54 protein-coding genes, 2 tRNA genes and 1 riboswitch are annotated in these 55,249 nt (G+C 72.7%); of the genes, 38 read left to right on the forward strand and 18 right to left on the reverse strand.

Going from position 1 to position 55,249, the window contains the following annotated elements; translation table 11 throughout:
• Positions 1–287 precede the first annotated feature (287 nt).
• The 8 genes from ACIA79_RS27770 (at position 288) to ACIA79_RS27805 (ending at position 10,439) form a co-directional block, all read left to right on the forward strand.
• Positions 288–1,589, forward strand: coding sequence for an extracellular solute-binding protein (locus tag ACIA79_RS27770; RefSeq protein WP_399431090.1), 1,302 nt, complete (start codon positions 288–290; stop codon positions 1,587–1,589).
• A gap of 5 nt (positions 1,590–1,594) precedes the next feature.
• On the forward strand, positions 1,595–2,578 hold the full coding sequence (locus ACIA79_RS27775; protein WP_399431091.1) for a carbohydrate ABC transporter permease: 984 nt from the start codon (positions 1,595–1,597) through the stop codon (positions 2,576–2,578).
• The gene (locus ACIA79_RS27780; RefSeq protein ID WP_399431092.1) at positions 2,575–3,414 is read left to right on the forward strand and encodes a carbohydrate ABC transporter permease; all 840 of its coding nucleotides are present in this window, start codon (positions 2,575–2,577) and stop codon (positions 3,412–3,414) included. The genes ACIA79_RS27775 and ACIA79_RS27780 overlap by 4 nt, the downstream gene beginning before the upstream one ends.
• Positions 3,415–3,422: 8 nt before the next feature.
• Entirely contained in the window at positions 3,423–5,078 is a 1,656-nt protein-coding gene (locus ACIA79_RS27785) for a beta-N-acetylhexosaminidase (protein ID WP_399431093.1), read from the forward strand.
• A 320-nt stretch (positions 5,079–5,398) separates the two neighbouring features.
• Positions 5,399–6,274 carry an FAD binding domain-containing protein gene (locus ACIA79_RS27790; protein ID WP_399431094.1) on the forward strand — a complete coding sequence of 292 codons (876 nt, stop codon included), beginning with the start codon at positions 5,399–5,401 and terminating at the stop codon, positions 6,272–6,274.
• Positions 6,271–7,590, forward strand: a complete 1,320-nt coding sequence (locus ACIA79_RS27795) for a (2Fe-2S)-binding protein (protein WP_399431095.1) — start codon at positions 6,271–6,273, stop codon at positions 7,588–7,590. Before ACIA79_RS27790 ends, ACIA79_RS27795 begins: the two co-directional genes overlap by 4 nt.
• On the forward strand, positions 7,587–9,896 hold the full coding sequence (locus ACIA79_RS27800; protein WP_399431096.1) for a xanthine dehydrogenase family protein molybdopterin-binding subunit: 2,310 nt from the start codon (positions 7,587–7,589) through the stop codon (positions 9,894–9,896). The genes ACIA79_RS27795 and ACIA79_RS27800 overlap by 4 nt, the downstream gene beginning before the upstream one ends.
• Before the next feature lie 45 nt (positions 9,897–9,941).
• A complete protein-coding gene (locus tag ACIA79_RS27805) occupies positions 9,942–10,439 on the forward strand; it encodes a phosphotransferase (protein WP_399431190.1) in 498 nt (165 codons plus the stop codon).
• 24 nt (positions 10,440–10,463) lie between these two features.
• Here the strand turns inward: ACIA79_RS27805 and ACIA79_RS27810 are convergent.
• Positions 10,464–10,535 (reverse strand) — tRNA-Cys (locus tag ACIA79_RS27810).
• A gap of 179 nt (positions 10,536–10,714) precedes the next feature.
• On the opposite strand from ACIA79_RS27810, the gene ACIA79_RS27815 reads away from it, so the two are divergent.
• The 4 genes from ACIA79_RS27815 to ACIA79_RS27830 all read left to right on the forward strand — a co-directional run bounded on the left by ACIA79_RS27815 (position 10,715) and on the right by ACIA79_RS27830 (position 15,935).
• On the forward strand, positions 10,715–12,172 hold the full coding sequence (locus ACIA79_RS27815) for an MFS transporter (RefSeq protein WP_399431097.1): 1,458 nt from the start codon (positions 10,715–10,717) through the stop codon (positions 12,170–12,172).
• A 143-nt stretch (positions 12,173–12,315) separates the two neighbouring features.
• Positions 12,316–14,103, forward strand: a complete 1,788-nt coding sequence (locus ACIA79_RS27820; RefSeq protein WP_399431098.1) for a DEAD/DEAH box helicase — start codon at positions 12,316–12,318, stop codon at positions 14,101–14,103.
• A 327-nt stretch (positions 14,104–14,430) separates the two neighbouring features.
• A complete protein-coding gene (locus tag ACIA79_RS27825; protein WP_399431099.1) occupies positions 14,431–15,072 on the forward strand; it encodes an IclR family transcriptional regulator in 642 nt (213 codons plus the stop codon).
• 68 nt (positions 15,073–15,140) lie between these two features.
• Positions 15,141–15,935, forward strand: coding sequence for a S16 family serine protease (locus ACIA79_RS27830; protein WP_399431191.1), 795 nt, complete (start codon positions 15,141–15,143; stop codon positions 15,933–15,935).
• On the opposite strand, the gene ACIA79_RS27835 is transcribed toward ACIA79_RS27830, so the two are convergent.
• The 4 genes from ACIA79_RS27835 to ACIA79_RS27850 all read right to left on the reverse strand — a co-directional run bounded on the left by ACIA79_RS27835 (position 15,874) and on the right by ACIA79_RS27850 (position 18,626).
• Entirely contained in the window at positions 15,874–17,175 is a 1,302-nt protein-coding gene (locus ACIA79_RS27835) for an MFS transporter (protein WP_399431100.1), read from the reverse strand. The genes ACIA79_RS27830 and ACIA79_RS27835 overlap by 62 nt on opposite strands.
• A complete protein-coding gene (locus ACIA79_RS27840) occupies positions 17,172–17,363 on the reverse strand; it encodes a hypothetical protein (protein ID WP_399431192.1) in 192 nt (63 codons plus the stop codon). The genes ACIA79_RS27835 and ACIA79_RS27840 overlap by 4 nt, the downstream gene beginning before the upstream one ends.
• Before the next feature lie 58 nt (positions 17,364–17,421).
• Positions 17,422–18,018 carry an ArsR/SmtB family transcription factor gene (locus ACIA79_RS27845; RefSeq protein ID WP_399431101.1) on the reverse strand — a complete coding sequence of 199 codons (597 nt, stop codon included), beginning with the start codon at positions 18,016–18,018 and terminating at the stop codon, positions 17,422–17,424.
• A 140-nt stretch (positions 18,019–18,158) separates the two neighbouring features.
• Positions 18,159–18,626, reverse strand: coding sequence for an Lrp/AsnC family transcriptional regulator (locus ACIA79_RS27850; RefSeq protein WP_399431102.1), 468 nt, complete (start codon positions 18,624–18,626; stop codon positions 18,159–18,161).
• Between the two features lie 122 nt (positions 18,627–18,748).
• Here ACIA79_RS27850 and hppD point away from each other — a divergent pair, with 122 nt between their 5' ends.
• The gene (hppD, locus tag ACIA79_RS27855; RefSeq protein ID WP_399431103.1) at positions 18,749–19,894 is read left to right on the forward strand and encodes a 4-hydroxyphenylpyruvate dioxygenase; all 1,146 of its coding nucleotides are present in this window, start codon (positions 18,749–18,751) and stop codon (positions 19,892–19,894) included.
• A gap of 140 nt (positions 19,895–20,034) precedes the next feature.
• On the opposite strand, the gene ACIA79_RS27860 is transcribed toward hppD, so the two are convergent.
• On the reverse strand, positions 20,035–21,570 hold the full coding sequence (locus ACIA79_RS27860) for a tetratricopeptide repeat protein (protein WP_399431104.1): 1,536 nt from the start codon (positions 21,568–21,570) through the stop codon (positions 20,035–20,037).
• Between the two features lie 97 nt (positions 21,571–21,667).
• Here ACIA79_RS27860 and ACIA79_RS27865 point away from each other — a divergent pair, with 97 nt between their 5' ends.
• Together ACIA79_RS27865 and ACIA79_RS27870 are read left to right on the forward strand one after the other, a co-directional pair.
• Complete coding sequence (locus ACIA79_RS27865) at positions 21,668–23,035, forward strand: FAD-binding oxidoreductase (RefSeq protein WP_399431105.1); 1,368 nt, start codon at positions 21,668–21,670, stop codon at positions 23,033–23,035.
• 119 nt (positions 23,036–23,154) lie between these two features.
• Positions 23,155–23,538, forward strand: coding sequence for a VOC family protein (locus tag ACIA79_RS27870; RefSeq protein WP_399431106.1), 384 nt, complete (start codon positions 23,155–23,157; stop codon positions 23,536–23,538).
• 10 nt (positions 23,539–23,548) lie between these two features.
• Here ACIA79_RS27870 and ACIA79_RS27875 read toward each other — a convergent pair whose 3' ends face one another.
• Entirely contained in the window at positions 23,549–23,959 is a 411-nt protein-coding gene (locus ACIA79_RS27875; protein ID WP_399431107.1) for an SsgA family sporulation/cell division regulator, read from the reverse strand.
• Positions 23,960–24,211: 252 nt separating this feature from the next.
• On the opposite strand from ACIA79_RS27875, the gene ACIA79_RS27880 reads away from it, so the two are divergent.
• Both ACIA79_RS27880 and ACIA79_RS27885 read left to right on the forward strand, forming a co-directional pair.
• Positions 24,212–25,576 (forward strand): RDD family protein, encoded by a 1,365-nt coding sequence (locus ACIA79_RS27880; protein WP_399431108.1) that lies wholly within the window; start codon positions 24,212–24,214, stop codon positions 25,574–25,576.
• Between the two features lie 89 nt (positions 25,577–25,665).
• Positions 25,666–26,394: an RDD family protein gene (locus ACIA79_RS27885; protein WP_399431109.1), complete on the forward strand. Its 729-nt coding sequence runs from the start codon at positions 25,666–25,668 to the stop codon at positions 26,392–26,394.
• Here ACIA79_RS27885 and ACIA79_RS27890 read toward each other — a convergent pair.
• On the reverse strand, positions 26,380–26,658 hold the full coding sequence (locus tag ACIA79_RS27890; RefSeq protein WP_399431110.1) for a hypothetical protein: 279 nt from the start codon (positions 26,656–26,658) through the stop codon (positions 26,380–26,382). The genes ACIA79_RS27885 and ACIA79_RS27890 overlap by 15 nt on opposite strands.
• A 233-nt stretch (positions 26,659–26,891) precedes the next feature.
• Between ACIA79_RS27890 and ACIA79_RS27895 the strand changes: the two genes are divergently transcribed.
• The 3 genes from ACIA79_RS27895 to ACIA79_RS27905 all read left to right on the forward strand — a co-directional run bounded on the left by ACIA79_RS27895 (position 26,892) and on the right by ACIA79_RS27905 (position 32,449).
• On the forward strand, positions 26,892–29,303 hold the full coding sequence (locus ACIA79_RS27895; protein ID WP_399431111.1) for an immune inhibitor A domain-containing protein: 2,412 nt from the start codon (positions 26,892–26,894) through the stop codon (positions 29,301–29,303).
• 239 nt (positions 29,304–29,542) lie between these two features.
• On the forward strand, positions 29,543–31,993 hold the full coding sequence (locus tag ACIA79_RS27900; RefSeq protein WP_399431112.1) for an immune inhibitor A domain-containing protein: 2,451 nt from the start codon (positions 29,543–29,545) through the stop codon (positions 31,991–31,993).
• A gap of 123 nt (positions 31,994–32,116) precedes the next feature.
• The gene (locus ACIA79_RS27905; protein WP_399431113.1) at positions 32,117–32,449 is read left to right on the forward strand and encodes a hypothetical protein; all 333 of its coding nucleotides are present in this window, start codon (positions 32,117–32,119) and stop codon (positions 32,447–32,449) included.
• 28 nt (positions 32,450–32,477) lie between these two features.
• On the opposite strand, the gene ACIA79_RS27910 is transcribed toward ACIA79_RS27905, so the two are convergent.
• Together ACIA79_RS27910 and ACIA79_RS27915 are read right to left on the reverse strand one after the other, a co-directional pair.
• Positions 32,478–33,065, reverse strand: coding sequence for an isochorismatase family protein (locus tag ACIA79_RS27910; protein ID WP_399431114.1), 588 nt, complete (start codon positions 33,063–33,065; stop codon positions 32,478–32,480).
• 129 nt (positions 33,066–33,194) lie between these two features.
• Entirely contained in the window at positions 33,195–34,523 is a 1,329-nt protein-coding gene (locus tag ACIA79_RS27915; protein ID WP_399431115.1) for a nicotinate phosphoribosyltransferase, read from the reverse strand.
• Positions 34,524–34,618: 95 nt separating this feature from the next.
• Here ACIA79_RS27915 and clpS point away from each other — a divergent pair, with 95 nt between their 5' ends.
• From clpS to ACIA79_RS27950, 7 genes are all read left to right on the forward strand, one after another.
• A complete protein-coding gene (clpS, locus tag ACIA79_RS27920; protein WP_399431193.1) occupies positions 34,619–34,933 on the forward strand; it encodes an ATP-dependent Clp protease adapter ClpS in 315 nt (104 codons plus the stop codon).
• Complete coding sequence (locus ACIA79_RS27925) at positions 34,933–35,511, forward strand: DUF2017 domain-containing protein (protein ID WP_399431116.1); 579 nt, start codon at positions 34,933–34,935, stop codon at positions 35,509–35,511. The genes clpS and ACIA79_RS27925 overlap by 1 nt, the downstream gene beginning before the upstream one ends.
• 268 nt (positions 35,512–35,779) lie before the next feature.
• Entirely contained in the window at positions 35,780–37,204 is a 1,425-nt protein-coding gene (locus ACIA79_RS27930; RefSeq protein WP_399431117.1) for an amino acid permease, read from the forward strand.
• Positions 37,205–37,297: 93 nt separating this feature from the next.
• Positions 37,298–37,720: a Mov34/MPN/PAD-1 family protein gene (locus tag ACIA79_RS27935; protein ID WP_073750661.1), complete on the forward strand. Its 423-nt coding sequence runs from the start codon at positions 37,298–37,300 to the stop codon at positions 37,718–37,720.
• Between the two features lie 87 nt (positions 37,721–37,807).
• Positions 37,808–37,924, forward strand: coding sequence for a putative leader peptide (locus ACIA79_RS27940; RefSeq protein ID WP_338015559.1), 117 nt, complete (start codon positions 37,808–37,810; stop codon positions 37,922–37,924).
• Positions 37,925–38,041: 117 nt separating this feature from the next.
• Positions 38,042–38,320 carry a MoaD/ThiS family protein gene (locus ACIA79_RS27945; RefSeq protein WP_399431119.1) on the forward strand — a complete coding sequence of 93 codons (279 nt, stop codon included), beginning with the start codon at positions 38,042–38,044 and terminating at the stop codon, positions 38,318–38,320.
• A gap of 15 nt (positions 38,321–38,335) precedes the next feature.
• Positions 38,336–39,286: a PLP-dependent cysteine synthase family protein gene (locus tag ACIA79_RS27950; RefSeq protein ID WP_399431121.1), complete on the forward strand. Its 951-nt coding sequence runs from the start codon at positions 38,336–38,338 to the stop codon at positions 39,284–39,286.
• Positions 39,287–39,395: 109 nt separating this feature from the next.
• On the opposite strand, the gene ACIA79_RS27955 is transcribed toward ACIA79_RS27950, so the two are convergent.
• Positions 39,396–39,860 carry a type II toxin-antitoxin system PemK/MazF family toxin gene (locus ACIA79_RS27955; protein WP_399431122.1) on the reverse strand — a complete coding sequence of 155 codons (465 nt, stop codon included), beginning with the start codon at positions 39,858–39,860 and terminating at the stop codon, positions 39,396–39,398.
• A 175-nt stretch (positions 39,861–40,035) separates the two neighbouring features.
• Here ACIA79_RS27955 and ACIA79_RS27960 point away from each other — a divergent pair, with 175 nt between their 5' ends.
• On the forward strand, positions 40,036–40,788 hold the full coding sequence (locus ACIA79_RS27960; RefSeq protein ID WP_399431123.1) for an MBL fold metallo-hydrolase: 753 nt from the start codon (positions 40,036–40,038) through the stop codon (positions 40,786–40,788).
• A gap of 56 nt (positions 40,789–40,844) precedes the next feature.
• Here the strand turns inward: ACIA79_RS27960 and ACIA79_RS27965 are convergent, their stop codons facing one another.
• Together ACIA79_RS27965 and ACIA79_RS27970 are read right to left on the reverse strand one after the other, a co-directional pair.
• A complete protein-coding gene (locus ACIA79_RS27965) occupies positions 40,845–42,104 on the reverse strand; it encodes a PTS transporter subunit EIIC (protein ID WP_399431124.1) in 1,260 nt (419 codons plus the stop codon).
• 224 nt (positions 42,105–42,328) lie between these two features.
• The gene (locus ACIA79_RS27970; protein WP_399431125.1) at positions 42,329–43,615 is read right to left on the reverse strand and encodes a PTS transporter subunit EIIC; all 1,287 of its coding nucleotides are present in this window, start codon (positions 43,613–43,615) and stop codon (positions 42,329–42,331) included.
• Between the two features lie 190 nt (positions 43,616–43,805).
• On the opposite strand from ACIA79_RS27970, the gene ACIA79_RS27975 reads away from it, so the two are divergent.
• The 4 genes from ACIA79_RS27975 to rdgB all read left to right on the forward strand — a co-directional run bounded on the left by ACIA79_RS27975 (position 43,806) and on the right by rdgB (position 45,952).
• Positions 43,806–44,039 (forward strand): glucose PTS transporter subunit EIIB, encoded by a 234-nt coding sequence (locus tag ACIA79_RS27975; RefSeq protein ID WP_031076305.1) that lies wholly within the window; start codon positions 43,806–43,808, stop codon positions 44,037–44,039.
• A 76-nt stretch (positions 44,040–44,115) separates the two neighbouring features.
• Positions 44,116–44,847 carry a ribonuclease PH gene (rph, locus tag ACIA79_RS27980; RefSeq protein ID WP_031076303.1) on the forward strand — a complete coding sequence of 244 codons (732 nt, stop codon included), beginning with the start codon at positions 44,116–44,118 and terminating at the stop codon, positions 44,845–44,847.
• 99 nt (positions 44,848–44,946) lie between these two features.
• Positions 44,947–45,330, forward strand: coding sequence for a hypothetical protein (locus ACIA79_RS27985; RefSeq protein ID WP_399431126.1), 384 nt, complete (start codon positions 44,947–44,949; stop codon positions 45,328–45,330).
• Positions 45,331–45,349: 19 nt separating this feature from the next.
• Positions 45,350–45,952 (forward strand): RdgB/HAM1 family non-canonical purine NTP pyrophosphatase, encoded by a 603-nt coding sequence (gene rdgB, locus ACIA79_RS27990; protein ID WP_399431127.1) that lies wholly within the window; start codon positions 45,350–45,352, stop codon positions 45,950–45,952.
• Positions 45,953–46,067: 115 nt separating this feature from the next.
• On the opposite strand, the gene ACIA79_RS27995 is transcribed toward rdgB, so the two are convergent.
• The 4 genes from ACIA79_RS27995 to bcp form a co-directional block, all read right to left on the reverse strand.
• A tRNA-Leu gene (locus ACIA79_RS27995) sits at positions 46,068–46,143 on the reverse strand.
• 12 nt (positions 46,144–46,155) lie between these two features.
• Entirely contained in the window at positions 46,156–46,662 is a 507-nt protein-coding gene (locus ACIA79_RS28000; protein ID WP_399431128.1) for an HNH endonuclease, read from the reverse strand.
• Positions 46,659–47,285 carry an HNH endonuclease gene (locus ACIA79_RS28005; RefSeq protein WP_399431129.1) on the reverse strand — a complete coding sequence of 209 codons (627 nt, stop codon included), beginning with the start codon at positions 47,283–47,285 and terminating at the stop codon, positions 46,659–46,661. The genes ACIA79_RS28000 and ACIA79_RS28005 overlap by 4 nt, the downstream gene beginning before the upstream one ends.
• Positions 47,286–47,478: 193 nt before the next feature.
• A complete protein-coding gene (bcp, locus tag ACIA79_RS28010) occupies positions 47,479–47,946 on the reverse strand; it encodes a thioredoxin-dependent thiol peroxidase (RefSeq protein ID WP_399431130.1) in 468 nt (155 codons plus the stop codon).
• Positions 47,947–48,086: 140 nt separating this feature from the next.
• On the opposite strand from bcp, the gene ACIA79_RS28015 reads away from it, so the two are divergent.
• The 3 genes from ACIA79_RS28015 to ACIA79_RS28025 all read left to right on the forward strand — a co-directional run bounded on the left by ACIA79_RS28015 (position 48,087) and on the right by ACIA79_RS28025 (position 49,262).
• Positions 48,087–48,407, forward strand: coding sequence for a DUF3618 domain-containing protein (locus tag ACIA79_RS28015; protein ID WP_399431131.1), 321 nt, complete (start codon positions 48,087–48,089; stop codon positions 48,405–48,407).
• Between the two features lie 63 nt (positions 48,408–48,470).
• Positions 48,471–48,809, forward strand: coding sequence for a co-chaperone GroES (locus ACIA79_RS28020; RefSeq protein ID WP_031076289.1), 339 nt, complete (start codon positions 48,471–48,473; stop codon positions 48,807–48,809).
• A 31-nt stretch (positions 48,810–48,840) separates the two neighbouring features.
• A riboswitch (guanidine-III (ykkC-III) riboswitch) is annotated at positions 48,841–48,901 on the forward strand.
• A gap of 40 nt (positions 48,902–48,941) precedes the next feature.
• Positions 48,942–49,262 (forward strand): DMT family transporter, encoded by a 321-nt coding sequence (locus ACIA79_RS28025; RefSeq protein ID WP_399431132.1) that lies wholly within the window; start codon positions 48,942–48,944, stop codon positions 49,260–49,262.
• Positions 49,263–49,287: 25 nt separating this feature from the next.
• Here the strand turns inward: ACIA79_RS28025 and ACIA79_RS28030 are convergent, their stop codons facing one another.
• Positions 49,288–52,482: a transglycosylase domain-containing protein gene (locus ACIA79_RS28030; protein WP_399431134.1), complete on the reverse strand. Its 3,195-nt coding sequence runs from the start codon at positions 52,480–52,482 to the stop codon at positions 49,288–49,290.
• 153 nt (positions 52,483–52,635) lie between these two features.
• Here ACIA79_RS28030 and ACIA79_RS28035 point away from each other — a divergent pair, with 153 nt between their 5' ends.
• The 3 genes from ACIA79_RS28035 to ACIA79_RS28045 are packed head-to-tail and all read left to right on the forward strand — an operon-like array spanning position 52,636 to position 55,222.
• Complete coding sequence (locus tag ACIA79_RS28035; RefSeq protein ID WP_399431135.1) at positions 52,636–53,436, forward strand: ABC transporter permease; 801 nt, start codon at positions 52,636–52,638, stop codon at positions 53,434–53,436.
• A 40-nt stretch (positions 53,437–53,476) separates the two neighbouring features.
• The gene (locus tag ACIA79_RS28040; RefSeq protein WP_399431194.1) at positions 53,477–54,244 is read left to right on the forward strand and encodes an ABC transporter permease; all 768 of its coding nucleotides are present in this window, start codon (positions 53,477–53,479) and stop codon (positions 54,242–54,244) included.
• 6 nt (positions 54,245–54,250) lie between these two features.
• Positions 54,251–55,222 (forward strand): ATP-binding cassette domain-containing protein, encoded by a 972-nt coding sequence (locus tag ACIA79_RS28045; RefSeq protein ID WP_399431136.1) that lies wholly within the window; start codon positions 54,251–54,253, stop codon positions 55,220–55,222.
• The last annotated feature ends 27 nt before the right edge of the window (positions 55,223–55,249 follow it).

The raw sequence follows: 55,249 nt of genomic DNA on the forward strand, positions 1-55,249 counted from the left end.
CCGCCCCCCGGCGCGCCCCCCCCCCCCCCCCCCCCCCCCCCCCCCCCGCCCCCCCCCCCCCCCCCCCCCCCCCCCCCCCCCCCCCCCCCCCCCCGGGGGGCCTTCGTCGTTCCCGCCCGCGTCTCCGCCTGCTTCCCCGTGGCTTCCCGGGCCGGCTGATCGCCGAATGGTCGAGACCTCTTGTGGGGGCCGTCGGGGCACCCTTACCCTCCTGCGTGTTGTGCAGCACGAAACGCGCGTTGCATATGTTGCAACGTGCGGGCTGTTCGTCTCGGAGGGACCCGCCCATGAAGCTTCCTGCCCGAACGCCGTCCCGACTGGCCGCCGCGGCCGTGGCCCTGCTGCTGACCGCCTGCGCCCCGCAGACCTCCGACACCTCCGCCGACCGGGACGACACCAGCGGCACCCTGCGCGTCTGGCTCTTCCGGGAAGTCGGCAACGCGCCGAAGGAGCGGGTCGTCGACGCCGCCGTGACCGCCTTCGAACGGCGGCACCCGGGGACGGACGTCCAGGTCGAGTACATCCCCGTGGAGAGCCGCGCCCAGCGGATCAAGGCCGCCTTCAACGATCCGGCGAGCGCCCCGGACCTCATCGAGTACGGCAACACGGACACCGCCGGATACGTCAAGGACGGCGGACTCGCCGACGTCACCGCCGAGTTCACGGCCTGGGCCGACGCCCGGGACACCGACCCCACCGCGCGCGCCTCCGTCACGGTGGACGGCAAGGTGTACGGGGCGCCGCTCTTCGTCGGCGTACGGGCCCTGTACTACCGCACCGACGTGTTCCGGGAGCTCGGGCTCGCGGTCCCCCGGAGCCAGGACGAGCTGATCTCCACCGCGAAGAGGATCCGGAAGGCGAAACCGGAGCTGTACGGGATCGCCGTCGGCGGCGCGTACACGTACGGGGCGCTGCCCTTCGTGTGGGCGCACGGCGGTGAACTGGCCGTGCGGAAGGGCGGTTCGTACACCGCGGCCATCGACTCCGCGGCGGCGCGCAAGGGCATCGCGGCCTACACCTCGCTGTTCGGCGACGACAACTGCCCGCCCGCGAAATGCGCCTCGATGGGCGGCAACGCGACGGTCGCCGCGTTCGCCTCCGGCAAGGCGGCCATGGCGATCGGCGGCGACTTCGGCCACGCGGCGGTCGAGGCGGGCACGGTGAAGGGCGCGTACGCGGTGGTGCCGCTGCCGGGCGTACAACCCGGTTCGGTGGCACCGGCCTTCGCGGGCGGGAACAACCTGGGTGTCCTCAGGAGCAGTTCGCACCGCACCCTGGCGGTGGACCTGATGAAGTCCCTGGCGGGCAAGGAGACACAGGACAGGCTCTTCGACGCCATGGGCTTCCTGCCCACGTACACCGACGTACGGGCGCGGGCCGCCCGGAAGCAGCCGTTCGCCAAGCCCTTCATCGACACCCTCGCGGCCGGCACGAAGTTCGTCCCGGCCTCGCCCGCGTGGGGCGGCATCGACGCCTCGCTCGTCCTGCCGACGATGTTCCAGGAGATCGTCAGCGGCCGGAAGGACGTGGCGGCCGCCTCGGGGGACGCGGCCAGGAAGATGAACGCCGCCTTCGCGTCGGCGGGTTGATCCCCATGGCCGACCGCACGGCCACGGCCGTGGAAGCGGACCCCACGGCGCCCCCGCCGGCGCCGTACCGGCCCGCCGTGCCCCGGCCCCGGACACGGCGGGCGGCCGGGCGGGGGAGCGGGGGCTGGACCCCCTGGCTCTACCTCGCACCCGCGCTCGCCGTGCTCGGCGGGCTCCTTGTGTACCCCATCCACCAGCTCGGGCTCATCTCGCTCCTGGAGTACACCCAGGCCCAGGTCAGCGGCGGCGAACCGACCTCCTTCCAGGGGTTCGGCAACTACGCGGCCCTCCTGCGCGACGAGCAGTTCCGGCAGGTCCTCCTCGCCACCGTGGCGTTCGCCGCCGCCTGCGTCGCCGCCACCCTCGCCCTCGGCTGCGCCCTCGCCGTCCTGCTCACCCGGGTCCGCGCCCTCCCGCGCCTCGCGCTCATGCTCGCCGCCCTCGGCGCGTGGGCCACGCCCGCCGTCACCGGGTCCACCGTCTGGGTCTTCCTCTTCGACCCGGACTTCGGCCCCGTCAACAAGGTCCTCGGCCTCGGTGACCTCTCGTGGACGTACGGCCGCTACAGCGCCTTCGCGCTCGTCCTGTTCGAAGTCGTGTGGTGTTCGTTCCCCTTCGTGATGGTGACCGTCTACGCGGGCATCAAGGCCGTCCCCTCCGAGGTCCTGGAGGCCGCCGCCCTCGACGGCGCCTCGTCGTGGCGGACCTGGCGCTCCGTCACGGCACCGCTGCTGCGGCCGATCCTGGCGGTGGTCACCATCCAGTCGGTGATCTGGGACTTCAAGGTCTTCACCCAGATCTACGTGATGACGGGCGGCGGCGGCATCGCCGGCCAGAACCTCGTCCTCAACGTCTACGCCTACCAGAAGGCCTTCGCGTCCTCCCAGTACAGCCTGGGCGCGGCGATCGGCGTCGTCATGCTGCTGATCCTGCTCGCGGTCACCCTGGTCCACCTCCGCCTCCTGCGACGCCAGGGAGAACACCTGTGAGCCTGCCGCGCCTGCGCAAGCCCGGCCGCCTCGCCGCCGAGGCCGCCGCCCTCCTGATCGCGGCCGTCGTCGCCTTCCCCCTGTACTGGATGGTCCTGTCCGCCCTGAAACCGGCGGGTGAGATCCAGTCCACCGCCCCCCGCCCCTGGACGCTGTCCCCGTCCCTCGACTCCTTCCGCCGGGTCTTCGAACAGCAGGACTTCGGCCGCTACTTCCTCAACAGCCTGACCGTCGCGGGCGCCGTCGTCGTCGCGTCCGCCCTCATCGCGTTCCTCGCCGCCACGGCCGTCACCCGCTTCCGGTTCCGCTTCCGCACGACCCTGCTGGTGATGTTCCTCATCGCGCAGATGGTCCCCGTCGAGGCGCTGACCATCCCGCTGTTCTTCCTGATGCGGGACCTCGGCCAGCTCAACACCCTCGGCGCGCTGATCCTGCCGCACATCGCGTTCTCCCTGCCGTTCGCCATCTGGATGCTGCGCGGCTTCGTCAAGGCCGTGCCCGAGGCGCTGGAGGAGGCCGCGTACCTCGACGGCGCGAGCAGGACCCGCTTCCTGTGGCAGATCCTCTTCCCGCTGGTGCTGCCCGGCCTCGTCGCGACGAGCGTCTTCTCGTTCATCTCCACCTGGAACGACTTCCTGTTCGCGAAGTCGTTCCTCATCAGCGACACCTCGCAGTCGACCCTGCCCATGGCGCTGCTCGTCTTCTTCAAGCCGGACGAGAACGACTGGGGCGGCATCATGGCCGCGTCGACCGTCATGACCATCCCGGTCCTGGTCTTCTTCGTACTCGTACAGCGCCGCCTGGTGTCCGGGCTCGGCGGCGCGGTGAAGGACTGACGGCCGGCATGGACGACAACGACCTCATCCCGGCGCCCCGCCGCACCGCGTGCCGGGCGGACTCCCCCGGGTACTTCTCCCTCGACGAGGACACCACCGTGGACGCCCGCCCCGGCACCGAGGGCGTCGCCCGGCTGCTGCGCGCCTCGCTCGGCGCCGCCACCGGTCTCCCGCTGGCGCCCGGCGGCGGCCCGCGCGCGATCGTGCTGCGGATCGGCGCGGACGTCGATCGGGAGTACGGCCCGGAGGGCTACCGGCTGTCCACCGACGGCTCCGTGGAGGACGCCGCCGTGGTCGTCGAGGGCGGCAGCGCCGCCGGCGTCTTCTGGGGCGTCCAGACGCTCCGTCAGCTGCTCGGGCCCGACGCGTACCGCAGGGCACCCGTCGGGCCGCCCGGCCGTGACTGGGACCTGCCGTACGTGACCGTCGAGGACGGCCCCCGCTTCCCCTGGCGCGGTCTCCTGCTCGACGTGGCACGCCACTTCCTCCCCAAGGACGACGTCCTGCGCTACGTCGACCTCCTCGCCGCCCACAAGCTGAACGTCCTGCACCTGCACCTCACCGACGACCAGGGCTGGCGCATCGAGATCGAACGCCACCCCCACCTCACCGCTGTCGGCGCCTGGCGGGCCCGCACCAAGCAGGGGCACCGCGCCTCGCCGCTGTGGAACGACACGCCGCACGGCGGCTACTACACGCACGCCGACATCCGCGAGATCGTCGCGTACGCCGCCGAACGCCACGTCCGCGTCGTACCGGAGATCGACATCCCGGGCCACGCGCAGGCCGCCATCGCCGCGTACCCCCACCTCGGCAACACCGACGTCGTCGACACGGCCGCTCTCCGCGTCTGGGACACCTGGGGCGTCAACCCGAACGTCCTCGCCCCCACCGACACCACCCTGCGCTTCTTCGAGGGCGTCCTGGAGGAGGTCCTCGACCTCTTCCCGTCGCCCTTCGTCCACCTCGGCGGCGACGAGTGCCCCAAGGACCAGTGGAAGGCGTCCCCGGCCGCGCAGGCGCGCATCGCGGAACTGGGCCTGGCGGACGAGGACGGGCTCCAGTCGTGGTTCGTGCGGCACTTCGACCGCTGGCTGGCGGAGCGCGGCCGCCGGCTGATCGGCTGGGACGAGATCCTGGAGGGCGGCCTGGCCCCGGGCGCCGCCGTGTCGTCCTGGCGCGGCTACGCCGGCGGGATCGCCGCCGCCGAGGCCGGGCACGACGTCGTCATGTGCCCCGAGCAGCACGTCTACCTCGACCACCGCCAAGCGCCGGGCGACGACGAGCCGGTGCCCCTCGGGTACGTCCGGACCCTGGAGGACGTCTACCGCTTCGAGCCCCTGCCGCCACAGCTCTCCCCGGAGGCCGCCGCCCACGTCATCGGCACCCAGGCCAACGCCTGGACCGAGGTCATGGACAACCGCTCCCGCGTCGACTACCAGGTCTTCCCGCGCCTCGCCGCCTTCGCCGAGGTCGCCTGGTGCGCCGGGCTGCCCGCCCCCGCCGAGCGGGACTTCGCGGACTTCGAGCGCCGGATGACCGCCCACTACGCGCGCCTCGACGCGCTCGGCGTCGACTACCGCCCGCCCGGCGGCCCCCTGCCGTGGCAGCGGCGCCCCGGTGTCGCCGGACGCCCCGCCGAAGGGCCGCCCCCGAACGTGTGAGACCCGCCCCGGGCCGCCCTGGGCGCACACCCCGCGCCCCGCGCCCCGCGCCTCGCCCCGCACACCGCGGAGGCCCCGCCGGATAAGTCGTACAAGGTCGCCGGGAAGTGGCAATCCGCACCAGCCATGGAGGATGCGGCAAACCGGTGCATCTCGCAGGTCACGGGATGTCCGGGACGGATGCGCCCTTCGTGGACCCTCGCGTCGAGCGGCCCGGAAGATGTGCCAGAGTTGCCACGTCGGGGCTGTGAGCACGTACGGTACGGCAACACAGGCGGGACAGCCGGGACGACCGGGGACACCGGGAAGGGGCAGCTGGGTTGACCACGCACGCACCGCAGGCGGCGCAGTCCGTGACGCTGCCGGCCACGCTCGACGCGGCCGTGGCGGCGCTCACGGCCATGCCCGCCGCCGTGCCCGTCGCGGGCGGCACCGATCTGATGGCCGCCGTCAACCGGGGGCAGCTGCGCCCGGCGGGCCTCGTCGGACTCGGCCGCGTCAACGAGATCCGTGGCTGGCAGTACCAGGACGGCCATGCCCTCCTGGGCGCGGGGCTCACCCACGCGCGCATGGGGCGCCCCGACTTCGCGGCGCTCATCCCGGCGCTCGCCGCGGCCGCCCGCGCCGCCGGACCGCCGCAGATCCGCAACGCCGGCACGCTCGGCGGCAACATCGTCAGCGCCGCGCCCACCGGTGACTCCCTGCCCGTGCTCGCCGCCCTGGAGGCCGAGCTCGTGGTGGCGGGACCGGGCGGCACGCGCGAGATCCCGGTCTCGTACCTGCTGGCCGGACGCGAACTGCTCGCGCCGGGCGAGCTCGTCGGCTTCGTCCGGGTACCGCTGCTGCACGCCCCGCAGGTGTTCCTGAAGGCCACCGGCCGCACCGGCCCGGGCCGCGCCACGGCGTCCGTCGCCCTGGTCCTGGACCCGGCGCGGCGCGGTGTGCGCTGTGCGGTGGGCGCCATCGCCCCGATGCCGCTGCGGCCGCTGGAGGCCGAGCGCTGGATCGCGTCGCTGATCGACTGGGACGGCGACCGCGGACTGGCGCCGGAGGCGCTCACCGCGTTCGGTGAGTACGTCGCGGCGGCCTGCATCCCGGACCAGCAGGGCGGGGAGCAGCTGCCGCCCGCCGTACTGCACCTGCGGCGCACGGTCGCCGCGCTGGCCCGACGAGCACTGGGGAGGGCGCTGTCGTGACCGCGGACGAGAACGCGAACGGGCGCGAGCAGGAGTACGAGCCGTACGAGCAGTACGGCCAGGAGTACGGCCACGGGCAGGGCGGCTGGCGGCCGACACCGCAGGGCGAGTACGACGGCGACGCCACCGCCTTCGTCCAGCTGCCCGCGGACCTGTCGCCGGACGGGGCCCCGCTCGCCGCGCCCGGGCACGGCTACGTGCCCGCCGAGGCGTGGGCGGCGCACGACCCGAACGCGACCGGGCAGTGGACCTACCCGCAGGCGGCGGCCCCGCAGTCGGAGCAGGCGCCGTCCGAGCTGACCGGCCAGTGGACGATCCCGGTGGCCCGGGGTGATCTTCCGGACGAGTCGGGCGAGTTCACGACGTCCGCGCTCGCCTCCGAGTGGACCAGCGGCAACCCTCCGGCGACGCTCCCGGGCGGCGCCCCCGCCCCCTGGGCGACGCCTGCCCCGCAGCCGGAGCCGGAGCCCGCCCCGCAGCCTCAGCCCGAGCCCGCCCCGCAGCCGGAGCCCGGGACGCACGAACCCGCCGCGTCCCCGGAGCGCCCCGAGCACCCCGCGTCCCCGGAGCAGCCGGCCCCCGAGCCGTCCGCCGAGGGCCCGGCTGACTCCGGCGCGGCGGCTGCCCAGGAGGCCCCGGCACAGCAGCCCGCCCCCGCCTCTGCCCCCGACCCGGCGCCGGAGCCCGGGCCGGCCCCGGCGCAGGAAGCCCCCGCGCCGGACGCCGCGGCCCCCACCCGCGTCACCGACAGCGACGAGCACCCGCACATCTCGTACGTCCTGCGCGTCAACGGCGCCGACCGCCCCGTCACCGAGGCGTGGATCGGCGAATCCCTGCTGTACGTGCTGCGGGAGCGCCTCGGCCTCGCCGGCGCCAAGGACGGTTGCTCGCAGGGCGAGTGCGGCGCCTGCAACGTCCAGGTCGACGGCCGCCTCGTCGCCTCCTGCCTCGTGCCCGCGGCCACCGCGGCCGGCAGCGAGGTCCGTACGGTCGAAGGACTCGCCGTGGACGGCGAACCCTCCGACGTCCAGCGGGCCCTGGCCGCGTGCGGAGCCGTCCAGTGCGGCTTCTGCATCCCCGGCATGGCCATGACCGTCCACGACCTCCTCGAGGGCAACCACGCCCCGACCGAGATGGAGACCCGCCAGGCGCTCTGCGGAAACCTCTGCCGCTGCACCGGCTACCGCGGCGTCGTCGACGCCGTGCGCGAAGTGGCCGCCGAGCGCGCCGCGAGCGCCGCCGCGGCGGCCGAGGCGGCCGAAGAGGCCCGCATCCCGCACCAGGTTCACCACCCGCACGACGGAGGCACGGCGTGAGCAACGACGCGGCCACCGCCATCCCGGCGGTCGACGGCCCCCAGCAGGAGCTCCCGGACCACGGGATCGGCGCGTCGCTCCCGTCCGCCGACGCCCGCGCCAAGGCCGAGGGCACCTTCCCCTACGCGTCGGACCTGTGGGCCGAGGGTCTGCTCTGGGCGGCCGTGCTGCGCTCCCCGCACGCGCACGCGCGCGTGGTCTCCGTCGACACGAGCGCCGCGGTGGAGATGCCGGGCGTCCGCGCCGTGGTGACGCACGCGGACGTGCCCGGCAACGCCACGTACGGCCGCAGCGTCGCCGACCGTCCCGTCTTCGCCGCCGACCTCGTCCGCCACCACGGCGAGGCCATCGCCGCGGTCGCCGCCGACCACCCCGACACGGCCCGGCTCGCCGCGGCGGCCATCGCGGTCGAGTACGAGGTCCTCGACCCCGTCACCGACCCGGAGAAGGCCTTCGCGGCCCCGCCCCTCCACCCCGACGGCAACCTGATCCGGCACATCCCCCTGCGCTACGGCGACCCCGAGGCGACGGGCGAGGTGATCGTCGAGGGCCTCTACCGCATCGGCCGCCAGGACCCCGCGCCGATCGGCGCGGAGGCCGGACTCGCGGTGCCGCGCCCGGACGGCGGCGTCGAGATCTACACCGCGTCCACCGACCCGCACACCGACCGCGACCTGGCCGCCGCCTGCTTCGGCCTGAGCCCCGATCAGGTGAAGGTCGTCGTCACCGGCGTCCCCGGAGCCATGGGCGACCGCGAGGACCCCGGCTTCCAGATCCCGCTGGGCCTGCTCGCCCTGCGCACCGGCTGCCCGGTCAAGCTGGCCGCCACCCGCGAGGAGTCCTTCCTCGGCCACGCCCACCGCCACCCCACCCTGCTGCGCTACCGCCACCACGCCGACGCCGAGGGCCGCCTGATCAAGGTCGAGGCGCAGATCCTCCTCGACGCGGGCGCGTACGCCGAGGCGTCGTCGGAGTCGCTCGCCGCCGCGGTCGCCTTCGCCTGCGGCCCGTACGTCGTGCCGCACGCCTTCGTCGAGGGCTGGGCCGTCCGCACCAACAACCCGCCCTCCGGCCATGTGCGCGGCGAGGGCGCGATGCAGGTCTGCGCCGCGTACGAGGCCCAGATGGACAAGCTGGCCTCGCGCCTGGGCCTGGACCCGGCGGAGCTGCGGCTGCGCAACGTCCTGGCGACCGGGGACATCCTCCCCACCGGCCAGACGGTCACCTGCCCGGCACCGGTCGCCGAACTGCTCCGCGCGGTCCGCGACGCCCCCCTCCCGCCGCTGCCCAAGGACTCCCCGGAGGACGACTGGCTGCTGCCCGGCGGCCCGGAGGGCGCGGGCGAGCCCGGCGCGGTCCGGCGGGGCGTCGGCTACGCGGTCGGCATGGTCCACATGCTCGGCGCGGAGGGCACGGACGAGGTCTCCACGGCCACGGTCAAGGTCCAGGACGGCGTCGCCACCGTCATCTGCGCGGCCGTCGAGACCGGCCAGGGGTTCTCCACCCTCGCCCGCCAGATCGTCCAGGAGACCCTGGGCATCGACGAGGTGCACGTCGCCTCGGTCGACACCGACCAGCCGCCCGCCGGGCCCGCCACCCACGGCCGGCATACCTGGGTCTCGGGCGGCGCGGTCGAGCGGGCCGCCAAGATGGTCCGCACCCAGCTGCTGCAACCGCTGGCCCACAAGTTCGGCATGTCCACCGAGCTGCTCCAGATCGCCGACGGCAAGATCACCTCGTACGACGGCGTGCTGTCGACCACCGTCATGGAGGCGCTGGACGGCAAGGAGCTGTGGGCCACCGCCCAGTGCCGCCCGCACCCCACCGAGCCCCTCGACGAGGCCGGCCAGGGCGACGCCTTCGTCGGCCTCGCGTTCTGCGCGATCCGCGCGGTCGTGGACGTCGACATCGAGCTCGGCGCGGTCCGGGTGGTCGACATGGCGGTCGCCCAGGACGTGGGCCGGATCCTGAACCCGGCCCAGCTCGCCACCCGCATCGAGGCGGGCGTCACCCAGGGCATCGGCGCGGCGCTCACCGAGAACCTCCGCACGGCCCGCGGTCTGGTCCGTCACCCCGACCTCACCGGCTACGCCCTCCCGACGTCCCTCGACGCCCCGGACATCCGCATCGTGAAGCTCGTCGAGGAGCGCGATGTCGTGGCGCCCTTCGGCGCCAAGGCCGCGAGCGCCGTCCCGGTGGTCACCTCCCCGGCGGCGGTCGCCTCGGCGGTCCGCGCCGCCACCGGCCGCCCCGTCAACCGCCTCCCGATCCGGCCCCAGGCGGCGGTGGCCGTACCGACGGCCTGAGCGGTGGACGCCTTCGGCCCGGCCGTCGTCCTCGTCACCGGCGTCATGGCGGCCGGCAAGTCCACGGTCGCCCAGGCGCTGGCCGAGCGGCTGCCGCGCGCCGCGCACGTACGCGGGGACGCCTTCCGCCGCATGATCGTGTCCGGGCGCGCGGAGATGCTGCCCGAGCCCGGTGAAGAGGCCCTCGCCCAACTGCGGCTGCGCCACCGGCTGGCGGCGGCGGCCGCCGACACCTATGCCGCCGACGGCTTCACCGCCGTCGTCCAGGACGTGGTGCTGGGCGAGCACCTGCCGGCCTTCACCCGTCTCGTACGGACCCGGCCGCTGTACGTCGTCGTCCTCGCCCCGCACGCGGGCGCGGTGGCGGCCCGGGAGGCGGGGCGCGGCAAGACCGGCTACGGCGGCGGGTGGACGCCCGAGGGCCTGGACCGGGTGCTGCGGGAGGAGACGCCGCGGACCGGGCTCTGGCTCGACACCTCGGAGCTGACCGTCGAGGCGACGGTGGAGGCGATCCTGGCCCGGCGGGACCGGGCCAGGATCTGAGGGGTCCTCAGGACCCTTCGGCGGAGACCGCGGCGGGAATCGAACCCGCGTAACTGGGTTTGCAATCCAGCCCCTCGGCCACTCGGGCACACGGTCCTGTGCGGTGCTGCGTGAACGACGGTAGGCGCCGCGCGGCCGGGGCCGGAAGGCCGCGGGGGAGGTCGCAACACGACTGCCATACCGCGTTCACGCTGCGGGTCGTACGACCAAGGGACCAGGGCTCTCCCACCCCTGGACAGGGGTCAAAGCATCGGTTGGCCCTTACGGTAAGGGGCATGACCGCCTTGGAGAGCAGTGCCCGGACACCCGCCGCCGACCCCGCGAAGGCCGGCGGCGTCCTCGACCGGGACCACCGCGCGCTCAGTACCGGGATCGTCTCCGTCGTCCTGCTGATCGCCTTCGAGGCGACCGCCGTCGGGACGGCGATGCCGGTGGCCGCGCGCGAGCTGAACGGGATCCCGCTGTACGCGTTCGCGTTCTCCGCGTACTTCACCACGAGCCTCTTCGCCATGGTCCTGTCCGGCCAGTGGTCCGACCGCGCCGGGCCGCTCGCCCCGCTCGCCGCCGGCATCTCCGCCTTCGCGGCCGGGCTGCTGCTCTCCGGCACCGCCGGGGCGATGTGGCTGTTCATCGCCGGCCGCGCGGTCCAGGGCCTCGGCGGCGGGCTGGTGATCGTGGCGCTCTACGTCGTCGTCAGCCGCGCCTACGCGGAACACCTGCGGCCGGCGATCATGGCGGCGTTCGCCGCGAGCTGGATCGTGCCGTCCGTGGTGGGGCCGCTGGTGGCCGGCACGGTCACCGAACGGCTCGGCTGGCGCTGGGTCTTCGTCGGCATCCCCGTGCTCGTCGTGCTGCCGCTGGCCCTCGCGCTGCCCGCGATACGGCGCCGGGCGTCCGGCCCGGCGGACCCCGCGGCGCCCCCGGTGCCGTTCGACGGGCGCCGCATCCGGCTGGCACTGGCGATATCGCTCGGGGTCGGGCTGCTGCAGTACGCGGGGCAGGCCGTGTCCGTGCAGGACGCGCGGTGGCTGTCGGTGCTCCCGGCGGCGGCGGGGGCGGCGCTCGTGGTGCCCGCCGTGCGCGGGCTGCTGCCGCGCGGCACCTACCGGGCGGCGCGGGGCCTGCCGTCGGTGGTGCTGCTGCGCGGCGTGGCGGCCGGGTCGTTCGTCGCGGCGGAGTCGTTCGTGCCGCTGATGCTGGTCAGCGAGCGGGGCCTGAGCCCCACCATGGCCGGCCTGTCGCTGGCGGTGGGCGGCGCGGCCTGGGCGCTGGGCTCGTACATCCAGGCGCGGCCGCGCGTGGAGCCGTACCGCGAGCGGCTGGTGGTGCTCGGCATGCTGCTGGTCGCGGCGGCCATAGCGACCGTGCCGAGCGTGCTGATCCCCTCCGTGCCCGTGTGGACCGTGGGCGTGGCGTGGGGCTTCGGCTGCCTCGGCATGGGCCTGGTCATCGCCTCGACCAGCGTGCTGCTGCTGAAGCTGTCGGCGCCGGAGGAGGTGGGCGCCAACTCGGCGGCCCTGCAGATCTCCGACGGCCTGGCCAACGTGCTGCTCCTCGCCGCGGGCGGGGCCGCCTTCGCCGCGCTGGGCGGCGGCTCCGCGGCCGGGCACGCCCCGGCGGCCGGAGCCGCGGGCGGGCACCCGGCGGCCTTCGCCGCGGTGTTCCTGCCGGTGGCGGCGGTGGCCCTGGCGGGGGCCTGGGTGGCGACGCGGCTGGCGGTGCGGGAGCGCTGACCGCGGCGCCGGCCGGGGCCGGTGTGAGCCGCATCGCAGTCCGCGCGGTCACGGCCGCGTACGGCCGGGAGGGGGCCGGGGCCACCGGTAGGGTGGCCCGGTTGTCGTACGTAACGCCGTAACCGAGGCCCGAAGCGGAGACCGTGACTACTACCGCCTCCCATCACCTCTCACCCGCCTTCCCCGGCCGCGCCCCCTGGGGCACCGCCAACAAGCTGCGCGCCTGGCAGCAGGCAGCGATGGAGAAGTACATCCAGGAGCAGCCCCGCGACTTCCTCGCGGTCGCGACGCCCGGCGCGGGCAAGACCACCTTCGCGCTCACGCTCGCGTCCTGGCTGCTGCACCACCACGTCGTGCAGCAGGTCACCGTGGTCGCGCCGACCGAGCACCTGAAGAAGCAGTGGGCCGCCGCGGCGGCGCGCATAGGCATCAAGCTGGACCCCGACTACAGCGCCGGGCCGCTCAGCAAGGAGTACCACGGGGTCGCGGTCACGTACGCCGGCGTCGGCGTGCGGCCGATGCTCCACCGCAACCGCAGCGAGCAGCGCAAGACGCTCGTGATCCTCGACGAGATCCACCACGCCGGCGACTCCAAGTCCTGGGGCGAGGCGTGCCTGGAGGCCTTCGAGCCCGCAACGCGCCGCCTCGCGCTCACCGGTACGCCGTTCCGGTCCGACACCAACCCCATCCCCTTCGTCACGTACGAGGAGGGCAACGACGGCATCCGCAGGTCGTCGGCCGACTACACGTACGGCTACGGCAACGCCCTGGGCGACGGCGTCGTCCGGCCCGTGATCTTCCTCAGCTACAGCGGCAACATGCGCTGGCGCACCAAGGCGGGCGACGAGGTCGCGGCGAAGCTCGGCGAACCCATGACGAAGGACGCGATCTCGCAGGCCTGGCGCACGGCGCTCGACCCGCGCGGCGACTGGATGCCGAACGTGCTGCGCGCCGCCGACCAGCGGCTCACCGAGGTGCGCAAGGGCATCCCCGACGCGGGCGGCCTGGTCATCGCCACCGACCAGGACTCGGCGCGCGCGTACGCCAAGCTCATCCGCGAGATCACCGGGACCAGGGCGACCGTCGTCCTGTCCGACGACGCGGGCGCGTCGAAGCGGATCGACGAGTTCAGCGAGGGCGACGACCGGTGGATGGTCGCCGTCCGGATGGTGTCGGAAGGCGTCGACGTGCCGCGTCTCGCCGTCGGCGTGTACGCGACGACGATCTCGACCCCGCTGTTCTTCGCGCAGGCGGTGGGCCGTTTCGTACGGTCCCGCAGGCGCGGCGAGACCGCGTCGGTGTTCCTGCCGACGATCCCGACGCTGCTGACGTTCGCCAATGAGATGGAGGTCGAGCGCGACCACGCCCTCGACAAGCCGAAGAAGGACGGCGCCGACGAGGACCCCTACGCCGAGTCCGAGAAGGAGATGGACGAGGCCAACAAGCAGCAGGACGAGGACACCGGCGAACAGGACATGCTGCCCTTCGAGGCGCTGGAGTCCGACGCGGTCTTCGACCGGGTGCTGTACGACGGCGCCGAGTTCGGCATGCAGGCCCACCCGGGCAGCGAGGAGGAGCAGGACTACCTCGGCATCCCCGGACTGCTGGAGCCCGACCAGGTGCAGCTGCTGCTGCGCAAGCGGCAGGCGCGGCAGATCGCGCACAGCAGGCAGAAGCCGGCCGAGGAGGCCGACCTGCTGGAGCTCCCGGCCGAGCGGCGTCCGGTCGTCTCGCACAAGGAGCTGCTGGAGCTGCGCAAGCAGCTCAACACGATGGTCAGCGCCTACGTCCACCAGAGCGGCAAGCCCCACGGCGTGATCCACACCGAGCTGCGGCGGGTGTGCGGCGGTCCGCCGAGCGCGGAGGCCACGGCGGGGCAGATCCGCGAAAGGATCAAAAAGGTGCAGGAGTGGGCCACCCGCATGCGCTGACCGGTCAGCGGTGCGGTGTGCCCGCGCCGGCGGACACCGGCGCGCAACCGTGGCTCCCGCGCCCGCGGGCGCCCCGGGGCATACCGGGATCAAACGCCCGGGTGGCAACCGCTTGCGCCCGGATTCTGGACGAGGTCTTCCGCTGAGCGGAGTCGCTCGCTACTGTCCCCGGCAATCGCAATGAAACGCCCCGTGGCAGCGCCGCCGCGGAGCGCAGCCGGTGTGCCATGGCCTGCCGGCGGCCTCTGTCGTGCGTCGCCGATGGGACCGGTGCCGCAACCGACGACGAGAGTGTCCGCCGCCACTCACTCCGAAGGAGAGGGCGTCGTGACCGCGGAGACCTCCCAGACGCTCGACCGGGGACTGCGCGTCCTCAAACTGCTCGCCGACACCGACCACGGGCTGACCGTCACCGAGTTGTCCAACAAACTCGGCGTCAACCGCACCGTCGTCTACCGACTGCTCGCCACCCTCGAACAGCACGCGCTCGTACGCCGGGACCTCGGCGGCCGGGCCCGTGTGGGTCTCGGTGTGCTGCGGCTGGGCCGCCAGGTCCACCCGCTGGTGCGCGAGGCGGCGCTGCCCGCCCTGCGGTCGCTGGCCGAGGACATCGGCGCCACCGCCCACCTGACGCTGGTCGACGGGGCCGAGGCGCTCGCCGTCGCGGTCGTCGAACCGACCTGGACCGACTACCACGTGGCCTACCGGGCGGGGTTCCGCCACCCACTGGACCGGGGCGCCGCCGGCCGCGCGATCCTCGCCGCCCGCCAGGGCGCCCTGGACGACCCCGGGTACACGCTGACGCACGGCGAGCTGGAGGCGGGCGCGAGCGGCGCTGCGGCTCCGCTGGTGGGCGTCACCGGGATCGAGGGCAGCGTGGGGGTGGTGATGCTCGCGGACGCCGTGCCCGAGCGCGTCGGCCCGCGCGTGGTCGACGCGGCCCGCGAGGTCGCGGACGCGCTGCGCTGAGCACCCGGACGCGGGGGTGCCGGGCGACGCGCGGCGGGCGGGGACGCGGCCGATAGATTGGCACCGTGCTGCTCTCCAGTCTCCTGCGTAACCGGACCCACGCGCTGCTGCTCTCCGGGCTGCCCGTGCTCGCGCTGCTCGGGGTGGCCGCGCTCGCGCCGCTGCCGTTCACGCTGGCGCAGCCCGGCTCGACCTCCGACGTGCTGGGCAGGCACCAGGGGCAGGAGGTGATCACCATTTCCGGAGCCCCCGTCCGCAGGACGCAGGGCCAGCTGCGCATGACGACCATCGTCGCCACCGGGCCCCGCACCGACGTCGACCTCGCGGACGTCGTCGACGGCTGGTTCCGCACGGACCGGGCGGTCCTGCCGCACGACTCCGTCTACCCGCCCGGCCGGACCGACCGGGAGATCGAGAAGCGCAACATCGCGCAGATGGAGGAGTCGCAGCAGGACGCCACCCGCGCCGCCCTCGGCTACCTCGGCAGGAGCCCGAAGGAGGTCAAGGTCACCCTGCGCCTCGCCGACATCGGCGGGCCCAGCGCCGGGCTGCTCTTCGCGCTCGGCATCGTGGACAAGCTCGACGGCGACGGCGCGGGCGGCGACCTCACCGGCGGGCGCACCATCGCCGGTACGGGCACGATCAGCCCGGACGGCACGGTCGGCGCCGTCGGCGGGGTGTCCCTCAAGACGCAGGCCGCCGGGCGCGACGGCGCCACCGTCTTCCTCGTACCGAAGGACGAGTGCGCGCAGGCGGTCTCCGAACTGCCCGGCGGCATGCGGCTCATCCCGGTCACCACGCTCAAGGACGCGGTGGCGTCCCTGAGGGCGCTGGAGCAGGGGACGAAGGTCCCGAGCTGCTGAGCGGCGGCGGCCGGTCCATCTGCCGCCAGGACGGGAAGAGCGCCGGGGCGAGCGTCACCAGGAAGTACAGGGCCCCGGTGCCGAGCAGGGCGGCCACCGGTCCGGCGCCCTCCACGAGGTAGCCGGTGCCCACCCCGCACAGCGGCGCCGCCAGCAGCACCCCGGCCGTGGTCACGCCGGAGACCCGGCTGCGCAGTGCGTCGGGGACGCGCTCGTACAGCACCGTGGTGAGGATCGGGTTGAGCGTCCCGACGGCCAGCCCGCTGACTCCCGCCGCCACCACCAGCGGCCACAGGCCGTCCGTCAGCCCCGCGACGACGTACCGCGGCGCCCCGCCGAGCAGGAACGCGACGGTGAACACCGGCAGCCGGCGGAAGCGGTGCCCGGCCGCCGCGTACAGCAGGGCGCCGAGCAGGGCGCAGCCGCCGAAGACAGCGGTGATCAGCCCGATGGCTCCGGCACCGCCGAGGTGCCGCTGCGCGTGCACCGGCAGCAGCACCGCGCTCCAGCCCTGGTTCAGCCCGTTGGTGAGCATCACCAGCACCACCACCGCCAGCAGCAGCCGGGTGCGCAGCACGAAGGCGTACCCCTCGCGCAGCTGGGCGCGGTAGTCGGCGAAGGAGACGGCGGCTGTCTGCTTGCGCGGCTCCGCGGCCGCGACGCCGCGGACGCCCGCGAGGATCAGCAGCGCCGACACCCCGAAGGTCGCGGCGTCCAGCAGCAGGACCGTCTCCGCGCCCATCACCGCGATGAGGACGCCCGCGAGCGCGGCCCCCGTCATGCGGGCACCCCGCGACACCGCGTCGAAGAGGCTCGCGGCCCGGGTCAGCGTGGTGCCGGCCCGTTCGGCGAGGTCCGGCACGAGGACGTGCCGGGCCGTCTCGCCGGGCGCGTGGAACAGTCCGGTGACGGCCATCAGCAGGCACAGGACCCAGAAGTCGAGCCGCCCGGCCCGGTGCAGGAACGGGATCGCGGCCAGGGCCAGGGCGCACACCAGGTCCGACGCGATGCTGACCCGGCGCCGGCCGACCCGGTCGATGACCGGCCCGCCGGCGAGCGCCGAGACGACGACCGGCAGGGTCGCGCAGAACGCCACCAGCCCGGCCTTGCCGGGGCTGCCCGTGGTCTGGAGCGCGAACCACGGGACGCCGATGAGGGTCAGCGCGTTGCCGGTGATCGATATCGCGTTGGCCGCCAGCACGGCGGCCAGCGGCGCGCGCCCGCCGCGCCGCGCGGTCACGCGGTGCGCGCGGCGGGGCCCCGCGTCCGGACCAGGCGCAGGCCCAGCTCCACGAGGACCCAGCCCACACGGACGCGTACGGCGGGGCGGCGCCGCCGGGGCGGTGCGGGGCGGCGGCGCGGGGGTGCGGCGCGGTGTAATTCGGCGGCCCGCCGGGCGTGGAGCTGCCGGTGGACGTCGGGGTGCATCACGGGAGGTCCTCTCCTTCGGTCTTTCGTTCCTTCGCGCCGCCGGCCGGGCGGTCCGTCAGTCGCTCCGCTGCGGGAACGCGTGCAGATGGAGGCGCACCTGCGTGGCGTCCTCGTCCGGCTCGGCGTCGCGGTAGCCGTTGATGACGGCGTGCACCTTCTCGTCGAGTTCGCGCAGCTGCCGGGCGCTCAGGCGCAGCGTGAAGTCGCTCAGGTCGGCGCTGCGGGCCCACTCGCCGGGCCAGTCGCGCATGGTGCCGATCCAGGTGTTGAGCTCCTGCGCGTGCAGGGTCGCGATCTCGTGCAGGAACACGTTGACCGCGCCGCGCGTCCCGGGGTCCTCGTCCTCGAAGAGCGAGGGGTCCCAGGACGTCCCCTGGTGGACCGCCTGCCACCAGCGCTCGCGGCCCTTGCCGCGCTCGGGGGCGTCCTCGACGAAGCCGTGGGAGGCGAGCTGGCGCAGGTGGTAGCTGGTGGCGCCGCTCGACTCACCGAGGCGGTCGGCCAGTTGGGAGGCGGTGGCGGGGCCGTGGTGGCGCAGGGCGGCCAGCAGCCGGATGCGCAGGGGGTGGGCCAGACCGCGCAGGGAGCGGGGGTCGAGCTGGCGGATCGGGCCGGGGGGCCCGCCGGGCTCGTTCTTCTCGGGCTCGGGCATGGCAGCAAGCGTAGGCTTGCAAAGGAAGGCTTGCAAGCACTTCTTTGCATGCCCCTCGGGTGCTCCCCGGCCACCTGCCGCCACCTCCTGGCGACCGCGCCCGGCAACTCCGCGCCGGGGCGCTCCCGCCCCCGGCCGGCTCACTCCCCGGCGGCCTGCTCCACCAGCGGGATGATCCTCAGCGGTACGGGGTTCTCCATGACGATCGCCGTGGACGCCCGCACGATGCCCCCGAAGCCGACGACCCGGTCGATCACCCGCTGCAGATCCGCGTTCGAGCGCGCCACCAGCCGGCACAGCATGTCCCCGTGCCCCGTCGTCGTGTGCAGCTCCAGCACCTCGGGCACCCCCGCCAGGTGCTCCCGCACGTCCGCGCCCTGCCCCTGCTTGATCTCCAGCGTCGCGAAGGCGGTCACCGGGTACCCCAGGGCCGCCGGGTCCACCTCCGGGCCGAAGCCCCGGATGACCCCGTTCGCCTGGAGCCGGTCCAGCCGGGCCTGCACCGTGCCGCGCGCCACGCCCAGCCGGCGGGACGCCTCAAGAACCCCTATACGCGGCTCCCGTGCCAGCAGTGCGATGAGCCGGCCGTCCAGATGATCGATCGCCATGCGGGCCTCCGGGGTGGTCATCCTGTACAGAACGCCCGGCCATAGTGCCCATCCACTGCACAGATTGCCCAGCCTCCGCGCAAACTATTGCGCACCTTGCGGAACGGAGAGAGCCTGCCGCCATGACTGAGACCATCTCCCACATTCCCGGTACCGCCCGGCAGGCCGACCCCTTCCCGGTGAAGGGAATGGACGCGGTCGTCTTCGCCGTCGGCAACGCCAAGCAGGCCGCTCACTACTACTCCACGGCCTTCGGTATGAAGCTCGTCGCCTACTCCGGACCGGAGAACGGCAGCCGGGAGACCGCCAGCTACGTCCTGACGAACGGCGCCGCCCGCTTCGTGCTGACGTCCGTCATCAAGCCGTCCACCGACCGGGGCCGCTTCCTCGCCGAGCACGTCGCCGCGCACGGTGACGGCGTCATCGACCTCGCCATCGAGGTGCCCGACGCGCGCAAGGCGTACGCGTACGCCGTCGAGCACGGCGCGACCGGCATCGAGGAGCCCTACGAGGTCAAGGACGAGCACGGCACGGTCGTCCTCGCCGCGATCGCCACCTACGGCAAGACGCGCCACACCCTCGTGGAGCGCTCCGGCTACGACGGCCCGTACCTGCCCGGCTTCGTCGCCGCGAACCCGATCGTCGAGCCGCCCGCCAAGCGCACCTTCCAGGCCATCGACCACTGCGTCGGCAACGTCGAGCTCGGCCGGATGAACGAGTGGGTGGCCTTCTACAACAAGGTCATGGGCTTCACCAACATGAAGGAGTTCGTGGGCGACGACATCGCCACCGAGTACTCCGCGCTCATGTCCAAGGTCGTCGCGGACGGCACGCTCAAGGTCAAGTTCCCGATCAACGAGCCGGCGATCGCGAAGAAGAAGTCGCAGATCGACGAGTACCTGGAGTTCTACGGCGGCGCGGGCGTCCAGCACATCGCGCTCGCCACGAACGACATCGTCGCCACCGTCCGCACCATGCGCGCGGCCGGCGTCCAGTTCCTCGACACGCCGGACTCGTACTACGACACGCTCGGCGAGTGGGTCGGCGACACACGCGTCCCGATCGAGACCCTGCGCGAACTGAAGATCCTCGCGGACCGCGACGAGGACGGCTACCTGCTGCAGATCTTCACCAAGCCGGTCCAGGACCGCCCGACGGTGTTCTTCGAACTCATCGAGCGCCACGGGTCGATGGGCTTCGGCAAGGGCAACTTCAAGGCGCTCTTCGAGGCGATCGAGCGCGAGCAGGCCAAGCGCGGCAACCTCTGACCCTTCCGGTCCCCCGCCCCGCGACGAGCCCCCCGCCCGGCCGCGGCCCCGCGCCCCGCGGGACCCGCGGAGGAGGTGGACGCCCGGGGCGGGGGGCCGGGCGTCCACCCCGCGCCGACGGGTACCGGCGGCGCACCGCCTCAGCGGGACGGACGCGCCCCCGACGGGGCTGCCGGAGCGCCCGCCGCGGGCCGCGCCGGCTGCGCGGCGGAGCCGTGCACATCCGCCGGCCCGCCCGCCGGCGGCTCGCCCAGCACGGCCAGCGCCCGCCGCGCCTGAGGCGCCAGCAGCGGCGAGAACGCGGGGTTCGTGCGCAGCGCCTGCGTCAGGTGCCGCCGCGCCGGCCCGTACCGCCCGAGCGCCCGCTCGATCTCGCCGCGGTGGTACGCGAACAGCGCACTGCGCAGCCCCTGGTCCGTCGCCAGCTCGGCGAACTCCAGGGCCTCCTCCCTCTTGCCCGCCCGGAACAGCGCCCACCCCAGCGCGTCCGCCACGTCCACGGACCGGTGTCCCCGCTCCCACTCCGCGGTCAGCCACTTCACCGCCGTCGCCGGATCGCCGTGGTCCGTCTCGTACCGGGCCAGCACCAGCGTCGCGTTCACCCCGTGCGCCAGCGCCTCCGCCGCACTCTCGCGCAGCTTCCGGTACTGGGCGTGCGCGTCACCGTCCAGCCCCCGCGACTCGTACAGCTCGCCCGCCTCCAGCGCGTACTGCGGCAGCGGCCGCTCCGCCAGGACCGCCGCGTAGTCCCGCAGCGCGTCGTCCACCCGCCCCAGCGCCGCGAGCGCCCGCGCCCGGCCGGCCAGCGACGGCACATGGCCCGGTACCAGGCGCAGCGCCGGCGCGTAGTGGGCGAGCGCCTCCGCCGGCTCGCCGCGCTCCCACGCCAGGTCGCCGAGGTGCTGGAGGCAGGCCGCCCGCTCGGCCGGGGTCGCGGCGAGCGCCACCGCGTCGGAGGCGAGCGCCGCGGCGTCCTCGCGCCAGCCCTTGTCGCGGTAGGCGCGCGACGCCCGCGACAGCGCCGGCACGCCCTTGTTCAGCGCGCGCAGCCCCTCCACGGCCTTGTCGGCGGCCTCGTACTCGCCGAGCCCCCGGTAGGCGTCGACGAGCAGCGCGTGCGCCTGCCAGCGCCGCGGCTCGCGCTGCCGTACCGCTTCGCCCCACCGCTTCGCCCGGGCGAAGTCGCCCCGCGCCCCGGCCAGGGCGGCCATCCCGAGCTGCGCGTCGATGTTCCCCCGGGCGGCCGCGCGCACGGCGAGGGACCGCCGCAGCGCCTTCTCGGCCCGTACGTACGCGCCCGTGTCGCCGTCCCGCGCGGCCCGCTCCACGTACGCCGTGCCCAGCACCGCCCACGAGGCGTCGTCGTGCGGATGGTCCCGCAGCCAGCGCTCGCGGTCGCCGATGAGCGCGGTCAGCTCGGGCAGCGACGCCTGGGTGCCGGTCCGCACCGCCTCCTGCGCCCGCGCCGCCGGGCCGGGCGCGGGCGGCGCCGCGCTCCCTCCCCGCAGGGCGTCCGGGACGCCGGGGACGCCCGGGACGTACACCAGCACCGCGCCGGCCACCACCGCGACCGCGCCAGCGAGCAGCACCGTGTGCGTGACCCGCTCCGCCTTCGTACGCCTCGTACGGATGGTGCGCTCCGCGCGGTCCGCACGGCTCTTCGTACGCCACTTCATGCGGCCCACTGTGCGCCAGTACGACCGGACCCCCGCGCACGCCAACCGCACCGGCGGACGGGTTCACACCGATGGCCCCGGATGCCAGGCTGGGATCATGGACGACCTCCTGACACGCCTCCGGGCCGGGCTCCCGGCGGAAGCGGTGCTCACCGATCCGGACGTCACCGTCTCCTACGCCCGCGACATGGCGAGCTTCTGCCGGGCGGGCACCCCCGCCGTGGTGGTCCTGCCCCGCACCGTCGAGCAGGTCCAGCACGTCATGCGCACCGCCACCGCGCTGCGCGTGCCCGTCGTCCCGCAGGGCGCCCGCACCGGCCTGTCCGGCGCGGCCAACGCCGACGACGGCTGCATCGTGCTGTCGCTCACCAGGATGGACCGGATCCTGGAGATCAACCCGGTCGACCGGATCGCCGTCGTGGAGCCCGGCGTCGTCAACGCCGCCCTCTCCCGGCGGGTCGAGGCGGCCGGCCTGTACTACCCGCCCGACCCCTCCAGCTGGGAGACGTGCACCATCGGCGGGAACATCGGCACCGCCTCCGGCGGCCTGTGCTGCGTCAAGTACGGCGTGACCGCGGAGTACGTGCTCGGCCTGGACGTCGTCCTCGCCGACGGCCGGCTGCTCAGCACCGGCCGCCGCACCGCCAAAGGCGTCGCCGGCTACGACCTGACCCGTCTCTTCGTCGGCTCCGAGGGCAGCCTCGGCGTCGTCGTGCGCGCCGTGCTGGCGCTCCGCCCGCGTCCGCCGCGGCAGCTCGCGCTCGCCGCCGAGTTCCCGTCCGCAACCGCCGCCTGCGCGGCCGTCTGCGCCGTCATGGAGAGCGGCCGCACGCCGTCGCTGCTGGAGCTGATGGACCGTACGACGATCCGGGCGGTCAACCGGCTGGCCGGGATGGGCCTGCCCGACTCCACCGAGGCGCTGCTGCTCGCGGCGTTCGACACCCCCGACCCGGCCGCCGACCTCGCGGCGGTCGGCGAGCTGTGCACGGCGGCGGGCGCGACGCAGGTGGTCCCCGCCGAGGACGCGGCCGAGTCCGATCTGCTGCTCCAGGCCCGGCGGCTGTCGCTCACCGCCCTGGAGACCGTCTCCACCGCGACGATGATCGACGACGTGTGCGTCCCGCGCAGCCGGCTGGCCGAGATGCTCGACGGCACGGCCGCGATCGCCGCCGCGTACGGCCTGACCATCGGGGTCTGCGCCCACGCCGGCGACGGCAACACCCATCCCGTCGTCTGCTTCGACCAGGCCGACCCCGACGAAGCGCGGCGCGCCCGCGCCTCGTTCGACGACATCATGGCGCTCGGCCTGGAACTCGGCGGCACGATCACGGGCGAACACGGCGTCGGCGTCCTGAAGAAGGAGTGGCTGGCCCGGGAACTGGGGCCCGTGGGCCTGGAGTTGCAGTGCGGCATCAAGCGGACCTTCGACCCGCTCGGCATCCTCAACCCCGGCAAGCTCTTCTGAACTCCCGCCGCCCGCCTGCGACCACGGATCTAGGGCCGATGTCCGATGGTTCCGGGAGGGAAGCGCGGCCTAGCGTGGAGGGACAGGAACACGGACAGACGAGGACAAGGAGAACAGCCGTGCCCGCACGCCTCGACCACACCATCGTCCGCAGCCGCGACCGCTTCACCGGCGCCCGCTTCCTCACCGAACTGCTCGACGCCCCCGAGCCGAAGCCCTTCGGGCCGTTCGCCAGCGTCCCGCTGGACGGCGGCGTCACCCTCGACTACCTCGACGACGACGCGCCCCGGATCGTCCCGCAGCACCTCGCCTTCCTGGTCTCCGAGGAGGAGTTCGACGAGATCTTCGCCCGGATCACCGAGCGCGAGCTGCCGTACTGGGCCGATCCCCACCACCACGAGCCCCAGCGGATCAACCACCTCCACCGGGGCCGTGGCGTGTACATCGAGGACCCCGACGGCCACTCGATCGAATTCATCACGCACACGTACGTGACGGACTGACCCGGCCTCCTCACGCCAGCAGCTCGGCCAGCTCGTCGTCCAGGCCGAGCTGCTCCGACTCCGCACCCGGCGGCACCACGCGCAGCGTCCGCTCCAGCCAGGCGGACACCGCGACGGCCGGGACCTCCAGCAGGGCGTCCCCGTCGGGCGACGACAGCGCCATCAGGACGACGCCGCGCCCGTCGAGCGTCGTGGGCCAGATCCGCACGTCGCCGTGGCCGCAGGGCCGGAAGACCCCCTCCACCAGCAACTCGCGGGCGAAGGTCCAGTTCACGGGGTGCTCGGAACCGACGTGGAAGGTGATGTGCACGGCGTACGGGTCGTCCGTGCGGTACGTCAGCCGGGCCGGCACCGGAATGCTGCGCTCCGGCGACAGCACCAGGGTGAGTTCCAGTTCGCGCTCGACGGCGGTGTGCTCCATGGGCCTGCTCCTTCTCTCCATGTCCGGTTCTCCGGGTGGTCCGGTACGGGGTCCTGGAGCGACCCCGCACAGGTGGAGAGGCGCTTCCCCTCCCGTCATTACGCGACGTGCGGCAAGAAGTTCTCATCACTTTCCGTACCACGTCCGTGACCGGAAGGGGGTGGTTGCGGCCGGACCGGTCCGTGGGCCCGCGGCGGTCTGATAGATGTGGTGCCTTGAATTGAGGCCTCGAGGAGATACGGGACCACGGTGATGAGCGCCCCAACCCCGGCAACCGGCGACGGCAGCCCCACGCCCGGCTACTACCCCGACCCGTCCATCCCCGGGTACATCCGGTACTGGAACGGTGCCGCCTGGGTGCCCGGCACGAGCCGCCCCGCGCCCAAGGACGGCGAGGCGGCGCCGGTACCGCCCGCCTCGGCCGCGCCCGCTCCGGCGCCCGCCCCGTCCGTGGAGGAGACCGGCCCGGTCTTCTTCGACGAGGAGGAGGCCGCGGCGGAAGCGGCGGCCCGGCAGGAGCCCGCGTCCGTCTGGCAGGCCGACGCCTCGCGCCAGACCGGCTTCGGCGGCGACCGCGACCGCCGGGTGTCCTGGGGCGCGGAGAGCGCCCAGGGGGCGGCCCCGCTGCCGCCGGCCGATCCACGGGTGCCCGCCGCGGGCACGGACCCGACGGGCGGCGCGCTCCCGGGCGTACGGCAGGTGCAGCCCCGCACCGACGGCACGGTCACGATCCGCGCGCAGAAGCCGGCGCCGCAGCCCGGCCCCGGGGGCCAGGAGGCCCCGCCGGCCGAGGGCACCATGACGATCCGCGCCCTGGGCGCGGAGGGGCCGCGCGCCCCGCAGGTCCCGGCCCAGCAGCAGACGCACGCGCCGGCGGCCCCCGCGCCCGCCGCGGCTCCGGCGGTCGCGCCCCACCCGGCCCCCGCTCCTTCGCCGGCCCCCGCTCCTTCGCCGGTCCCGGCGCCTGCTGCCGCTCCCGCGACGCCCCTCGCCCAGGGGCCCGGCGGCGGGGCCGCCTCCTGGGCGCAGCAGGTGCACCAGCTCGCCCGGCCGGACCAGCCCGACCAGCCGGTCGTACCGTGGAAGCCCCCGGTGAACGACCCGTTCCTGCAGGCGGCCCAGGCCCAGGCGGCCGCCCGCCCGGCCGCGCTCGGCAAGCGGCTCGCGGCCCGGCTGATCGACACGGTGGTCCTCGGGGCGGCCGTCGGCGCGGTCGCCGTGCCGTTCGTCAGCAAGGCCCTCGACCACATCGACGGCAAGATCCAGCAGGCCAAGCAGTCGGGCGAGACGGTCACCGTCTGGCTGGTGGACGGCACCACGTCGACGTACTTCGGCATCGCCCTCGCCGCCCTGCTGGTGCTCGGTGTGCTGTACGACGCGGTGCCGACCGCCAAGTGGGGGCGCACCCTCGGCAAGAAGCTGTGCGGTCTGGAGGTGCGGGACATCGAGTCGCACGAACCCCCGGCGTTCGGTGCCGCGCTGCGCCGCTGGCTGGTCTACAGCGTGCTGGGCATCCTCGTGGTCGGTGTCGTCAATGTGCTGTGGGCGCTGATCGACCGCCCCTGGCGCCAGTGCTGGCACGACAAGGCCGCGCACACCTTCGTCGCCGGCAGCTGACCGGCCGGCAGCTGACCCGAAGGGGTGGGGCTAGCCCGAACGGCGGGCGATCCGTTGCGGGGCCCCGGCGGGCGGGTTGCACTGCCCACATGAGCAACGAACCGCCGCCCGCCGGCCCGCCCCCCGAGGACGACCCCTTCCGCAAGAGACCGGAGGAGCCACCGGCGCCCCCTCCGCCTCCACCGGGCGGTGGCGGGCCCGGGCCCGGCAACCCGTACGGCGGAGGCGCCTCGGACCCCTACGGCGGGGGCGGCCCGTACGGCGGGGGCGGAGGCGGCCCCTACGGCCCCGGAGGACCCGGTGGCCCCGGTGGCCCCTACGGGTACGGCGGCGCGGACCCGCTCGCCGGGATGCCGCCGCTCGCCGACTCGGGCAAGCGCGTCCTGGCCCGGATCATCGACTGGTTCATCATCTTCGTGCCGCTCGCGCTCATCGGGCTGCCGTTCCGCATCTACGACAGGGTGGCCGAGGACGGCGACGTCGCGGACGTGTGGCGAGGGGACGGCGGTCAGTGGGTCCTGCAGCTCATCTCGATCGTGGCGTACGTCGCCTACGACACCATCATGACGGCGAAGCGCAACGGCCAGACGTTCGGCAAGCAGCTGATGGGCCTGCGGGTCGCGATGCTCAACGACGGCAGCGTGCCGAACACGAACGCCGCGCTGACGCGGGCGATGGTGCTGTGGCTGCCCGCGCTGATCTGCTGCGCCTGTCTGTGGCCGCTGCTGCTGCTGGTCCTCATCCTGCTCGACAAGCCGTACAAGCAGGGTCTGCACGACAAGGCGGCCAGGACGGTCGTCGTCTCAACGACGCAGTGAGTGCTCCTCGGCGTGAGCACGCGGGCGCGGCACCCGCGGGGCCGGCCGGCCCGGGGCCCCGTCGGCGCCGGCCGCGGCGGCCGCCCGGGCCCTCCGGGGCGCCGGCATGCCCAGCGTGACCAGGACACCGAGCAGCAGCGAGACCACTCCGACGAGCGCGACACCGAGCCCGGTGGTGGTGCGGGAGAGCAGCAGCAGGGCGACGGTCGAGAAGACGACGGTGGCCGAACCGTAGGCGAGCTGTGCGGCAGTCGGACGCGGCATGACGGAACCGTCCTCAATGCATCGGTAGGAGTGACTCGCAACTCGGTCGCACTATCCAACGACTCTACGACGGTGGATTCCCGAGAGGAACCGGTAGTAAGCGTGACCTAACCCACGGTACCGGTGCATGGGGGGCGCACAGCATCACGGCCTATGCCGATTGGCCGGAACGGGGCGCCCGCTGACGCGAAACACCGTCGGGATCCACTTCGCACAGGGGAGGACCGCAGCAAGTGACCCACAGGACGCGCGCGTTGAGCGCAGCCGCCGTGCTGCTGACGCTGGCGGCGGCCCCGGCGCCGCAGCCCCCGCCCGGCACCGGACCACCCGCCGCCGCCGTGGCGGGGGGCGCCCACGACGACGCCGCCCACGGCACCGCCGAGGGCAGGCACGACGGGCACGTCATCGACGGCCCCTACAGCGCCCGGCAGCGGCAGCAGCGCCAGGCCGCGCTGGAGCAACTCCTCGCCGGGCGCGCCAAGTTGGAGCGGCGCGGCGGCTCGCGGGTGGTCAGGCTCGGCGACCGCAAGTACGTCGAGCTGGGCCGTGAGCGCACCGACCGGATCTTCACGATCCTGGTGGAGTTCGGCGACAGGGTGGACGACTCCACGATGTACGACCCGGACGGGCCGGACGGCCCCGCGCCGGCGGTCGTGAAGTACGGCGGTACGCCGGGCCCGCTGCACAACCGGATCCCGCGACCGGACCGTACGAAGGACAACTCGACCGACTGGCGCCCGGACTACGACCGCGAGCACTTCCGCACCCTCTACTTCGGCGAGGGCGACGGCGTCGAGTCGCTCAAGACGTACTACGAACGGACGTCGTCGGGCCGCTACTCCGTGGAGGGCGAGGTCTCGGACTGGGTGAAGGTGGAGTACAACGAGGCCCGCTACGGCTCCAACTACTGCGGCAACAACAACTGCCCCAACGTGGAGGACCTGGTCCGCGACGGGGTGGCCGCCTGGGTGGCCGGACAGAAGGCCGCGGGCCGCACCGACGCCCAGCTCGCGGAGCAGGTGGCGCGGTTCGACGCGTGGGACCGGACCGACCACGACAACGACGGGGTCTTCGAGGAGCCGGACGGCTACATCGACCACTTCCAGATCGTGCACGCCGGCGAGGACGGCTCGGCGGGCGGCGGCGCCCAGGGCCCGGACGCGCTGTGGGCGCACCGCGGTTACGCGTACAGCAGGGACGACGGCGACCGGGGCCCGGCGGGGTTCAAGGCGGGCGGGGTGCCGGTCGGCGGCACCGGCGTCTGGGTCGGCGACTACACCATGCAGCCGGAGAACGGCGGCCTGGGTGTCTTCGCCCACGAGTACGCGCACGACCTGGGCCTGCCGGACCTGTACGACACCAACAACGTGCCGGGCGTGGAGAACTCGGTCGGCTTCTGGTCGCTGATGTCGTCCGGGTCCTGGCTGGGCACCGGCAAGGAGTCGATCGGGGACCTGCCGGGGGACATGACCGCCTGGGACAAGCTCCAGCTCGGCTGGCTGAGCTACGAGCGGGCCGAGGCGGCGACCGCGTCCACGCACACGCTGGGCGTCTCGGCGTACAACACCCGCCGGCCGCAGGCGCTGGTGGTGGAGCTGCCGGAGAAGACCGTCACCACCACCGTGGTGAGACCGGCCGAGGGCCTGCGCCAGTGGTGGAGCGACCACGGCGACAACCTGTCCCACACGCTCACCCTCGCCCGCCCGGTCGACCTGACCGGCCGGACCCGGGCGGCGCTGACCCTCGACGGCTGGTGGGACATCGAGAAGGACTACGACTACCTGTACACACAGGTGTCGACGGACGGCGGTGCCAGCTGGCGGACCATCGACGGCACGGCGGACGGCCGGCCGATCCCGCGCGACGGCGGCGACAAGCCGGCGCTGACCGGTGTGTCCGGGGAGTACCGCAAGCTGGTCTACCCCCTCGACGCGTACGCCGGGCGGCAGATCGGCATCCGCTTCCGCTACCGCACGGACGGCGGCGTGTCCGGGATGGGCTTCGCGGCGGACGGCATCTCCGTCACGGCGGACGGGGTGACGCTCGTCGCGGACGGGGCCGAGAGCGCCGACGGCCCGTGGAGCGCGCGCGGCTTCGCGCGGGTGGGCGGGACGGTCACCGGGGTCTTCCCGCAGTTCTACCTGGCCGAGAACCGGCAGTACGTCTCCTACGACCGGACCCTGCGGGTCGGGCCGTACAACTTCGGCTTCGGCAGGCCGAAGGAGAACTGGGTCGAGCACTACGCCTACGGTCCGGGTCTGCTGATCTGGCAGTGGGACACCTCGCAGCGCAACAACAACGTCACCGAGCACCCGGGGCAGGGGCTGCTGCTGCCGGTGGACGCCCACCCGGAGCCGATGCGGTGGACGGACGGCACGGCGATGTCCAACAAGATCACACCGTACGACGCGGCCTTCAGCCGTTTCCCCACCCCCGGGTTCACCCTGCACAAGCAGGACGTACCCCTCTACATCCAGCCGCGGAAGGGCAATCCGGTCTTCGACGACCACAAGGGCGTGTACTGGTCCGCGGAGAACCGGTACGCCGGGGTGCGCACCGCCGACACGAACACCCGGATCGCGATCGTCGCTCAGCCGCGGAGCGGCGCCACCCTCACCGTGGAGGTGGGTCCTTCGGTACCGTGAGGCCCTGCTGACCTGCGTCTGCTCCCGCCGGGCGGCCGCCACCGGAACTCCCGGTGGCGGCCGCTCGGTTCGTCCGGAATGCGGATCACGCGTGGCGCATAGTGGCTTGGTCTGTCCAAGTCAAGATCTGTCTTTTCTCTCGTTCATCCGGTCGAATGTCGTCACTTATGGCGCGACTCCGCACGCGGATAACACTTCGACCCCCCATCCGCGGATCGCGGGCGCGGGGAGGACATTAAGTGACCAGCAGACGACGCGCGTTCAGAGCGTCCGCGGTGATCGTGGCCCTGGCCGCCACCGCCGCGACCGCCTCGGCCCTCACCACGGCCCAGGCAGACAACCGCCCCACCGACGGCATCGAGCGCCACGACCCGGCGCCCGGCGCTCACGAGGCCCACGGGGCCCCGGGGCACGACCACGCCGCGAAGGTCGACCACGACCTCGACGGCCCGTTCAGCAAGCAGCAGGCTCAGGCGCGCGAGGCCGCGCTGGAGCAGGTGCTGGCCGGCGACCTCACGGTGGAGCGCAGGGGTGCCTCCAAGGTCGTCAAGCTCGACGACAGGAAGTACGTCGAGCTGGGCCGTGAGAAGACGGACAAGATCTTCACCATCCTGGTCGAGTTCGGCGACAAGGTCGACAACACGACGCTGGTCGACCGTGCGGACGACGACACCACCGAGCCGAAGCCGAAGTTCGGCGGCACGCCCGGCCCGCTGCACAACCAGATAGCCGAGCCGGACCGCTCGAAGGACAACTCGACGGCCTGGCAGAAGGACTACAACCGGCAGCACTTCCAGGACCTGTACTTCGGTACGGGCAAGGACAAGAAGACCGGTCAGCAGAAGCACTCGCTCAAGACCTACTACGAGCGCACCTCGTCGGGCCGCTACTCGGTCGACGGTGCCGTCTCCGACTGGGTCAAGGTCGAGTACAACGAGGCCCGCTACGGCTCGAACTACTGCGGCAACAGCAACTGCGCCAACGTGTGGGACGCCGTCCGCGACGGTGTGACCGCGTGGACCGCGCAGCAGAAGGCGGCCGGCAAGACCGACGCCGAGATCAAGGCGCAGCTGGCCCAGTACGACCAGTGGGACCGCTACGACTTCGACGCCGACGGCAACTTCAACGAGGCCGACGGCTACATCGACCACTTCCAGATCGTCCACGCCGGTGAGGACGAGTCCGCGGGCGGCGGCGCCCAGGGCTCCGACGCGCTGTGGGCCCACCGCTGGTACGCGTACGGCACCGACGCCGGCAAGACCGGCCCGGCCAACAACAAGGCCGGCGGCACCCAGATCGGCACCACCGGCATCTGGGTCGGCGACTACACCATGCAGCCGGAGAACGGCGGCCTCGGCGTCTTCGCCCACGAGTACGGCCACGACCTCGGCCTGCCGGACCTGTACGACACCTCCGGCAAGGCGGGCGCCGAGAACTCGACCGGCTTCTGGTCCCTGATGTCGTCCGGCTCCTGGCTCGGCCTCGGCAAGAACGAGATCGGCGACATGCCCGGCGACATGACGTCGTGGGACAAGCTGCAGCTCGGCTGGCTGAACTACGAGAAGGCCAAGGCGGCGACCAAGTCGAAGCACACGCTGGGCGTCTCGGAGTACAACACCAAGAACCCGCAGGCCCTCGTCGTCGAGCTGCCGAAGAAGAAGGTCACCACCCCGGTCGTGAAGCCCGCCGAGGGCGCCACGCAGTGGTGGAGCGACATGGGTGACGACCTCAAGAACACCCTCACCCGCTCGGTCGACCTCACGGGCAGGACCAAGGCCGAGCTGACGCTCGACGCCTGGTGGGACATCGAGAAGGACTACGACTACCTCTACACCGAGGTGTCGACCGACGGCGGCAAGCAGTGGACCGCCCTCGCCGGCACGGCGAACGGCAAGGCCATCCCGGCGGACGCGAGCGGCGCCCCGGCGCTGACGGACGTCTCCGGCTCCTGGCAGAAGCTGGCCTTCCCGCTCGACGCGTACGCGGGCAAGAAGATCGACCTCCGCTTCCGCTACCAGACGGACGGCGGCGCGGGCGGCAAGGGCTTCACGGCCGACGCCATCGCGGTGACGGCGGACGGCGCCCCGGTCTTCTCGGACAACGCCGAGAACGGTGACAACGGCTGGACCGCGAAGGGCTTCTCCCGGATCGGCGAATCCTTCACCAACGAGTACGAGCAGTACTACATCGCCGAGAACCGGCAGTACGTCTCGTACGACGGCACGCTGAAGGTCGGCCCGTACAACTTCGGCTTCGCCGCGCCGAAGGACAGCTGGGTGGAGCACTACCCCTACCAGACCGGTCTGCTGATCTGGCAGTGGGACACCTCCCAGAAGGACAACAACACCGCCGTCCACCCGGGCGAGGGCCTGATCCTGCCGATCGACGCCCACGCCAAGCCCATGAAGTGGACCGACGGCACGCTGCTGCGCAACCGGATCCAGGCCTTCGACTCGCCCTTCAGCCGGTACCGGACGGACAGCTTCACGCTGCACAAGGCCGACGTGCCGCTGCGGATCAAGAGCCAGTCCGGTGTCCCGGTCTTCGACGACCGCAAGGGCGTCTACTGGTACGAGGAGACCGCGCGCGCGGGCGTCAAGGTAACTGACACCAACACCAAGATCTCGATCGTGAAGCAGCCGAAGAACGGCCGCACGATCACGGTCCAGGTCGGCCCGTCGACGAAGTAAACCCTGTCGTCGCAGGTCAGAGCATGATCGGCCGTCGCCCTCTAGCGGGCGGCGGCCGATTCTGTTTAGGTGCGTGGGGGCCCGTTCCTATTGACACACCATCTCACGGGGGAGTGGTTCAGCATGCCCGGTGGAGGCTTCACCAAATTGCCCGGCGGCAACGTCGTGGTCGCGATCGGCCTGCCCAGCCCGGTCGGCGACGGCTCGACGGTCCGGATCCTGGTCCACGCGGCCAACCGCGCCCGCGCCCTGACCCGGCTGCGGAACCTGGGCCTGCGCGCCGTCTACCTGCGGGGCAACACCCACCCGCCGACGCCCGACGAGATCACCGCGGTCCTCCACCACCCGGACGGACTGCTGTGGCGGGCCTCCCCGCAGGCCGCCACGGAGCTCTGGCACCCCATCCGGGCCCTGCTGCCGCAGTCACGCGTCTGGGGAGCCCCACGCGGCGTCTGAGACCGGTCTCCGCGGCGGGTCCGGCCGGTCAGACGACCGGCTTGCCGGTCAGCTCGACGCCCGCCCCGCGCAGCTCGTCCAGGGCGCGCTGCGTGGTCTGCGCGGAGACGCCCGCCGTCAGGTCCAGCAGCACCTGGGTCCGGAAGCCCTCCCGGGCCGCGTCCAGGGCCGTGGCGCGCACGCAGTGGTCCGTGGCGATGCCCACCACGTCGACCTCGCTCACCTCCCGCTCGCGCAGCCACCGCGCGAGCGGGACGCCGTTCTCGTCCGCGCCCTCGAAGCCGCTGTACGCCGCCTTGTACGCGCCCTTGTCGAAGACGGCGTCGATCGCACCCGAGGCGACCGCGGGGGCGAAGTTCGGGTGGAAGCCCACGCCCTCCGTGCCGGCCACGCAGTGCCGCGGCCAGGAGCTCGCGTAGTCGGGGGTCTCGGAGAAGTGGCCGCCCGGGTCGACGTGGTGGTCCCGGGTGGCCACGACGTGCCGGTACACCGCGCCGGCGGACTCGCCGATCAGGTCGGTGATGGCGGCGGCGACGTCCGCGCCCCCCGCCACCGCGAGGCTGCCGCCCTCGCAGAAGTCGTTCTGAACGTCCACGACGATCAATGCGCGGTGCATGGCGGGTGTCCTTCGGTGGTGGGGGAGCGACCGGCGGTCATCGCCGGTCCTGATGCGGGGATGCCACCGAGCCTAGAGACTTCGCCCGCCCGGCGGGAGGGGGCCCGGCGGACCGCCCCGCCCCGGCGGTCAGAGGTACTCGGTCGGGATGACCGGCTCGCCGCGCGAGAGCTGCGTGGCCGACATCGGCAGCCCCGCGCGCGCCGCGATGTGCCGCTCGCGCGCCGCGTCCAGCGGTTCGCGGCCCACGATCCCGCCGCCCTTGACCAGCTCGACCAGCAGCTGCCGGCCGGCGAGCTCCGCCGGCACCGGGCCCGTGCCGACGACCTCCGCCTCGGCGGTCCCGTCCGCGCCCTGCCGCCGCGCGGCCCACTTGCGGCCGCCGATCGACATCTTGCCGCCCAGCGACTTCTTCGCCACCGGCTGCAGCGGGGCCCGCGGGTCCGCGGACTCGGCGCGTGCGACGAGCTTGTAGACCATGGAGCCGGTGGGGTGGCCGCTGCCGGTGACCAGCTGCGTTCCCACGCCGTACGCGTCCACGGGCGCCGCCGCCAGCGACGCGATGGCGTACTCGTCCAGGTCGGAGGTGACGATGATCCGCGTGTCGCGCGCGCCCAGCTCGTCCAGCTGCTGGCGCACCCGGTGGGCGACCAGCAGCAGGTCGCCGGAGTCGATGCGCACCGCGCCCAGCTCGGGCCCGGCCACCTCCACGGCGGTGCGCACCGCCTCGGCGACGTCGTACGTGTCGACCAGCAGCGTCGTCCCGCGGCCCAGGGAGTCCACCTGGGCGCGGAAGGCGTCCCGCTCGGTGTCGTGCAGCAGCGTGAAGGCGTGCGCGGACGTGCCCACGGTCGGGATGCCGTAGCGGAAGCCGGCCGCCAGGTCGGAGGTGGAGTCGAAGCCGCCGACGTACGCGGCGCGGGCCGAGGCGACCGCGGACAGCTCGTGCGTGCGGCGCGCGCCCATCTCGATCAGCCGCCGGCCGCCGGCCGCCGAGGACATCCGCGAGGCGGCCGCCGCGATGGCCGAGTCGTGGTTGAGGATCGACAGGATCACCGTCTCCAGCAGCACGCACTCGGCGAAGGAGCCCTCGACGCGCAGGATGGGCGAACCGGGGAAGTAGACCTCGCCCTCGGGGTAGCCCCAGATGTCCCCGCCGAAGCGGTACTCCGCCAGCCAGGCGAGGGTCGGCTCGTCGACGATGCCGTGCTCGCGCAGGAACCCGAGGACGCCCGCGTCGAAGCGGAAGTTCTCCACGGCGTCCAGGACACGGCCGGTGCCGGCCACCACGCCGTAGCGGCGGCCCTCCGGCAGGCGCCGGGTGAAGACCTCGAAGACCGAGCGCCGGTCGGCGGTCCCGCCCCGCAGGGCCGCCTGCAGCATGGTCAGCTCGTACTGGTCGGTGAAGAGCGCGGTAGACGGCACGTCCACCGGCAGCCCAAGATCCGCAGCGTTCATACGACGATGCTACCCCCAATACTCGTCAGAGTGACGATTTCCCCGAACGCCGTTTGCCCGGCCGGTTTGTGCGACCCCCCACCCCCAGTGGCAGCATTGGCTGGGTGAGTGTTGCTCCCACTGAGATCGAACGCCCCGAATCGGCCGAAGAGTCGTTCGCCGTCACCGAACCCGACGTGCCCTGGGTGACGATCGTCCACAATGACCCGGTCAACCTCATGAGCTATGTGACGTACGTCTTCCAGGCGTACTTCGGCTACTCCAAGGACAAGGCGCACAAGCTGATGCTCGACGTGCACCACAAGGGCCGGGCCGTGGTGTCCAGCGGCACCCGCGAGGAGATGGAGCGAGACGTGCAGGCGATGCACGGGTACGGGCTGTGGGCGACGCTCTCCCAGGACCGCGGCTGATGAGCGGGCACTTCGAGGCGCTGCCCGGCGGCGGCGCGGCCGTCCCCCTGGACGAGGTCGAGGTCTCCATCCTCCGCTCCCTGGCCGTGCAGATGCTGGAGCTGATCGGCCCCGGCGACCAGCCGGCCCAGGGCGAGGACCCGCTGGCCGCGCTCTTCCGCGACGGCCCGAGCGAGCCGCCGGCCGACCCGGCGCTGGCCCGGCTCTTCCCGAACGCGTACGCGGACGACGACGAGGAGCTGCGGGCGGCGTCCGCCGAGTTCCGCCGCTACACCGAGAACGACCTGCGCGCCCGCAAGCGCGAGGACGCCCTCGCCGTCGTACGGAGCCTCGACGCGCTCGGCGCGGCGGGCGAGGGCGGCGCGGTCCTGGAGCTGTCCGCCGACGACTCCCGCCACTGGCTCGGCGCGCTGAACGACCTGCGGCTGACCATCGGCACCCGGCTGGAGGTCAGCGACGAGGACGAGAACGATGACCTGTACCGGCTGCCGGACTCCGACCCGCGCAAGCCGATGGTGATGGCGTACCTCTGGCTGGGGGCGCTGCAGGAGACGCTCGTCGAGACGCTGATGCCCTGACCGCCGCCGGACCCGCCGTCGCGATCACGTTCGCTCAGCGGACGCTCGGATCCGCATAACGATCGGATTACCAGGAAGCCCCTCTTTGGCCGGAAGAGGGGCTTTTTGCCTGCTTTCCTCCGTCTCGATCAGGGGTGCGACCGTGGTAAATCTTCACGATCGCCCGGGAACGCCACCCATGTCCCCGGGTGCGCTTGGGCCGGCAGACCGCCGGTGGCACTCCATCCATATCCGGGGGGATCAGCGTGGAGAAAGGCGCATCAGAACCATGACCTCAGTGCAGGTCGACCAGCACGACGACGCGTCCGGCAAGGCCGCGGCCGACGGCGGCGAGGGCTACCAGCGGGGCCTCGGCGCCCGCCAGATCCAGATGATCGCGATCGGCGGAGCCATCGGCACCGGGCTCTTCCTCGGCGCGGGCAAGGCCATCTCCAAGGCCGGCCCCAGCCTCATCCTGGCGTACGCCATCGCCGGCCTCGTCATCTTCTTCATCATGCGGGCCCTGGGCGAGCTGCTCATGTACCGCCCGGTCTCCGGCTCCTTCTCGGAGTACGCCCGCGAGTTCGTCGGACCCTTCGCCGGCTTCGTCACCGGCTGGACCTACTGGCTCTTCTGGGTGGTCACCGGCATCACCGAGGTCACCGCGGCCGCCACGTACATGACGTACTGGTGGGACATCCCGCAGTGGATCTCCGCCCTCGTCTTCACGATCGTCCTGTACGGCGCGAACCTGATCTCCGTGAAGCTCTTCGGCGAGCTGGAGTTCTGGTTCTCGATGGTCAAGGTGACCGCCATCATCGGCATGATCCTGATCTGCGCCGGCATCCTCACCCTCGGCTTCTCCGACGCCGGTGACACCGCGTCCGTGACCCACCTGTGGGCCGACGGCGGCTTCTTCCCCAAGGGCATCGGCGGCACCGTCATGACCCTGCAGATCGTGATGTTCGCCTTCCTCGCCGTCGAGCTCGTCGGCGTCACCGCCGGTGAGTCCAAGGACCCCGAGAAGACCCTGCCCAAGGCCATCAACACCGTGCCGTGGCGCATCGCCGTCTTCTACGTCGGCGCGCTGATCATGATCCTGTCGGTCGTGCCCTGGACGCACTTCCAGCCGGGCGTCTCGCCGTTCGTCGCCGCTTTCGAGCAGATGGGCCTCGGCGTCGGCGCCGCGATCGTGAACTTCGTGGTGCTGACCGCCGCCCTGTCCTCCTGCAACTCGGGCATGTACTCCACCGGCCGGATGCTGCGCGACCTCGCCCTCAACGGGCAGGGCCCGGCGCTCTTCACCCGGCTGACGAAGTCCGGCACACCGCTGATCGGCACCACCTTCTCGGCCGCCCTGATGCTCGTCGGCGTGTGGATCAACTACCAGTGGCCCGGCGACGCCTTCGAGAAGGTCGTCTCGTTCGCCACCATCTCCGGCATGTGGGCCTGGATCATGATCCTGGTCTCGCAGATCCGCTACCGGGCCAGGGCCGACCGCGGAGAGCTGCCGCAGTCCTCGTTCAAGGCGCCGGGAGCCCCCTTCACCAGCTGGTTCGCCCTGCTGTTCATCTTCGGCGTCATCGTGATGATGGGCGTCGACGCGGAGGCCCGGGTCTCGCTGTACTGCGCCCCGCTGTGGGCCCTGATCCTGGGTGTGTCCTACCTGGTGCTCAAGGCGCGCAACCCGGAGAACGCCGCCTTCAAGCGGTAGCACCGCAGGCGGCCTCCCCGGCTCCGTCCAGCATGTGGGCCCGTCCGTACCAACCCTCGGTACGGACGGGCCCCTCTGCTTATCCTGATGCCCATGCTGACCATCACACGGGCCCTCTACGACCAGATCGTCGCGCACGCACGCGAGGACCACCCGGACGAGGCCTGCGGCGTGGTCGCGGGCCCGGCCGGCTCCGGCCGCCCCGAGCGCTTCATCCCGATGCTCAACGCCGCCCGCTCGCCCACCTTCTACGAGTTCGACTCGGGCGACCTGCTGAAGCTCTACCGCGAGATGGACGACCGCGACGAGGAGCCGGTCGTCATCTACCACTCGCACACCGCCACCGAGGCCTACCCCTCACGCACCGACGTCTCCTACGCCAACGAGCCCGGCGCGCACTACGTGCTCGTCTCCACGGCGGACACCGACGGGGCCGGCCCCTTCCAGTTCCGCTCGTACCGGATCGTCGACGGCGAGATCACCGAGGAAGAGGTCGAGGTCGTCGACGCCTACTGAGGCGCCCTTCTCGCATGATGGGCGCAAAGCGTCCGTCATGCGAGATCACACTCCGGATCCCGGACCGGGAATCGATACGATGACCGCATGGTTTTCCTCGACGTGAGCGAACAGACGCCGGGCACCGTGCTGCTCGTGGCGCGGCTGCACGTCGACCTGTGCCGCCTCGCCAGCGCCATGTGTCCGCGCTGCGCCGCCGCTTGACCGGCCCGACCGCGCACCACCCGCACGACCCGCACCCCGCCGCGCCCGTCCGTGCGCGCACGCGGCAGGCCCGCACCGCCTCCGCCCCACTCCGCCCTTCCGACAGGAGCCCACGCCATGGCCATCGAGGTCCGCATCCCGACCATCCTCCGTACCTACACCGACGGCGCCAAGGCCGTCGAGGGCAGCGGAGCGACCCTCGCCGACCTCTTCGCCGACCTCGAGACCCGGCACGCGGGCATCCGGGAGCGCATCGTCGACGGCGGCGAGCTGCGCCGGTTCGTGAACGTCTATCTGAACGACGAGGACGTCCGCTTCCTCGACGGCATCAACACCAAGCTGTCCGACGGTGACAACGTCACGATCCTGCCGGCCGTGGCCGGCGGCATGCGCTGAGCGGCACCGGCGCCGATGCGTTACGACAGCCCCCTCGCCGCGGTCGGCAACACCCCGCTGGTCCGGTTGCCGCGCCTGTCCCCTTCGGACGAGGTGCGCATCTGGGCCAAGCTGGAGGACCGCAACCCGACCGGCTCGATCAAGGACCGGCCGGCCCTGCACATGATCGAGCAGGCCGAGAAGGACGGCCGGCTCACCCCCGGCTGCACCATCCTGGAGCCCACCAGCGGCAACACGGGCATCTCCCTCGCGATGGCGGCCAGGCTCAAGGGCTACCGCATCGTGTGCGTGATGCCCGAGAACACCTCGCATGAGCGGCGTGAACTGCTCGCGATGTGGGGCGCCGAGATCATCTCCTCGCCGGCCGCCGGCGGCTCCAACACGGCCGTGCGGGTCGCCAAGGAACTCGCCGCCGAGCACCCCGACTGGGTGATGCTCTACCAGTACGGCAACCCCGGCAACGCGGGCGCGCACTACGCGACGACCGGCCCGGAGATCCTGGCCGACCTGCCGTCCCTCACCCACTTCGTGGCGGGGCTCGGGACCACCGGAACGCTGATGGGCGTCGGCCGCTACCTGCGCGAGCACAAGCCGGACGTGAGGATCGTCGCCGCCGAGCCGCGCTACGACGACCTCGTCTACGGACTGCGGAACCTCGACGAGGGCTTCGTCCCCGAGCTGTACGACGCCTCCGTCCTCACCACGCGCTTCTCGGTCGGCTCCGCCGACGCGGTCACCCGCACCCGGGAACTCCTCCAGCAGGAGGGCATCTTCGCGGGCGTCTCGACGGGCGCGGCGCTGCACGCCGCGATCGGCGTCGGGAAGAAGGCGGTCAAGGCCGGCGAGAGCGCGGACATCGTGTTCGTCGTGGCCGACGGCGGCTGGAAGTACCTCTCGACCGGCGTCTACACGGCCGCCACCACCGAAGAGGCCATCGCCACCCTCCAGGGCCAGCTCTGGGCCTGACGCCCGGCCGCGGGGAGCCGGGCGCCACCGGCCGGACACGACCGCCGCGGACCTCCCCGGGGCCTGCCTTCCGGAAGGGCGGGCCCCAGGGTTTTTCGTTCGGCACCCTCTAGGCGGACAAGTGGCGCACCCGGTCCCACACCAGGGGGTCCACCTCGCCCACGCGGCGGCGGAACCGTGCCAGCGGGACGTGGCGGAGCTCGTCCGTCTCCAGGAAGCTCGGCCGCCCCCGCGCGTCACCCACCGCACCGGGCCGCAGGGCGATCAGCCCCGGCCGGCCCTCCCGGTAGCGGCTGGTGATCTTGGCGACGAGCGCCGCGTCGCCGTCCCGCACCGCCAGGACCAGGCACGGGCGGTCCTTGGAGCCCGGCCCGTCCTCGTACGGCACGTCGGCCCACCAGATCTCGCCCGGCCGCGGCCGCCGCGCCGGCACACCGGTCGGCCGCCCCGGCGGACGGGCCGGGGGGCGCGTACGGCCACCCGGACGGCGGCCGCGCAACCGCCCGTCGGTCACGGCCGCCACCAGGGCGAGCACCACGACGGCGCAGAGCGCCGGCCACCAGGACGTGTCCATACGCCGGAACGGTACAAGCACGGTGCTCCGCCCGAACCGGTGACAGCACAGGTGAGTTCCCCCACAACGGGGCACTGCGAAGGAGCGACCCGCGCCACCGCGCCTTACGCTCGGTAAACCGCACGACCTCCCCCCGTCAGCGTCCCCCGCTCCCGTCCACGGAGGTTCTCGCTCCATGAAGCTCACCGTCGTCGGCTGCTCCGGGTCGTTCCCGTCCGCGGAATCGGCCTGCTCGAGCTACCTCGTCGAGGCCGACGGCTTCCGGCTGCTCCTCGACATGGGCAACGGTGCCCTGGGCGAGCTGCAGCGCCACATCGGTCTGTACGACCTGGACGCGATCTTCCTCAGCCATCTGCACGCCGATCACTGCATCGACATGTGCGGGTACTTCGTCGCGCGCTACTACCGCCACGAGGGCGGCCGCTGCCCCGCGATCCCGGTGTACGCGCCCGACGGCGCCGAGCAGCGCCTGACGACGGCGTACGCCGACACGCCGTCCGACACGTCGATGAGCGAGGTGTTCGACTTCCACGCGCTCAAGGCCGGCTCGTTCGACCTCGGCCCCTTCCACGTCCGTACGGAGAAGGTGTGCCACCCGGTCGAGGCGTACGGCATCCGCGTCGAGCACGGCGGGAAGTCGATCACGTACTCCGGTGACACCGGCGTGTGCGACGAGCTGGACGCCCTCGCCGACGGCACGGACCTCTTCCTGTGCGAGGCGTCCTTCACCTACGGCAAGGAGGACATCCCGGGCCTCCACCTGAACGGCCGCGAGGCGGGCGCGCACGCGGCCCGGGCCGGGGCGCGGCGGCTGGTCCTGACGCACATCCCGCCGTGGACCGACGGCGAGCGCAACCTGGCGGACGCGCGCGCCGTCTACGACGGCCCGGCGGAGCTCGCCCGGGCGGGCGCGGTGTACGAGGTGTGATCCCATGCGAAGGCCCCCGGAACCATGGGTTCCGGGGGCCTTCGGCGTGGGGCCGCTTACTTGGCTTCGGCCTTCTGGAGCTCGGCGAGCTCCTCGTCGGACTCCCGGCCCGGGGTCGGCAGGTTGAACTTGACGATCGCGAAGCGGAAGACGACGTAGTAGACGGCCGCGAACACCAGGCCGATCGGCACGATCATCCAGGGCTTGGTCGCGAGGTTCCAGCCGAGGCCGTAGTCGATCAGGCCGGCGGAGAAGGTGAAGCCCGCGTGGACGCCGAAGGCCCAGGTGACGGCCATCGAGATGGCGGTCAGGACCGCGTGGATCGCGTACAGGAGCGGTGCGATGAACATGAAGGAGAACTCGATCGGCTCCGTGACGCCGGTGACGAACGAGGTGAGCGCCAGCGAGACCATCATGCCGGTCACGGCCTTGCGGCGCTCCGGCCGGGCCGAGTGCGCGATCGCGAGAGCGGCGGCCGGGAGGCCGAACATCATGATCGGGAAGAAGCCGGACATGAACATACCGGCGCTCGGGTCGCCCGCGAAGAAGCGGTTCAGGTCACCGTGGACCACTTCGCCGGCGGCGTTGGTGAAGTCACCGATCTGGAACCAGGAGACGGTGTTCACGAACTGGTGCATGCCGACAGGGATCAGCGCGCGGTTGATGAGGCCGAACAGACCGGCGCCCGTCGCACCGAGACCCGTCATCCACTCGCCGAAGGAGCTGATGCCGTTGCCGATCGGTTCCCAGACCAGACCGAAGACGACGCCCATGAGGGTGCCGACGAAGGCCATGATGATCGGGACGAGCCTGCGGCCGTTGAAGAAGCCGAGCCAGTCGACCAGCTTCGTGCGGTGGAACTTCTGCCACAGCACCGCGGCCAGCAGGCCCATGATGATGCCGCCCAGGACACCGGGGTTGTTGTACTTCGCCGGGGTGTCCTCGCCCGCCTTGATGACCGCCTCGGCGACCGGGAAGGCCTTGAGCACGTTGCTGTAGACCAGGAAGCCGACCAGCGCGGCCAGCGCGGTGGAGCCGTCGGCCTTCTTGGCGAACCCGATCGCCACGCCGATGCAGAAGAGCATCGGCAGGTTGTCGAAGACGGCGCCGCCGGCGGTGGCGAAGACGGAAGCGACCTTGTCCCAGCCCAGTCCGTCCTTGCCGAACACATCGGGCTGACCGAAACGGAGCAGCAGACCGGCCGCGGGCAGCACGGCGATCGGCAGCTGCAGGCTGCGGCCGACCTTCTGCAGGCCCTGGAACAGGCCCGAGCTCCACTTCTTGCTCGGCGCCACCGAGGCGGTGTCCGTACTCATGCTTCCTCCAGTAGGCAAGGCGCCGCCCGGGGACATGGGAAAAGGGGGACGGCAGCGTCTTGGAAAACGCGGCACCGGAAGGCCGCGTGGTCTACACCACTAACTGGTGTAGACCTGTTTTAGCACGGTGAGGGTTAGATAAGGAACTTGCGATTTGATAACGCCGAAGAGGCCCCGGATCCGAGCAGGTCCGGGGCCCCTTCCGCGTCTCCGCGCAACACTCCCTACGGCTTGGTCACGTCCGTCTCGGCCTCCTCCGGCTCCCGGCCGGGGGTCGGCAGGTCGAACTTGGTGATCGCGAAACGGAAGATCGCGTAGTAGAGGACCGCGAAGACCAGCCCGATCGGAATGATCAGCCACGGCTTCGTCGCCAGGCCCCAGTTGATGACGTAGTCGATCAGACCGGCCGAGAAACTGAAACCGTCCTTCACCCCGAACGCCCACGTCACCGCCATCGACACACCGGTCAGCACCGCGTGGATCGCGTACAGCACCGGGGCGATGAAGAGGAACGAGTACTCGATCGGCTCGGTGATGCCGGTGACGAAGGACGTCAGCGCCACCGACAGCATCAGACCGCCGGTCTCCTTGCGGCGGTGCGGCTTGGCGCAGTGCGTGATGGCCAGGGCGGCGGCGGGCAGTGCGAACATCATGATCGGGAAGAAGCCGGTGGTGAACTGCCCGGCCTCCGGGTCGCCCGCCAGGAACATGGTGATGTCGCCGTGGACGACCGTGCCGTCCGGCTTGGTGTAGCTGCCGAACTGGAACCAGACGGGCACGTTCAGGAACTGGTGCAGGCCGATCACCAGCAGCGCGCGGTTGGCGACGCCGAAGATGCCCGAGCCCCAGGCGCCGAGCCCCACCAGCCAGTCGCTGAAGCTCTCCAGGGCGTCGCCGATCGGCGGCCAGATCCACAGGCACACCACGGCGAAGGCGATCCCGACGAACGACATGATGATCGGGACGAGCCGGCGGCCGTTGAAGAAGCCCAGCCAGTCCACCAGCTTCACCCGGTGGTAACGCTGCCAGAACCATGCCGCGAGCAGTCCCATGACGATGCCGCCGAAGACGCCCGGGTTCTCGTACGTGTACGCCACGAAGGTGTCGTCCGCGCCCATGCAGCCGCCGTTGAGATCCGTGGTGCCGGCCGGGCAGTCCTGGGGGAAGGCGCGCAGCACGCCCCGGTACACCAGGAAGCCGACCACCGCGGCGAGCGCCGTGGAGCCGTCCGACTTCTTGGCCATGCCGATCGCGACGCCCACGCAGAACAGCAGCGGCAGGCCGAGGTCGGCATCGAGCAGCGCCCCGCCCGCACCCGCCATCACCCTGGCGACGTCCGTCCAGCCGGCGCCGTCCGCGCCGAACACGTCCGGCTGGCCCAGGCGGTTGATGATGCCCGCGGCGGGCAGTACGGCGATCGGGAGCTGGAGGCTGCGCCCCATCTTCTGCAGCCCCTGGAAGACGCCCGACCACCGGCTCGGTCTCGGCGGGGCCGCACTCGCGGAACTCATCGGCGTCCTCCTCGTGCTCCCGCTGGGAGACTGGTGTAGACCAGTTGCGATATGGTAGGCGCTGGTGATCGTCATCCTTCGTTACAAGCCGGTCATGCGCCCGCGAAGATGGGCCAACCGTGCGTTACGGTGACGAAAGACCTAGGTGGGCCGAGTAGCGCTCAGGGCTCTTGAACGCAGGGAGAAAGACATGGCCAGCAAGGCTGAGAAGATCGTCGCCGGGCTCGGCGGCATCGACAACATCGAAGAGGTCGAGGGCTGCATCACCCGCCTGCGCACCGAGGTGGCCGACCCCGCCCTGGTCGACGAAGCCGCGCTGAAGGCCGCCGGCGCCCACGGCGTCGTCAAGATGGGCTCCGCGATCCAGGTCGTCATCGGCACCGACGCCGACCCGATCGCCGCGGAGATCGAAGACATGATGTGAGGTGACACCTCACCCGTGAGGGGCCCGTTCCGGCACCGGAACGGGCCCCTCGCACATCGGGGACTACGCTCGTCCCATGTCTCGAATCGACGGCCGCACCCCCGAACAGCTCCGCCCGGTCACCATCGAACGCGGATGGAGCAAGCACGCCGAGGGCTCCGTCCTCATCTCCTTCGGCGACACCAAGGTCTTCTGCACCGCCTCCGTCACCGAAGGCGTCCCGCGCTGGCGCAAGGGCAGCGGCGAAGGCTGGGTCACCGGCGAGTACTCGATGCTCCCGCGCTCCACCAACACCCGCGGCGACCGCGAATCCGTACGCGGCAAGATCGGCGGCCGCACCCACGAGATCTCCCGCCTCATCGGCCGCTCCCTGCGCGCCGTCATCGACTACAAGGCCCTCGGCGAGAACACCATCGTCCTCGACTGCGACGTCCTCCAGGCCGACGGCGGCACCCGCACCGCCGCCATCACCGGCGCCTACGTCGCCCTCGCCGACGCCGTCGCCTGGGCCCAGCGCCACAAGCTCGTCAAGGCCGGCCGCAAGCCGCTCACCGGCACCGTCTCCGCCGTCTCCGTCGGCATCGTCGACGGCACCCCCCTCCTCGACCTCTGCTACGAGGAGGACGTGCGCGCCGAGACCGACATGAACGTCGTCTGCACCGGCGACGGCCGCTTCGTCGAGGTCCAGGGCACCGCCGAGGCCGAGCCCTTCGACCGCAAGGAGCTCAACGCCCTCCTCGACCTCGCCACCGGCGGCTGCGCCGACCTCGCCGCCCTCCAGCGCGAAGCCCTCGACCTCACGCTCTGACACCGCGGCAACCACGGGCGCCCTCCCGGGCGTCCCCTCCAGTACGGGCGTACGGGCCGAACCGTACGCCCGTCCGCAGCCCTCGGGAGGACCCGTTCCATGCGCCGTCGCCGTACCGCAGCCCTCGCCGCCGCCACCGCAGTGCTCGCCCTCACCGCCGTGACCGGCTGCGGCGCCCTCGACAAGGCCCTGGACTGCGTCCAGGCCGCCGACGCCATCGCCACCAGCGTCAACAAGCTGAGCCAGGCCGTCTCCTCCGCCACCGACGACCCCACCCGGCTGAACGAGTCCCTCGACGAGATCGACAGGGAACTCGACACCCTCAAGGACAAGACGGACAACGCCGACCTGTCCAAGGCCGTCGACGACCTCGGCAAGGGCGTCGACAGCGTCCGCACCGCCGTCAAGAACGGCGACGCCACCCCCGACATCAAGCCGGTCACCGACGCCGCCACCGAACTCGGCAAGGTCTGCACCCCCTGAACCCCGCGATACTGGGGCCATGACCCGCCTGATCCTCGCCACCCGCAACGCCGGGAAGATCACCGAACTCCACGCCATCCTCGCCGACGCCGGGCTCGACCACGAACTCGTCGGCGCGGACGTGTTCCCCGAGGTCCCCGACGTCAAGGAGACCGGCGTCACCTTCGCCGAGAACGCCCTCCTCAAGGCCCACGCCCTCGCCCGGGCCACCGGCCTGCCCGCCGTCGCCGACGACTCCGGCCTCTGCGTCGACGTCCTCGGCGGCGCCCCCGGCATCTTCTCCGCCCGCTGGTCCGGCACCCACGGCGACGACCGGGCCAACCTGGACCTGCTCCTCGCTCAGCTCGCCGACATCGCCCCCGAACACCGCGGCGCCCACTTCGCCTGCGCGGCCGCCCTCGCCCTCCCCGACGGCACCGAACGCGTCGTCGAAGGCCGCCTCCGCGGCACCCTGCGCCACGCCCCTTCCGGCACCAACGGCTTCGGCTACGACCCGATCCTCCAGCCCGACGGCGAAACGCGCACCTGCGCCGAACTCACCCCCCAGGAGAAGAACGCCATCAGCCACCGCGGCCAGGCGTTCCGCGCACTGGTCCCGGTCGTCAGGGAACTGCTGGGCTGAGGCGCGGGATACGCGGCGGGGGGGGGGGGGGGGGGGGGGGGGGGGGGGGGGGGGGGGGGGGGGCGGGGGGGGGGGGCCCCCCCCCCCCCCCCCCCCCCCCCCCCCCCGCCGTACGTGGGCCCGGTGGGACTCGAACCCACGACACACCGGACCTAAACCGGCGCCCTCTAGGCCAGCTGGGGTACGGACCCGCGGTCGCTACTTTACTGGCCGGCCGTGGTGCTCGTGCGTCGAGATCCCTTCGAGTGGCTCCCCGTCTGGCTGTGGCAGGACGGGCACAGATACCGAAGGTTCTCCCGGCGGTTGTCCAACCGGTCGCCGTTGATGTGGTCGATCTCCAGGACCAGTCGTCTCCCTTGCCAGACGTCTCCGATGCCGCACGCGGCGCAGAGGTGCGGCACACGCAGATCGTCGAGCGCCCGGCGCAGCTGCACCGTCCTGGTCCGCGACGAACCGGGCGCGCTGCGCCGGAGGATGTCCTCGGCCGCCTTGCGCGTGGGCGAGGGCCGTCCGGCTCGGTGTCCCTGTCCGACGAAATGGGCCGTGGAGATCCCGTATGCCTCGACGCTCCGCTTCACCCGCGCCCGCGCCGCGCCGCTCCCCGGGCGGCCGAGCAGGCGCAGCACGTCGGCGATACTGCGCGACTGTGCGACCGCGAGGACGAGCTGCTCACGGGGAAGTAGATCGCTGCGGAGCCGCGGCCCGCTCACGACGCGGAGCTCCGCTTCCGGCCACGGTACGTGTCCGTCACCGCGTGGCAGTTCGGGCACAACAGCCGCAGATTCCCGGGCCGGTTGTCCCACCAATCACCGTTGAGGTGATCGACCTCCAGCCGGAGCGGCGCTCCGTTCCACCTCGGTCCCGTCCCGCACATCGCGCAGCGCTCCGCCACACCGATGTGCAACAGTTCGCGCCGCAACCGTTCCCCCGGAACTCTGCCGCTCTCGCGAGGGCGGAGGGCCAGAACGGGGACCGGTACCTTCCCGGCGCGGCGCTGCCGGGACTTCGGGAAATGGGAGGTGTCGATGGCCAGGGCACTGATCCGGCGGCTGATGTGCGCTTGGTTGCCACCCACCGGGCTGAGGCCCAGCCGGCGGACCACGTCCTTGACGCTCGTGGCCCCCGCGACCGCCTCCCTGAGCCGTTGCTCGGTGTGGCGCACGCCTTGCGGGGCGAAGTGCGAGGTGTCCACCCCGGCCTCCGCCATCCTCCTCCGCAGATAGCGACGGCGGCCGGGCGTCGGCGTGCCACCGCACCAGCGGACCGCTTCGTCCCAGCTTTTCGTCTCCCGCGCCGCCTCGGCCAGCAGCTCGCGGGTGTACCTCGCCCGCATCGTCCCCTCCGTCCTCGGCCGCGCGTTCGCAGCCTCGCACGGATCAACGAACCGCTTATCGGACGGTCACGCCGCGGGGGAGAGGACGTCCGGGCCTCCGCGGAGGGGACGGGGGGCGGCGGGCGCGCGCCGGGGCCGGGGCCCGGCCGCGTGGAGCTCGGTCACACGGCGGCAGGGCTTCCGCGCGGACGCCTCAGATGCCCAGGTCCTTGAGGATCTTGGCGACATGGCCGGTCGCCTTCACGTTGTAGAGGGCGCGCTCGACCTTGCCCTCCTCGTCCACGACGATCGTCGAGCGGATCACGCCCGTCACGGTCTTGCCGTACAGCTTCTTCTCGCCGAAGGCGCCGTACGCCTCCAGCGTCTCCTTCGACGGGTCGCCGACCAGCGTGACCTTCAGGTTCTCCTTCTCGCGGAACTTCGCCAGCTTCTCCGGCCTGTCCGGGGAGACCCCGATCACGTCGTACCCGGCGCCGGCCAGCACCTCGAGGTTGTCGGTGAAGTCGCACGCCTGCTTGGTGCAGCCGGGCGTCATCGCGGCGGGGTAGAAGTAGACGATCACCTTGCGGCCCTTGTGGTCCGCGAGCGAGACGTCGTTGCCGTCCGCGTCGGGCAGGGTGAAGGCGGGGGCGGTGTCGCCGGGCTGCAGTCGCTCGCTCATGGCTCTTCCTGGCTCCTCGGGTCCCTGGGGAGGGGTGGGCGTACGTCATCAGAGCCTAATGGGGGTCGGGGACGGTCGGCGGGCGGTAAAGCTGACAGACTGTCCACCACGGATTCGGACAGACCTACGGAGGCAGCGCGGTGTCGGATGCCAGGACCCCTGCGCAGATCGAGGCGGACATCGTCCGCCGGCGCGAGCAGCTCGCCGTCACTCTCGACGAGATCGGCGTACGCATGCACCCGAAGACGATCATCGGGGACGCGAAGGCCAGGATGGCGTCGACGGTCGACCAGACCGCGGGCCGCGCCTTCGTCACCGTGAACCGGGTCGTGACGGACGTGAAGGGCCGGTTCGTCGAGGAGGACGGCTCCCCGCGGCTGGAGCGCGTCGTCCCCGTGGCGCTGCTCGCCATCGGTGTGGTCGGCCTGCTGGCGATGAGTGCCCGGCGCCGCAGGGCCTGACCCGGCGCCGAAGACCTGGACCCTTCGGCGCGCACGGCGCGCCGGGCCAGGTAGTTTCGTGGGGTGAGCGAGAACACCCACGACAAGCTGCCCATCCGCATGCTGCACGACCGCGTGCTGGTCCGGAACGACACGCCCGAGGGCGAACGGCGCTCGGGCGGCGGCATCCTGATCCCCGCGACCGCGGCCGTCGGCCGCCGACTGGCCTGGGCCGAGGTGGTCGCCGTCGGCCAGAACGTACGGACCGTGGAACCGGGTGACCGGGTGCTGTACGACCCCGAGGACCGTGCCGAGGTCGAGGTGCGGGGCGTCGCGTACGTCCTGATGCGGGAGCGCGACCTGCACGCGGTCGCGGCCGACCGGTTCGAGGGGTCGGAGGACTCGACGGGGCTCTATCTGTAGTCCTGCGGTCCCGTGGCGGTTCGCTACGTTGGAAGGCCCCTGAGGGACCCGACGAGACGCGCCGTACCGGGTTGACGCAAAGACGACGCACTGTCCGTTCGCCGTTTTTCCGCGTCCCGGAGGTGCGCCGTCATGGCATGGGTCCTGTTGATCGTCGCCGGTCTGCTCGAGGTGGGCTGGTCGGTCGGGATGAAGTACACCGACGGGTTCACGCGGCTGTGGCCGAGCCTGCTGACGGGCGCCGGGATCGTCGCCAGCATGGCGCTGCTGGCCCAGGCCGCGAAGAGCCTGCCGATCGGTACGGCCTACGGCGTCTGGGTCGGCATCGGCGCGGCCGGGGCGGCGGTGGTCGGCATGGTCGTCCTGGGCGAGCCGGTGACCGCCGCGCGGATCTTCTTCGTCTGCCTGCTGCTGGTGGCGGTGGTGGGCCTCAAGGCCACCTCCGGCCACTGAGCCGGGCCGCCGGGGTCCGCGGCGCTCATGGTGACGGGCGGGCCGGCGCACCGGAGCGGCCGGCGCCGCCGGGCCGGCCGTTCTCGCCGGAGCGGGCGCCGGGGCTCGTGGCCCCCGTCGCCCGGGGCGCGCCGCGTCGGTTCCCGCCGGCGGCCGCGGGTGTCGCGGCCGCCCTCGGGGCCACGGGTCCGCCGAGGGGCGTGGCTGCCGCGGGGACTTCGGGCGCCGCGGGCACGGGGCTGCCGGCCGCACCGGCACCGGCACCCGTGTCCGGGCCGGATGGGCCGACCGGACCGGGCAAGGCGACCGGGTCGGGCAGGGCGGCCGGGTCGGGCAGGGCGGCCGGGTCGGGCAGGGCGGTCGGGTCGGGCAGGGCGGTCGGGTCGGGCAGGGCGGTCGGGTCGGGCAGGCCGGCCGGGCTTCCCGGGCCGCCGGAGGCGGCGGCCGCGTCACCGGGCCCGGCCGGGGCCGCGGGGCCCGCCGGCGGGGCCGGGGCTGCCGGGAGCCCCGGCGGGGCCGGGGCTGCCGGGGCTCCCGGCACGCCACCGCCCGGCAGGTCGTCGGAGGAGGCGTCCTCCAGGTGGCGCTCCCGCCGGCCGGACCCGCCGGGCTCGTCGGGATCGCCCGGCTCGTCCGGGGCGGCCGACTCCGAGGGGTCCTCCCGTGGCTCCATGCCCTCCGCGATGCGCAGGTCGAAGTCCCGTACCACCGTGCCCGCCAGGGCGTCGCGGGTGTACTGGCCCCAGATCTCGGCCGGCGCGCCGCCGCCGTTCATGCGGACCAGGCCCAGCGCTCCGTACAGCGGCTTCTGCGTGCCCGTCCCGGGGTCCTGGCCCATCACCGCGACCACGGTCGCCAGGTCCGGCGTGTAGCCGGCGAACCAGGCCGCCTTGTCGTCCTCCGCGGTGCCGGTCTTGCCGGCGGCGGGCCGGCCCGCCGCCTGGGCCGCGGTGCCGGTGCCGCCCTCGATGACGCTGCGCAGCATCGCGGTGGTGGTGTCGGCGGCCTCGCGGCTGATCGCCTGGGTGGCCTCGGCGGTGGGCAGCTCGATGTCCTCGCCGTTCTTCTGCACCCGCTCGACCAGGCGGTACGGGGTGTGCCTGCCGTGGTCGGCGAGTGTCGCGTACGCCTGCGCCATGTCGAGGGCCGACGCGGTGGCGGGGCCGAGGGCGATGGACGGCGAGGGGTTGAGGTCCGGGGTGTCGATGGGCAGGCCCAGGTTGATGGCGGTCTGCTCGACCTTGGCCGGGCCGACGTCGACGGCCAGCTGCGCGTACACCGCGTTGACGGACTTGTCGGTGGCGGTGCGCACGGTGATGGGGCCGTACGACACGTCGTCCTCGTTGGCCGGGTTGTACGCCGGTCCCGTCCAGCCCGACACCGGCCGCATGTTGGTGCCGTCGTACGTGGTGTTCGGCGTGATGCGCTCGCCGTGCTGGGTCTGCGAGCCGTGGTGGACGGCCGCGGCGAAGACGAACGGCTTGAAGGTGGAGCCGACCTGGTAGTCCCGGCGGGTCGCGTTGTTGACGTACTGCTTGGTGTAGTCGACCCCGCCGTACATGGCGACGACCTTGCCGGTGGCGGGCTCGATGGACACACCGCCGACCCGGACGAACCGGTCGGTCTCGTTGCCCGTGGGGTCCAGCCGCGCCGTGACCTGGTCCTCGACGGCCTGGGCGAAGGCGTCCTGCTTCTGCTTCTGCAGGGTGGTGGTGATGCGGTACCCGCCGCGGGCGAGGTCCTTCTCGTGCAGCACGCCGTGGTTCGTGAGGTAGTCCTGGACGGCCTGGACGACGTAGCCGCGCTGCCCGGCCAGGCCCGTGGTGGCCTTCGCCTCCAGCGGCGCCGGGAAGAGGGACTCGGAGCGGGAGCGGGGGGTGAGCCACCGCTCCTTGACCATCGCGTCGAGGACGTACACCCAGCGGGCGACGGCCCGCGGGCGGTTCTGCGGGTGGGTCGCGACGTCGTACGCGCTGGGGGCGTTGAGCAGCGAGGCGAGGTACGCGCCCTCGGCGAGGTCGAGGTCCTGGACGTCCTTGTCGTAGTACGCGCGGGCGGCGGCCTGGATGCCGTAGGCGTTGCGGCCGTAGTAGCTCGTGTTGAGGTACCCCTCGAAGATCTCGTTCTTCGTCTTCTCGCTGTCGAGCTTGATGGCGATGAAGAACTCCTTCACCTTGCGGGTGACGGTGCGCTCCTGGCCCAGGTAGTAGTTCTTGACGTACTGCTGCGTGATGGTGGACCCGCCCTGTGTGCCCTTGCCGCTGAGGGTGTTCCAGGCGGCGCGGACCATCGCCTCGGGGTCGACGGCGGCCGCCTCGTAGAAGTCGCGGTCCTCGGCGGCGAGGACGGCGTGCCGGACGTGTGCGGGGACCTGGGAGAGTTCGACGTTCTCGCGGTTGACCCGGCCGTCGCGGGCGATCTGGGTGCCGTCGCTGTAGAGGTACACGTTGGACTGGGCGGTGGCGGCGGCGTTGGCGGGCGGGATGTCGACGAGGTGGTATCCGGCGAAGAAGCCGCCGGCGAGCAGCAGGCAGAGGAAGAGGAACGCGCCGAGCGTCATCCGCCAGGTGGGCAGGAGGCGTCGCCACCCGCTGCGGCGGCGCCGCTTGCGCCGGGAGGCGCCGGCCGCCGCGGCCGGGCCGGTCGCCGCCGCGTCGCCGTCGCCGGGCTTCGTCGCCTTGCCGGGCGTGCGGCCGGGCTCGGGGGCCTTGTCGGCCTTGCCGGCCTTGTCGCGCTGGCCGGGCTTGTCGGGCGTGCGGCGGGACTCGGTGTGCGTACCGGCGGCCTCGGCGTGCGTGCCGCTGACCTGCGCGTCGCCCTCGCCGGGCCCCCGGGACTCCCCGGATCCGGTGCCTGCGGTGCCTGCGGGGCCTGCGGGCTGTCCGGTGCCTGCGGTGCCTGCGGGCCCATCGGAGCGGGCGGACCCGTCGAACCCTCCGGACCTTCCGGACTCGCCGGACCGGGCGGACCCTCCCAGCCCTCCGGACCCCCCGGACCGGGCGGACCCCCCGGACCGGGCGGACCCTCCGGGCCCGGACCTTCCGGGGCCTGCGGGGGTGGTGGTCCGGACGCCCGGGGCGCCGGCGTCCGTGGAGTTCCCCGAGTGCGGGGTGTTCGGCGGGCCGCCGCGGCGGCCGGAGCCGCCGGGGTTCCCCGGGGGCGTGCCGGCGACGGTCGGGTCGCGGGGTTCCCACGCCTGCTGCGGTGGCTCGTCGCTCATGTTCTCCGGCCTGTCCATGTGACGCTGCACTGTTTGTGACGATTTGTCCGATGCTCATCTTGCACCGAAAACCGGTCGCGACGACGGATTCCGCAGGGCTAGGCTCGTCAGCTTTGGCGGGGAGGCACGGGGAGCGGCAAGGAAGGAGTCCGGGTGCGGCTCTACGCGGCCGTGGCGGCCGGCGGGTTCCGGCGCCATGCGACGTATCGGGTGGCGACCGCGGCGGGAGTGTTCACCAACACGGTCTTCGGCTTCATCCTGGCGTACACCTACATAGCCCTGTGGGACGAGCGCCCCGGGCTCGGCGGCTACGACATGGCCGAGGCGCTCGCCTACGTGTGGATCGGCCAGGCGCTGCTCGCGGCCTGCGGCCTGATGGGCGGCGGCTTCGAGGACGAGCTGATGGAGCGCATCAGAACGGGTGACATCGCCGTCGACCTCTACCGGCCCGCCGACCTCCAACTGTGGTGGCTCTCGGTCGCCGTGGGCCGCTCCGCCTTCCTCCTGCTGGGCCGGGGCATCGTGCCGATGGCCATCGGGGCGTTGGCCTTCGATGTCGCGCTGCCCGGCAGCGCGCTGACCTGGCTCGCCTTCCTGGTGTCGGTGGCGCTGGGGGTACTGGTGAGCTTCGCGGTGTGGTTCCTGGTGGCGCTGAGCGCGTTCTGGCTGATGGACGGGGCCGGGGTGGTGCAGGTGGCGTGGCTGTCCGGGACGTTCTTCTCGGGGATGCTGCTGCCGCTGACCGTCTTCCCGGGCGCGCTCGGCGAGGTGGCGCGGATGCTGCCCTGGTCCTCCATGCTCCAGGTGCCGGCGGACGTGTTCCTGGAGAAGCGGACCGGCTGGGGCCTGGTGGAGGCGTACGCGTTCCAGGGCGGCTGGGCGCTGCTCCTGCTGCTCACCGGGCGGGCGCTCCAGGCCGCGGCGACACGACGGGTGGTGGTGCAGGGTGGCTGAGGTGCGCGAGGGACTGCGCGCGTACGGGCTCATCGCCGCCATGTGGGTGCGCTCGACGATGACGTACCGCTTCTCGTTCGCGATGACGCTGCTGTCGAACTTCCTTGCGACCGCCTTCGACTTCGTCGTCATCCTGCTGATGTTCGGTCAGGTGCGCGGGCTCGGCGGCTTCTCCTTCGCCGAGGTGGCCTTCCTGTACGGCACGACCAGCACCGCCTTCGGACTGGCGGACCTCGCGCTGGGGCAGATCCAGCGGCTGGGGAGACGGGTGCGGGACGGGACGCTGGACACGCTGCTGGTGCGGCCGGTGCCCGTGCTGGCGCAGGTGGCGGCGGACCGGTTCGCGCTGCGGCGGCTGGGCCGGGTGACGCAGGGGCTGCTGGTGCTGGTGTGGTCGCTGCTGATCCTCGACGAGGTGACGTGGACGCCCGCCAAGGCGGCGCTCGTACCGCTGATGGTGGTGAGCGGCTCGCTGATCTTCTCGGCGGTGATGGTCGCGGGGGCGGCCTTCCAGTTCCTGGCCCAGGACGCGGCGGAGGTCACCAATTCGTTCACGTACGGCGGCAACACGCTGCTCCAGTACCCGCCGACGATCTTCGCGGGGGACCTGGTGCGCGGCGTGGTCTACGTGGTGCCCCTCGCCTTCGTGAACTGGGTGCCCGCCCTGTACGTGCTGGGCCGCGGGGCGCCGGCGGGCCTGCCGTGGTGGTCGGCGTTCGCCTCGCCGGCGGTGGCGGCGCTCTTCTGCGTCCTGGCGGGGCTGGCCTGGCGGGTGGGGATTCGTTCGTACCGGAGCACGGGGAGCTGAGCACACATGGACGACTTCATCGAGCTGGACGGCGTCGAGAAGGTCTTCGACGTACGGCGCAGGGTGCCCGGCACCCTGCGCCGCGAGAAGCGCCGGGTACGGGCGGTGGACGGCATCTCCTTCCGCGTCCCGCGCGGCCAGATGGTGGGCTACATCGGCCCCAACGGCGCCGGCAAGTCCACCACCATCAAGATGCTCACGGGCATCCTGACCCTCAGCGGCGGCCGGCTGCGCGTCGCCGGCATCGACCCGTCGCGCGAGCGCACCCGGCTCGCACGGAGCATCGGCGTGGTGTTCGGGCAGCGGACGACGCTGTGGTGGGACCTGCCGCTGCGCGACTCCTACCGCCTGGTCCACCGTATGTACCGGATCCCGGAGGCCCGCTTCCGGGAGAACCTCGACCGGTGCGTCGAGCTGCTCGACCTGGGCGAGCTGCTCAACGTGCCGGTGCGGCAGCTCTCCCTCGGCCAGCGCATGCGCGGCGACATCGCGGCGGCCCTGCTGCACGACCCCGAGGTGCTGTACCTGGACGAGCCGACGATCGGGCTCGACGTCATCTCCAAGGCGAAGGTGCGGGACTTCCTGCGCGAGCTGAACGCCGAGCGCGGCACGACCGTCCTGCTCACCACGCACGACCTCACCGACATCGAGCAGCTGTGCAGGCGCGTGATGGTCATCGACCACGGGCGGCTGGTGTACGACGGCTCGCTGCAGGGGCTGCACGAGGTGGGGGCCGGCGAGCGCACCCTGGTGGTGGACCTGGAGCGCGAGCTGCCGCCGATCGATGCGCCCGACGGGGCGCGCGTGGTGAAGGTGGAGGGACCGCGGCAGTGGCTGGCCTTCCCGGCGGCGCGTTCGGCGGCACCGCTGGTGGCGCGGATCGCGGCGCAGTATCCGCTGGTGGACCTGTCGGTGCGGGAGCCGGACATCGAGGCGGTGATCTCGAAGATGTACGCGGAGCGGTCGGCGGCTCTGTGACGCCATGACCTCGGCGAGCGGTCCGCC

This window comes from Streptomyces sp. NPDC051310 (assembly GCF_044455245.1).
In the GTDB taxonomy this organism is placed as follows: domain Bacteria; phylum Actinomycetota; class Actinomycetes; order Streptomycetales; family Streptomycetaceae; genus Streptomyces.

Excerpts from the sequence above, each read along its gene's own strand:
- ACIA79_RS27770 (WP_399431090.1), top strand. The coding sequence starts at position 288 with ATGAAGCTTCCTGCCCGAACGCCGTCCCGACTGGCCGCCGCGGCCGTG.
- ACIA79_RS27775 (WP_399431091.1), top strand. The coding sequence starts at position 1,595 with ATGGCCGACCGCACGGCCACGGCCGTGGAAGCGGACCCCACGGCGCCC.
- ACIA79_RS27785 (WP_399431093.1), top strand. The coding sequence starts at position 3,423 with ATGGACGACAACGACCTCATCCCGGCGCCCCGCCGCACCGCGTGCCGG.
- ACIA79_RS27805 (WP_399431190.1), top strand. The coding sequence starts at position 9,942 with ATGGCGGCCGGCAAGTCCACGGTCGCCCAGGCGCTGGCCGAGCGGCTG.
- ACIA79_RS27815 (WP_399431097.1), top strand. The coding sequence starts at position 10,715 with ATGACCGCCTTGGAGAGCAGTGCCCGGACACCCGCCGCCGACCCCGCG.
- ACIA79_RS27840 (WP_399431192.1), bottom strand. The coding sequence starts at position 17,363 with ATGCACCCCGACGTCCACCGGCAGCTCCACGCCCGGCGGGCCGCCGAA.
- ACIA79_RS27845 (WP_399431101.1), bottom strand. The coding sequence starts at position 18,018 with ATGCCCGAGCCCGAGAAGAACGAGCCCGGCGGGCCCCCCGGCCCGATC.
- ACIA79_RS27850 (WP_399431102.1), bottom strand. The coding sequence starts at position 18,626 with ATGGCGATCGATCATCTGGACGGCCGGCTCATCGCACTGCTGGCACGG.
- hppD (WP_399431103.1), top strand. The coding sequence starts at position 18,749 with ATGACTGAGACCATCTCCCACATTCCCGGTACCGCCCGGCAGGCCGAC.
- ACIA79_RS27860 (WP_399431104.1), bottom strand. The coding sequence starts at position 21,570 with ATGAAGTGGCGTACGAAGAGCCGTGCGGACCGCGCGGAGCGCACCATC.
- ACIA79_RS27865 (WP_399431105.1), top strand. The coding sequence starts at position 21,668 with ATGGACGACCTCCTGACACGCCTCCGGGCCGGGCTCCCGGCGGAAGCG.
- ACIA79_RS27875 (WP_399431107.1), bottom strand. The coding sequence starts at position 23,959 with ATGGAGCACACCGCCGTCGAGCGCGAACTGGAACTCACCCTGGTGCTG.
- ACIA79_RS27880 (WP_399431108.1), top strand. The coding sequence starts at position 24,212 with ATGAGCGCCCCAACCCCGGCAACCGGCGACGGCAGCCCCACGCCCGGC.
- ACIA79_RS27885 (WP_399431109.1), top strand. The coding sequence starts at position 25,666 with ATGAGCAACGAACCGCCGCCCGCCGGCCCGCCCCCCGAGGACGACCCC.
- ACIA79_RS27890 (WP_399431110.1), bottom strand. The coding sequence starts at position 26,658 with ATGCCGCGTCCGACTGCCGCACAGCTCGCCTACGGTTCGGCCACCGTC.
- ACIA79_RS27905 (WP_399431113.1), top strand. The coding sequence starts at position 32,117 with ATGCCCGGTGGAGGCTTCACCAAATTGCCCGGCGGCAACGTCGTGGTC.
- ACIA79_RS27910 (WP_399431114.1), bottom strand. The coding sequence starts at position 33,065 with ATGCACCGCGCATTGATCGTCGTGGACGTTCAGAACGACTTCTGCGAG.
- ACIA79_RS27915 (WP_399431115.1), bottom strand. The coding sequence starts at position 34,523 with ATGAACGCTGCGGATCTTGGGCTGCCGGTGGACGTGCCGTCTACCGCG.
- ACIA79_RS27925 (WP_399431116.1), top strand. The coding sequence starts at position 34,933 with ATGAGCGGGCACTTCGAGGCGCTGCCCGGCGGCGGCGCGGCCGTCCCC.
- ACIA79_RS27930 (WP_399431117.1), top strand. The coding sequence starts at position 35,780 with ATGACCTCAGTGCAGGTCGACCAGCACGACGACGCGTCCGGCAAGGCC.
- ACIA79_RS27935 (WP_073750661.1), top strand. The coding sequence starts at position 37,298 with ATGCTGACCATCACACGGGCCCTCTACGACCAGATCGTCGCGCACGCA.
- ACIA79_RS27940 (WP_338015559.1), top strand. The coding sequence starts at position 37,808 with ATGGTTTTCCTCGACGTGAGCGAACAGACGCCGGGCACCGTGCTGCTC.
- ACIA79_RS27945 (WP_399431119.1), top strand. The coding sequence starts at position 38,042 with ATGGCCATCGAGGTCCGCATCCCGACCATCCTCCGTACCTACACCGAC.
- ACIA79_RS27950 (WP_399431121.1), top strand. The coding sequence starts at position 38,336 with ATGCGTTACGACAGCCCCCTCGCCGCGGTCGGCAACACCCCGCTGGTC.
- ACIA79_RS27955 (WP_399431122.1), bottom strand. The coding sequence starts at position 39,860 with ATGGACACGTCCTGGTGGCCGGCGCTCTGCGCCGTCGTGGTGCTCGCC.
- ACIA79_RS27960 (WP_399431123.1), top strand. The coding sequence starts at position 40,036 with ATGAAGCTCACCGTCGTCGGCTGCTCCGGGTCGTTCCCGTCCGCGGAA.
- ACIA79_RS27965 (WP_399431124.1), bottom strand. The coding sequence starts at position 42,104 with ATGAGTACGGACACCGCCTCGGTGGCGCCGAGCAAGAAGTGGAGCTCG.
- ACIA79_RS27970 (WP_399431125.1), bottom strand. The coding sequence starts at position 43,615 with ATGAGTTCCGCGAGTGCGGCCCCGCCGAGACCGAGCCGGTGGTCGGGC.
- ACIA79_RS27975 (WP_031076305.1), top strand. The coding sequence starts at position 43,806 with ATGGCCAGCAAGGCTGAGAAGATCGTCGCCGGGCTCGGCGGCATCGAC.
- rph (WP_031076303.1), top strand. The coding sequence starts at position 44,116 with ATGTCTCGAATCGACGGCCGCACCCCCGAACAGCTCCGCCCGGTCACC.
- ACIA79_RS27985 (WP_399431126.1), top strand. The coding sequence starts at position 44,947 with ATGCGCCGTCGCCGTACCGCAGCCCTCGCCGCCGCCACCGCAGTGCTC.
- rdgB (WP_399431127.1), top strand. The coding sequence starts at position 45,350 with ATGACCCGCCTGATCCTCGCCACCCGCAACGCCGGGAAGATCACCGAA.
- ACIA79_RS28005 (WP_399431129.1), bottom strand. The coding sequence starts at position 47,285 with ATGCGGGCGAGGTACACCCGCGAGCTGCTGGCCGAGGCGGCGCGGGAG.
- bcp (WP_399431130.1), bottom strand. The coding sequence starts at position 47,946 with ATGAGCGAGCGACTGCAGCCCGGCGACACCGCCCCCGCCTTCACCCTG.
- ACIA79_RS28025 (WP_399431132.1), top strand. The coding sequence starts at position 48,942 with ATGGCATGGGTCCTGTTGATCGTCGCCGGTCTGCTCGAGGTGGGCTGG.
- ACIA79_RS28030 (WP_399431134.1), bottom strand. The coding sequence starts at position 52,482 with ATGAGCGACGAGCCACCGCAGCAGGCGTGGGAACCCCGCGACCCGACC.
- ACIA79_RS28040 (WP_399431194.1), top strand. The coding sequence starts at position 53,477 with ATGTGGGTGCGCTCGACGATGACGTACCGCTTCTCGTTCGCGATGACG.
- ACIA79_RS28045 (WP_399431136.1), top strand. The coding sequence starts at position 54,251 with ATGGACGACTTCATCGAGCTGGACGGCGTCGAGAAGGTCTTCGACGTA.